Source organism: Pseudoalteromonas agarivorans (assembly GCF_024518735.1).
Taxonomy (GTDB): domain Bacteria; phylum Pseudomonadota; class Gammaproteobacteria; order Enterobacterales; family Alteromonadaceae; genus Pseudoalteromonas; species Pseudoalteromonas atlantica.
Genome location: NZ_JANIGJ010000006.1, coordinates 230,687 through 288,357 on the forward strand (window position 1 = coordinate 230,687; position 57,671 = coordinate 288,357).

General features: G+C 41.6%; 51 protein-coding genes and 3 tRNA genes (2 of these 54 running past the window's edge). 27 read left to right on the forward strand and 27 right to left on the reverse strand.

What is annotated here, in order from left to right:
• From proC to NQT65_RS12705, 7 genes are all read left to right on the forward strand, one after another.
• Nucleotides 1-436: the 3' portion of a pyrroline-5-carboxylate reductase gene (proC, locus tag NQT65_RS12675; protein WP_004586838.1), read on the forward strand. The gene continues 386 nt to the left of window position 1, outside the view; 436 of the gene's 822 nt are visible here — the last part of the coding sequence; its start codon lies beyond the left edge, outside the window; its stop codon occupies nucleotides 434-436.
• A gap of 26 nt (nucleotides 437-462) precedes the next feature.
• On the forward strand, nucleotides 463-996 hold the full coding sequence (locus NQT65_RS12680; RefSeq protein ID WP_126005920.1) for a YggT family protein: 534 nt from the start codon (nucleotides 463-465) through the stop codon (nucleotides 994-996).
• A gap of 57 nt (nucleotides 997-1,053) precedes the next feature.
• A complete protein-coding gene (locus NQT65_RS12685; protein WP_004586836.1) occupies nucleotides 1,054-1,497 on the forward strand; it encodes a DUF4426 domain-containing protein in 444 nt (147 codons plus the stop codon).
• Between the two features lie 4 nt (nucleotides 1,498-1,501).
• A complete protein-coding gene (locus NQT65_RS12690; protein WP_138685860.1) occupies nucleotides 1,502-2,101 on the forward strand; it encodes an XTP/dITP diphosphatase in 600 nt (199 codons plus the stop codon).
• Nucleotides 2,098-3,234: a radical SAM family heme chaperone HemW gene (hemW, locus tag NQT65_RS12695; RefSeq protein ID WP_024031536.1), complete on the forward strand. Its 1,137-nt coding sequence runs from the start codon at nucleotides 2,098-2,100 to the stop codon at nucleotides 3,232-3,234. The genes NQT65_RS12690 and hemW overlap by 4 nt, the downstream gene beginning before the upstream one ends.
• Before the next feature lie 86 nt (nucleotides 3,235-3,320).
• Nucleotides 3,321-5,153 (forward strand): DUF885 domain-containing protein, encoded by a 1,833-nt coding sequence (locus NQT65_RS12700; protein WP_256851308.1) that lies wholly within the window; start codon nucleotides 3,321-3,323, stop codon nucleotides 5,151-5,153.
• 83 nt (nucleotides 5,154-5,236) lie between these two features.
• On the forward strand, nucleotides 5,237-5,905 hold the full coding sequence (locus tag NQT65_RS12705; RefSeq protein ID WP_126005910.1) for a hypothetical protein: 669 nt from the start codon (nucleotides 5,237-5,239) through the stop codon (nucleotides 5,903-5,905).
• Here the strand turns inward: NQT65_RS12705 and NQT65_RS12710 are convergent.
• A complete protein-coding gene (locus tag NQT65_RS12710; RefSeq protein ID WP_126005908.1) occupies nucleotides 5,902-6,618 on the reverse strand; it encodes an SIMPL domain-containing protein in 717 nt (238 codons plus the stop codon). The genes NQT65_RS12705 and NQT65_RS12710 overlap by 4 nt on opposite strands.
• Before the next feature lie 114 nt (nucleotides 6,619-6,732).
• On the opposite strand from NQT65_RS12710, the gene NQT65_RS12715 reads away from it, so the two are divergent.
• Together NQT65_RS12715 and NQT65_RS12720 are read left to right on the forward strand one after the other, a co-directional pair.
• On the forward strand, nucleotides 6,733-9,405 hold the full coding sequence (locus NQT65_RS12715) for a bifunctional acetate--CoA ligase family protein/GNAT family N-acetyltransferase (protein ID WP_138577998.1): 2,673 nt from the start codon (nucleotides 6,733-6,735) through the stop codon (nucleotides 9,403-9,405).
• Nucleotides 9,402-10,349, forward strand: coding sequence for an ion transporter (locus NQT65_RS12720; protein ID WP_256851309.1), 948 nt, complete (start codon nucleotides 9,402-9,404; stop codon nucleotides 10,347-10,349). The genes NQT65_RS12715 and NQT65_RS12720 overlap by 4 nt, the downstream gene beginning before the upstream one ends.
• An 8-nt stretch (nucleotides 10,350-10,357) precedes the next feature.
• Here NQT65_RS12720 and NQT65_RS12725 read toward each other — a convergent pair whose 3' ends face one another.
• From NQT65_RS12725 to NQT65_RS12735, 3 genes are read right to left on the reverse strand one after another with little or no spacing between them, the layout of a single operon-like run.
• Nucleotides 10,358-14,863, reverse strand: coding sequence for an EAL domain-containing protein (locus tag NQT65_RS12725; protein WP_256851310.1), 4,506 nt, complete (start codon nucleotides 14,861-14,863; stop codon nucleotides 10,358-10,360).
• A 20-nt stretch (nucleotides 14,864-14,883) separates the two neighbouring features.
• Nucleotides 14,884-15,285, reverse strand: coding sequence for a GNAT family N-acetyltransferase (locus NQT65_RS12730; RefSeq protein WP_004586827.1), 402 nt, complete (start codon nucleotides 15,283-15,285; stop codon nucleotides 14,884-14,886).
• 3 nt (nucleotides 15,286-15,288) lie between these two features.
• Nucleotides 15,289-15,492, reverse strand: a complete 204-nt coding sequence (locus NQT65_RS12735) for a DUF3283 family protein (RefSeq protein WP_004586826.1) — start codon at nucleotides 15,490-15,492, stop codon at nucleotides 15,289-15,291.
• A gap of 156 nt (nucleotides 15,493-15,648) precedes the next feature.
• On the opposite strand from NQT65_RS12735, the gene NQT65_RS12740 reads away from it, so the two are divergent.
• Nucleotides 15,649-16,347 carry a substrate-binding periplasmic protein gene (locus tag NQT65_RS12740; protein WP_024031530.1) on the forward strand — a complete coding sequence of 233 codons (699 nt, stop codon included), beginning with the start codon at nucleotides 15,649-15,651 and terminating at the stop codon, nucleotides 16,345-16,347.
• Between the two features lie 15 nt (nucleotides 16,348-16,362).
• On the opposite strand, the gene NQT65_RS12745 is transcribed toward NQT65_RS12740, so the two are convergent.
• Both NQT65_RS12745 and NQT65_RS12750 read right to left on the reverse strand, forming a co-directional pair.
• Nucleotides 16,363-16,608, reverse strand: a complete 246-nt coding sequence (locus NQT65_RS12745; protein WP_004586824.1) for a DUF1289 domain-containing protein — start codon at nucleotides 16,606-16,608, stop codon at nucleotides 16,363-16,365.
• Between the two features lie 108 nt (nucleotides 16,609-16,716).
• Entirely contained in the window at nucleotides 16,717-17,856 is a 1,140-nt protein-coding gene (locus NQT65_RS12750; protein WP_256851311.1) for a 1-acyl-sn-glycerol-3-phosphate acyltransferase, read from the reverse strand.
• A 430-nt stretch (nucleotides 17,857-18,286) separates the two neighbouring features.
• On the opposite strand from NQT65_RS12750, the gene NQT65_RS12755 reads away from it, so the two are divergent.
• Both NQT65_RS12755 and NQT65_RS12760 read left to right on the forward strand, forming a co-directional pair.
• Nucleotides 18,287-19,231, forward strand: coding sequence for a D-2-hydroxyacid dehydrogenase (locus NQT65_RS12755; protein ID WP_256851312.1), 945 nt, complete (start codon nucleotides 18,287-18,289; stop codon nucleotides 19,229-19,231).
• 295 nt (nucleotides 19,232-19,526) lie between these two features.
• The gene (locus tag NQT65_RS12760; RefSeq protein WP_256851313.1) at nucleotides 19,527-19,907 is read left to right on the forward strand and encodes a DUF3192 domain-containing protein; all 381 of its coding nucleotides are present in this window, start codon (nucleotides 19,527-19,529) and stop codon (nucleotides 19,905-19,907) included.
• Nucleotides 19,908-19,999: 92 nt separating this feature from the next.
• On the opposite strand, the gene NQT65_RS12765 is transcribed toward NQT65_RS12760, so the two are convergent.
• The 3 genes from NQT65_RS12765 to NQT65_RS12775 form a co-directional block, all read right to left on the reverse strand.
• Nucleotides 20,000-20,905, reverse strand: coding sequence for a diguanylate cyclase (locus NQT65_RS12765; protein ID WP_024031527.1), 906 nt, complete (start codon nucleotides 20,903-20,905; stop codon nucleotides 20,000-20,002).
• Nucleotides 20,889-24,680, reverse strand: coding sequence for a PAS domain-containing hybrid sensor histidine kinase/response regulator (locus NQT65_RS12770; RefSeq protein ID WP_256851314.1), 3,792 nt, complete (start codon nucleotides 24,678-24,680; stop codon nucleotides 20,889-20,891). The genes NQT65_RS12765 and NQT65_RS12770 overlap by 17 nt, the downstream gene beginning before the upstream one ends.
• Before the next feature lie 66 nt (nucleotides 24,681-24,746).
• On the reverse strand, nucleotides 24,747-26,144 hold the full coding sequence (locus NQT65_RS12775; RefSeq protein ID WP_004585867.1) for a PhoH family protein: 1,398 nt from the start codon (nucleotides 26,142-26,144) through the stop codon (nucleotides 24,747-24,749).
• Nucleotides 26,145-26,450: 306 nt separating this feature from the next.
• Between NQT65_RS12775 and rapA the strand changes: the two genes are divergently transcribed.
• Nucleotides 26,451-29,345: an RNA polymerase-associated protein RapA gene (gene rapA / locus NQT65_RS12780; RefSeq protein WP_256851315.1), complete on the forward strand. Its 2,895-nt coding sequence runs from the start codon at nucleotides 26,451-26,453 to the stop codon at nucleotides 29,343-29,345.
• A gap of 116 nt (nucleotides 29,346-29,461) precedes the next feature.
• Here the strand turns inward: rapA and NQT65_RS12785 are convergent, their stop codons facing one another.
• A complete protein-coding gene (locus NQT65_RS12785) occupies nucleotides 29,462-29,641 on the reverse strand; it encodes a hypothetical protein (RefSeq protein ID WP_256851316.1) in 180 nt (59 codons plus the stop codon).
• Nucleotides 29,642-29,873: 232 nt separating this feature from the next.
• Between NQT65_RS12785 and rluA the strand changes: the two genes are divergently transcribed.
• On the forward strand, nucleotides 29,874-30,527 hold the full coding sequence (gene rluA, locus NQT65_RS12790) for a bifunctional tRNA pseudouridine(32) synthase/23S rRNA pseudouridine(746) synthase RluA (protein ID WP_024031523.1): 654 nt from the start codon (nucleotides 29,874-29,876) through the stop codon (nucleotides 30,525-30,527).
• An 81-nt stretch (nucleotides 30,528-30,608) separates the two neighbouring features.
• Nucleotides 30,609-31,553 (forward strand): DUF3530 family protein, encoded by a 945-nt coding sequence (locus NQT65_RS12795; protein ID WP_256851317.1) that lies wholly within the window; start codon nucleotides 30,609-30,611, stop codon nucleotides 31,551-31,553.
• On the opposite strand, the gene djlA is transcribed toward NQT65_RS12795, so the two are convergent.
• From djlA to NQT65_RS12810, 3 genes are read right to left on the reverse strand one after another with little or no spacing between them, the layout of a single operon-like run.
• Nucleotides 31,536-32,396 (reverse strand): co-chaperone DjlA, encoded by an 861-nt coding sequence (djlA, locus tag NQT65_RS12800; protein WP_256851318.1) that lies wholly within the window; start codon nucleotides 32,394-32,396, stop codon nucleotides 31,536-31,538. The genes NQT65_RS12795 and djlA overlap by 18 nt on opposite strands.
• Before the next feature lie 17 nt (nucleotides 32,397-32,413).
• Complete coding sequence (gene murU, locus NQT65_RS12805; RefSeq protein ID WP_256851319.1) at nucleotides 32,414-33,076, reverse strand: N-acetylmuramate alpha-1-phosphate uridylyltransferase MurU; 663 nt, start codon at nucleotides 33,074-33,076, stop codon at nucleotides 32,414-32,416.
• Complete coding sequence (locus tag NQT65_RS12810) at nucleotides 33,073-34,074, reverse strand: aminoglycoside phosphotransferase family protein (protein ID WP_256851320.1); 1,002 nt, start codon at nucleotides 34,072-34,074, stop codon at nucleotides 33,073-33,075. The genes murU and NQT65_RS12810 overlap by 4 nt, the downstream gene beginning before the upstream one ends.
• Nucleotides 34,075-34,175: 101 nt before the next feature.
• On the opposite strand from NQT65_RS12810, the gene lptD reads away from it, so the two are divergent.
• The 7 genes from lptD (at nucleotide 34,176) to NQT65_RS12845 (ending at nucleotide 42,945) form a co-directional block, all read left to right on the forward strand.
• On the forward strand, nucleotides 34,176-36,428 hold the full coding sequence (lptD, locus tag NQT65_RS12815) for an LPS assembly protein LptD (protein WP_138577966.1): 2,253 nt from the start codon (nucleotides 34,176-34,178) through the stop codon (nucleotides 36,426-36,428).
• 92 nt (nucleotides 36,429-36,520) lie between these two features.
• Nucleotides 36,521-37,816: a peptidylprolyl isomerase SurA gene (gene surA, locus NQT65_RS12820; protein ID WP_004585858.1), complete on the forward strand. Its 1,296-nt coding sequence runs from the start codon at nucleotides 36,521-36,523 to the stop codon at nucleotides 37,814-37,816.
• 2 nt (nucleotides 37,817-37,818) lie between these two features.
• On the forward strand, nucleotides 37,819-38,811 hold the full coding sequence (gene pdxA, locus NQT65_RS12825; RefSeq protein ID WP_024031517.1) for a 4-hydroxythreonine-4-phosphate dehydrogenase PdxA: 993 nt from the start codon (nucleotides 37,819-37,821) through the stop codon (nucleotides 38,809-38,811).
• Nucleotides 38,808-39,614, forward strand: a complete 807-nt coding sequence (rsmA, locus tag NQT65_RS12830; RefSeq protein ID WP_256851321.1) for a 16S rRNA (adenine(1518)-N(6)/adenine(1519)-N(6))-dimethyltransferase RsmA — start codon at nucleotides 38,808-38,810, stop codon at nucleotides 39,612-39,614. Before pdxA ends, rsmA begins: the two co-directional genes overlap by 4 nt.
• Nucleotides 39,598-39,987, forward strand: a complete 390-nt coding sequence (apaG, locus tag NQT65_RS12835) for a Co2+/Mg2+ efflux facilitator ApaG/CorD (protein WP_004585855.1) — start codon at nucleotides 39,598-39,600, stop codon at nucleotides 39,985-39,987. Before rsmA ends, apaG begins: the two co-directional genes overlap by 17 nt.
• 11 nt (nucleotides 39,988-39,998) lie before the next feature.
• Nucleotides 39,999-40,817, forward strand: coding sequence for a symmetrical bis(5'-nucleosyl)-tetraphosphatase (locus NQT65_RS12840; protein ID WP_256851322.1), 819 nt, complete (start codon nucleotides 39,999-40,001; stop codon nucleotides 40,815-40,817).
• Between the two features lie 112 nt (nucleotides 40,818-40,929).
• Complete coding sequence (locus NQT65_RS12845) at nucleotides 40,930-42,945, forward strand: methyl-accepting chemotaxis protein (RefSeq protein WP_126005891.1); 2,016 nt, start codon at nucleotides 40,930-40,932, stop codon at nucleotides 42,943-42,945.
• An 86-nt stretch (nucleotides 42,946-43,031) separates the two neighbouring features.
• Here NQT65_RS12845 and NQT65_RS12850 read toward each other — a convergent pair whose 3' ends face one another.
• On the reverse strand, nucleotides 43,032-45,218 hold the full coding sequence (locus tag NQT65_RS12850) for a YgiQ family radical SAM protein (RefSeq protein WP_024031514.1): 2,187 nt from the start codon (nucleotides 45,216-45,218) through the stop codon (nucleotides 43,032-43,034).
• A gap of 105 nt (nucleotides 45,219-45,323) precedes the next feature.
• The gene (locus NQT65_RS12855; RefSeq protein ID WP_138685846.1) at nucleotides 45,324-47,525 is read right to left on the reverse strand and encodes a bifunctional diguanylate cyclase/phosphodiesterase; all 2,202 of its coding nucleotides are present in this window, start codon (nucleotides 47,523-47,525) and stop codon (nucleotides 45,324-45,326) included.
• Between the two features lie 141 nt (nucleotides 47,526-47,666).
• Here NQT65_RS12855 and NQT65_RS12860 point away from each other — a divergent pair, with 141 nt between their 5' ends.
• Nucleotides 47,667-48,248 (forward strand): SRPBCC family protein, encoded by a 582-nt coding sequence (locus NQT65_RS12860; protein ID WP_138685845.1) that lies wholly within the window; start codon nucleotides 47,667-47,669, stop codon nucleotides 48,246-48,248.
• Entirely contained in the window at nucleotides 48,217-49,104 is an 888-nt protein-coding gene (locus NQT65_RS12865; protein WP_138685844.1) for a TIGR03899 family protein, read from the forward strand. The genes NQT65_RS12860 and NQT65_RS12865 overlap by 32 nt, the downstream gene beginning before the upstream one ends.
• A 24-nt stretch (nucleotides 49,105-49,128) precedes the next feature.
• On the opposite strand, the gene NQT65_RS12870 is transcribed toward NQT65_RS12865, so the two are convergent.
• The 8 genes from NQT65_RS12870 to NQT65_RS12905 form a co-directional block, all read right to left on the reverse strand.
• The gene (locus tag NQT65_RS12870) at nucleotides 49,129-49,899 is read right to left on the reverse strand and encodes a TIGR04219 family outer membrane beta-barrel protein (protein ID WP_004585848.1); all 771 of its coding nucleotides are present in this window, start codon (nucleotides 49,897-49,899) and stop codon (nucleotides 49,129-49,131) included.
• A 3-nt stretch (nucleotides 49,900-49,902) separates the two neighbouring features.
• Nucleotides 49,903-50,889, reverse strand: coding sequence for a DUF2333 family protein (locus tag NQT65_RS12875; RefSeq protein WP_256851323.1), 987 nt, complete (start codon nucleotides 50,887-50,889; stop codon nucleotides 49,903-49,905).
• Nucleotides 50,890-50,897: 8 nt separating this feature from the next.
• Nucleotides 50,898-51,410 carry a copper chaperone PCu(A)C gene (locus tag NQT65_RS12880; RefSeq protein ID WP_029773289.1) on the reverse strand — a complete coding sequence of 171 codons (513 nt, stop codon included), beginning with the start codon at nucleotides 51,408-51,410 and terminating at the stop codon, nucleotides 50,898-50,900.
• A gap of 79 nt (nucleotides 51,411-51,489) precedes the next feature.
• The gene (locus tag NQT65_RS12885) at nucleotides 51,490-51,816 is read right to left on the reverse strand and encodes a hypothetical protein (protein ID WP_024031509.1); all 327 of its coding nucleotides are present in this window, start codon (nucleotides 51,814-51,816) and stop codon (nucleotides 51,490-51,492) included.
• A 9-nt stretch (nucleotides 51,817-51,825) separates the two neighbouring features.
• Entirely contained in the window at nucleotides 51,826-52,032 is a 207-nt protein-coding gene (locus NQT65_RS12890; protein ID WP_024031508.1) for a PspC domain-containing protein, read from the reverse strand.
• 10 nt (nucleotides 52,033-52,042) lie between these two features.
• The gene (locus NQT65_RS12895) at nucleotides 52,043-52,735 is read right to left on the reverse strand and encodes a PspA/IM30 family protein (RefSeq protein WP_256851324.1); all 693 of its coding nucleotides are present in this window, start codon (nucleotides 52,733-52,735) and stop codon (nucleotides 52,043-52,045) included.
• Between the two features lie 245 nt (nucleotides 52,736-52,980).
• On the reverse strand, nucleotides 52,981-53,970 hold the full coding sequence (gene dusA / locus NQT65_RS12900; protein WP_256851325.1) for a tRNA dihydrouridine(20/20a) synthase DusA: 990 nt from the start codon (nucleotides 53,968-53,970) through the stop codon (nucleotides 52,981-52,983).
• Nucleotides 53,971-54,051: 81 nt separating this feature from the next.
• Nucleotides 54,052-54,672, reverse strand: coding sequence for a MarC family protein (locus NQT65_RS12905; RefSeq protein WP_004589061.1), 621 nt, complete (start codon nucleotides 54,670-54,672; stop codon nucleotides 54,052-54,054).
• 94 nt (nucleotides 54,673-54,766) lie between these two features.
• On the opposite strand from NQT65_RS12905, the gene NQT65_RS12910 reads away from it, so the two are divergent.
• From NQT65_RS12910 to NQT65_RS12920, 3 genes are all read left to right on the forward strand, one after another.
• Nucleotides 54,767-55,201 (forward strand): transcriptional repressor, encoded by a 435-nt coding sequence (locus NQT65_RS12910; RefSeq protein ID WP_029773280.1) that lies wholly within the window; start codon nucleotides 54,767-54,769, stop codon nucleotides 55,199-55,201.
• A gap of 72 nt (nucleotides 55,202-55,273) precedes the next feature.
• Nucleotides 55,274-55,741: a chemotaxis protein CheX gene (locus NQT65_RS12915; protein WP_029773279.1), complete on the forward strand. Its 468-nt coding sequence runs from the start codon at nucleotides 55,274-55,276 to the stop codon at nucleotides 55,739-55,741.
• On the forward strand, nucleotides 55,738-56,166 hold the full coding sequence (locus NQT65_RS12920; protein WP_256851326.1) for a secondary thiamine-phosphate synthase enzyme YjbQ: 429 nt from the start codon (nucleotides 55,738-55,740) through the stop codon (nucleotides 56,164-56,166). The genes NQT65_RS12915 and NQT65_RS12920 overlap by 4 nt, the downstream gene beginning before the upstream one ends.
• 186 nt (nucleotides 56,167-56,352) lie before the next feature.
• Here NQT65_RS12920 and NQT65_RS12925 read toward each other — a convergent pair.
• The 4 genes from NQT65_RS12925 to orn all read right to left on the reverse strand — a co-directional run.
• Nucleotides 56,353-56,428 (reverse strand) — tRNA-Gly (locus NQT65_RS12925).
• Between the two features lie 349 nt (nucleotides 56,429-56,777).
• Nucleotides 56,778-56,853 (reverse strand) — tRNA-Gly (locus NQT65_RS12930).
• Nucleotides 56,854-56,972: 119 nt separating this feature from the next.
• Nucleotides 56,973-57,048 (reverse strand) — tRNA-Gly (locus tag NQT65_RS12935).
• 259 nt (nucleotides 57,049-57,307) lie between these two features.
• Nucleotides 57,308-57,671, reverse strand: partial view of an oligoribonuclease gene (orn, locus tag NQT65_RS12940; RefSeq protein WP_004589057.1) — the 3' portion only. It continues 182 nt past the right edge of the window; 364 of the gene's 546 nt are visible here — the last part of the coding sequence; the start codon falls outside the window, past its right edge; the stop codon is at nucleotides 57,308-57,310.

The window sequence follows — 57,671 nt, forward strand, 5'->3', positions numbered from 1 at the left end:
GCGTGGTGTATCGGGTTTATTTGGCGCAGATGAAACAGCCGAAGAGCACGACTTTGTACAACAAGTGTTTGAGTGCACAGGTATTGTTGTGTGGGTAGAGCAAGAGTCGCAAATTAACGATGTCATTGCTGTGACAGGCTCATCGCCCGCTTACTTTTTCTTATTTATGGAAGCCATTGAAGAAAAAGCGAAAGCACTTGGCTTTAACGATGAAGATGCGCGCCGCTTAGTACAGCAAACTGCGCTGGGTGCAGCCGAAATGGCATTGAGCCAACCAGAGATAAGCATTTCGCAATTACGCGCTAATGTAACTTCTAAAGGCGGCACCACCCATGCTGCGGTTGAGCATTTAAAAGGCGAAGGCCTAGTGCAAACAGTTAGCGATGCAATGGATGCGTGTATTGCGCGTGCAATGCAAATGGAAAAAGAACTTTAAAATTACTCTTTATTGAAGGTTACACTATGAATGCCATGCAATTTTTGATCAGTACCCTGTTTGATTTGTTTTTAATGGTGGTACTACTGCGTTTTTGGCTACAGTGGGCAAAAGCCGACTTTTACAACCCAATGAGCCAATTTGTGGTTAAAGCAACCTCGTTTGCAGTTAACCCGTTACGTAAAATTATACCTGGACTAGGTGGGCTTGATTTAGCCTCTCTATTGCTGGCATTTATTGTAGCCGTTGCCAAAATTAGTACTTTAATGCTGGTGATATACGGCGCATGGGCTGCGCAACCTGTGCTTATACAAGCACTTATTACCGTACTTAAAGAAGGCTTAAACCTTGTATTTTGGGTATTGATTATTCGCGCTATTTTAAGCTGGGTAAGTCAAGGTTATAACCCAATAGAAGCGGTTTTCCATCAGCTTACTGAGCCAATGCTCAAGCCACTTCGTAAAATTATTCCACCAATGGGTGGCTTAGATTTATCGGTGCTTGTACTAATTATTGGTATTCAGTTTTTACAAATGCTGCTAATGGACTTTTTAGCCTAAATTTTTTGTTATAAGCAAAAGAGGCCCTTTGGCCTCTTTTTTATATAGGACATCATAATGAACCGTTTAATTAAGTTTTGCTTTATTAGTTTTTTAGCCTTTGCTTTTAATGCCCACAGTGAAGACATGCAAGGCGCACAGTACAAAGAGCTGGGCCCTTGGCAAGTGCATTACATTGCTTTTCCATCTACCTTTATTCAGCCGCAAATAGCTAAAACATATGGCCTTGAGCGTAGTGGTTATAAAGGCATTGTTAATATTTCAGTACTGAAAAACAATAGCGATAAAACCGCGCAAACCGCTCAGCTCAGCGGCACCGCAAAAAACCTACTCGGCAATAAGCAAGCCCTTACTTTTAAAGAAGTAAAAGAAGGTGAATCAATTTATTACCTTGCGCAAGTAGACTACACCAACGAAGAGATTTTACGTTTTGAGATAAACATCCAGCAAGGTAGTCAGTCTCAAAAACTCACGTTTCAGCAAAAATTTTACGTAGATTAAAAACATGACCAAAACATTAGTGCTTGCCACAGGCAACCCTGGCAAAGTTAACGAGCTGGCCAATATGCTTAGCCCGCTTAATATAAATGTGCTTCCTCAAAGCGATTTTAACGTCGGCGAAGTGGCCGAAACCGGCACCACCTTTGTAGAGAACGCGATAATTAAAGCCCGCCATGCTGCTAAAATTACCGGCATGCCAGCCATTGCAGATGACTCAGGCTTAGAGGTAGATGGCTTAAATGGTGCGCCGGGCGTGTACTCAGCTCGTTTTGCCGGTGAAAGCGCCAGCGATCAAGACAACATAGATAAACTACTTAACGAATTAGCCGATAACCCAAATCGTAAAGCCCGCTTTTGGTGTGTGCTGGTATTAATGCGCCACGCCAATGACCCTACCCCGCTAATTTGTAGCGCAAGCTGGGAAGGCGAAATTACACAAACCCAAAATGGCGAAGGCGGCTTTGGTTACGATCCGGTATTTTTTGTAGCAGAGCAAAACTGTACCAGCGCCGAGCTCACCAAAGAGCAAAAAAATGCGGTGAGTCATCGCGGCCAAGCACTTAAAAAGTTATTACTAGAGCTACAAAGCAAAGGCGGCCTGTGAACCTTCCACCACTGAGCTTATATGTACACGTACCTTGGTGCGTGCAAAAATGCCCCTATTGCGATTTTAATAGCCATGGGCAAAAAGGCGACATTCCTGAAGCTGAATATGTTCAGCATTTAATTGACGACTTAAAAGCCGATTTGCACTTGGTGCAAGGGCGTAAAATTCACAGTATTTTTATTGGCGGCGGTACACCAAGCTTATTAACTGGCGATGCATATACCCGCTTATTAAACGAAGTCGATAACCTGATTGGCCTAAGCGACAACTGCGAAATAACCCTTGAGGCAAATCCTGGTACCGTAGAAACCGGGCGCTTTAAAGAGTACGTTAAAGCGGGTATTAACCGTATTTCTATTGGCGTGCAAAGCATGCAAAACGACAAGTTAAAAGCACTTGGCCGTATTCATGGTGCCGATGAAGCGCACTACGCTGCAGAGCAAGCTAAGCAAGCCGGGTTAAATAGCTTTAACCTTGATTTAATGCATGGCTTACCGGGGCAAAGCCTTGACGATGCGCTGAGCGATTTGAAAAAAATAATTGCTTTAAACCCGCCACATATATCCTGGTATCAGCTCACTATTGAACCTAATACACAATTTGCATCCAAGCCGCCAACTTTGCCACAAGATGAAACCCTATGGGATATTCAAGAGCAAGGCCAAGCACTACTTGCTCAAGCCGGTTACATACAATACGAAATATCGGGCTATGCAAAGCCAGGCTTTCAATGCCAACATAACTTGAATTATTGGCGTTTTGGCGATTATCTCGGTATTGGCTGTGGCGCTCATGGTAAGGTTACTGATGCAAAAACCGGCATTATTACCCGTACTGAAAAAATCAAGCATCCGCGTGGTTACATGGATATGCTTAAGCCGTACTTGTATAAAAGCTGGCAAGTAGAGCAAGACGATTTAGCCTTTGAATTTTTTATGAATCGCTTTCGCTTAGTCGAGCCTTGCCCTATTGATGATTACAGTGCGCTGACTAATCAGCCATTGCAAAGCCAACAAGCAGCGTTAACTAAAGCAATAAATGCAGGTTTGTTAATACAAGAAAACGGCCACTGGCAAGTAAGCCTTAAAGGGCATCGTTTTTTAAATGACCTGCTAGAATTGTTCGTGTAGTGGTTTTAACCACGCGCGATAAACATAAAATACAAGCAAATAAATATAATACACCCTAATGGGTTTCTAACAACAAAGGGAAAACAATGCGTAAACTTACCTTTATTGCAGCAGCCGTGAGCGTTGCTATTTTAGCCGGTTGCCAGCAGGCACCACAACAAACAACGCCAGCGCCTGCAGTGCAAGCGCAACCAGTGCAAAGCGAAATCGACAAAGCGAATGCGTTTTTTGAAGATACCTTTAACCGCGATGTAATGAGCAGCCCGGTTTATCAAACTTACATGGGTATTAAAAAAGATTACGATAAATGGGATGACGGAAGCGAAGAGCAAAAACTAAAAGACCTTACGCAAGCAAAAGAAGACTTAGTCACTTTAAATGCTATCAACCGCGACCTGCTTGATGACGCCACTAAAGTAAGTTACGACTTAAAAAAACAAGACCTAGAAAGCTCGATTGCTGATTTTAAATGGCGTTACCATAACTACCCGGTTAACCAAATGTTTGGTACGCACTCTATGGTGCCTGCGTTTTTAATAAACCAACATTCAATTAGTAATGTTAAAGAAGCTAAAGATTATATTGCGCGTTTAAACGGTGTACCGACTGTATTTGATCAGCTAATTACTGATTTAGAAACCCGTGCTGATAAAGGCATTATCGCGCCTAAATTTGTGTTCCCACATGTTATAGATTCGAGCAAAAACATCATTCATGGTGCGCCATTTGAAAAAGGTGAAGACTCAACACTATTAGCCGACTTTAAACGTAAAGTAAGCGCTCTTGAAATTAGCCAAAATGAAAAAGATGCCTTAATTAGCGATGCAACTGATGCATTAAAATCAGCCGTTAAGCCTTCTTACTCTAAGTTAATTAATTACTTAGCACAGTTAGAAAAACGTGCAGATAACCGCGATGGCGCATGGAAACTGCCTGACGGCGAAGCGTTTTACAATAACGCACTTAAGCGCACCACAACAACTGACTTAACCGCTAAAGAAATTCATGCCATTGGCCTTGCTGAAGTAAAACGTATTCATGATGAAATGCGTGAAATTAAAGACAAAGTAGGCTTTAAAGGCGATTTAAAAGCGTTTATGCAGTTTATGAAAACGGATAAACAATTTTATTATGCCAATGACGAGCAAGGTAAACAGCGTTATTTAGATGAAGCCACTGGCCTAATCAACACCATGAAAACTCGTCTAGATGAGTTATTTATTGTTAAGCCAAAGGCTGATCTTAAAGTTAAAGCCGTTGAAGCATTCCGCGAAAAAGCAGCGGGTAAAGCATTTTACCAACAACCTGCGCCAGATGGCTCACGCCCTGGTATTTACTACGCAAATCTTTACGACATGGAAGCGATGCCAACGTACCAAATGGAAGCATTAGCGTACCATGAGGGTATTCCGGGTCACCACATGCAAATTGCCATTTCACAAGAGCTTGAAGGTGTACCTAAGTTCCGTAAGTTTGGTGGCTACACCGCTTATATTGAAGGTTGGGGCTTATACTCAGAGTACATTCCTAAAGAAATGGGCCTTTACTCAGACCCATACTCAGACTTTGGTCGCCTTTCGATGGAATTATGGCGTGCGTGTCGCTTAGTCGTTGATACCGGTATTCACGCAATGAAATGGACTCGCCAAGAAGGTATTGATTACTACGTGAATAATACGCCTAACGCCACATCTGACGGTGTTAAAATGGTTGAGCGTCACATTGTAATGCCATCGCAAGCGACAGCTTATAAAGTGGGTATGCTTAAAATTTTAGAGCTGCGTGAAGAGGCTAAAAAGCAACTAGGCGATAAGTTTGATATTCGTCAGTTCCACGACGTTATACTTAAAAATGGCCCTGTACCACTTAACGTATTAGAGAACTTTGTAAACGAGTGGGTAGCAAGTAAAAAAGCTTAATACTTGGTTATAAATAGAAAAAGGTCGCTGATGCGGCCTTTTTTGTTTTATAGTAATAAAAACGCTCAGAGGTAGAGTTAATAATGGATTTAAGCATACAATTACTTAATGCGCGCATTGCTAAGCATCAGCTAGACGAGCTCGATAACGACTTTAAACAGTTAAGCCCTGCTCAGCAAACATTACAGCTAAACCACCTTTACGAAAGTGCTTTGCGGATGAGTATTAAATACGACTTTATGCAAAATGTGGCAACACGTATTTTAACAACCAACACCCCACCAGCACCTTTTATCAACCAATTAACAACGTCTGATGCTTTAACGTTTTTTACACCTGCATTAAAAGAAAATAACGGCTTTTTAGCACAAGACGGCCAAGGAAATAATGTACTGCACAATGTATTTAAACACGCCAATGCTCAAAAGCTGGCGTTTAACTATGTGCGCTCATTAATGCTATTTGAATCTAACGATAATTTAGTAAAAGCCCTTGCACAAACAAATGCTCGCGGCCTTACCCCTGTTGCCTGTTATATCGCCTATGCTGATAAACCTAGCACACCAATAAAGCATGAATTTTCAGCATTATTAGCGCTTATGGAAATAGAGCAAAAACAAAATCCAACCGCTAAACAGCAACTGGCAAATATATTAAAAGGCGCTGATATAAACGAAACTAGCATTTTACTTAGCGCTGCTTACCTACAGCGCTCAACCGCGCAAATTGCCCACTTAGTTAGAGCAATTTAGTCACTTAAGTAATATTCAACACTGGTGACCACCCTCACCTTTTTGATATGTGGCGTATTTGAATCGCGATTGCTAATGCTAAATTGCCCTTGGCGAGCGGATTTTATTTTACCCAGCGTTGAGTTCGAATCTTTAGCAAATTTGTTGGCAACTTCACGGGCTTTTTCTGTAGCCTCTTGCACCATTGCAGGCTTTATATCGTTAAGGCCGGTAAATAAATACTCAACTTTGGTTTCGTAACTATTTTGCACAATGGCAATGCCCTGTTTAGCTAATTGACTCACTTTACTCAGCGCATTTTGTACTTTGTCGGGCGCGTTCGAATACACAATAATATTAACGCGTACCAAGTAACGAAACTTTTGATTATCGTTAGCGTATTCACGGGCTTGCTTATCAATAATCGACTGGCTACCCGTGCTTATTTCGTCATCATCAAAGCCATGTAGCTTTAAAAATGCAATAACAGCATCGTTTTTTTGCTCAACTCGACTAACCAGTTTTTCTAAGTCGTTGTCTGCGTCACTGTATTGCAGCGGCCAAATTACCGTATCGGCGCTAACTTCACGCTCTGCTAACCCTTTAACCTGCACACTACGTTCCATGCTTTTTACATCTACTGCGGCACTTTTAATAATAAAGCCTAATAAAATTAAGCCTATACTTAGGCAAATTGCGGCTATAACTGTGTAAAAACCGGGTGTTTTATTCACAAAAAACTCCTTGATTGATATCAATAATAAGTATCTATGCGCTCGAAATAACACAGCAAACAGGGTACATTGAGACTATAAATAACGCAAAATATAATCAGCCAAGGATATGCCATGAGCTTAAAGCGCATCAGCCAATTTTTTAATCCGGCCTCGGTAGCCGTTATTGGCGCCTCGAATACCCCCACACGCGCGGGGTTTGTGGTTATGCGCAATTTATTACAAGGTGGGTTTAAAGGGCCAATCATGCCCGTAACCCCTACCCATAGTGCGGTACACGGCGTGCTTGCCTACCCTGATATTGCCGCGCTGCCCAAAGTGCCCGACTTAGCCGTTATTTGTACAAATAAAAATACCTTACTGAGCATTATCGAGCAGCTAGGTGAACTTGGCTGTAAAAGTGCAATTGTGATTGCTGATGGGCTCTCATTGAGCCAAAAAACAGCCTTAAAGCGCGCTGCAAATGCACATCACGTTACTTTGCTTGGGCCTAATTGTTTAGGGCTGCTTATTCCGCATATTGGCCTTAATGCCAGCTTTTCTCACACAGTTGCAGCACCAGGGAAACTGGCATTTATATCGCAATCCGCAGCGGTGTGTTCCACTATTTTAGATTGGGCTAAAAATAAAGAGATTGGCTTTTCGTATTTTGTTTCGGTCGGTGATTGCCTAGATATCGATTTTGACGAGCTGCTCGATTTTTTAGGCCGCGATGCTAAAACCAAAGCGATTTTGCTCTACATAGATAATATTGAAGATATTCGCGGGTTTATCTCGGCAGCACGGGCAGCGGCCTTTAGTAAGCCAGTTATTGCCATTAAAACGGGAAAAACCGGAGCAGGTGCACTGGCTGCTGAAATTCATACCGGTGGCAAGCAAAGTTCAGATGCAGTGTACGATGCGCTTTTTCAACGCGCCGGTATGCTGCGTGTTAGTGATCTGCGCGAACTTTTTGCAGCCACGCAAACACTTGCCATCCACCCTAAATTACTAAAAGTTGAGCAGTTAACCATTTTAACCAACGGCGGCGGCCCGGGGGTTATGGCGGTCGATGAGCTTATTTTAAATTCGGGCAAACTTACCCAGCTTAGTGAGCAAACGCGCTCCGCACTCAATAAAGTTATTCCGCAGTCGGATACTACATCTAACCCTGTCGATATTTTTGGCGACTCTGCTCCGGCGCGTTACAAACAAGCATTAGAAATTTTACTTCGCGCCGAAGAAGTTAAAAACTTACTTATTATTCATACCCCTTCGGCACTTGCACCAAGTGAAGACTATGCCGATATGATAGTGCAAACCTTACAAAAAATACCAAAGATGGCACGCCCTTATGTAATGACCAACTTTATGGGTGAAGATGCGGCTTATGCCGCGAGGCGTGTTTGTTCTAACCACACTATTCCAACCTATCGTACGCCTGAGGGTGCGGTTGGCGCATTTATGCATTTAGTTAGCTACCGTCGTAACCAAAAACATTTAACGCAAACACCCGAATCAAATACCGATGATGCAAAAATAAATAAATCAGCGGCCACTACGCTCATTAACGAATTTTTAGAAGAAGAGCAAAGCTACTTACCCACTCATCAAGCAAGCCAAATTCTTAGTCATTATGGTGTTGAGTGTATTCAAACAGAAGTAGCCTATACGCCCACAGAGGCGCGTGAGCAAGCAATTGAATTAGGTTTTCCGGTAGCGTTAAAGTTGATTAGCCCAAGTATTGCCTCAAAATCAGAAGTAGGGGGCGTGGTTCTTAACTTAAACGATGCAAACGAGGTTGAACAAACCGCCTTTGCCATGCTGATACGAATTAAAAACACCTATCCAGATGCTGTTATTGAAGGGTTTTCATTGCAAAAAATGGCGCCGCGCGCCGGCGCTAATGAACTGCGAATCGCCATTAAAACTGAGCCTAATTTTGGCCCTGTTATATTACTTGGTGAAGCGGGTAATGGGTTAGAGTATGCCCAAGCAGCCGTTGCTTTGCCGCCGCTTAATATGAACTTAGCTAAATACCTTATTGCAGCAGCAAACGATAAAGGCGTATTAAAAGATCGCATTTTGCCAGAAAAAGTCGACAAATATCGCTTATGCGCCCTGCTCACACGTATATCTCAACTTGTTGTCGATCAGCCCGATATAAGTGCCATGGAACTTAATCCTATTTTAGCCAGTAATGGGCAATTTTTAGTGCTTGATGCCACTATTAGTGTTAATCGCTATCAGGCACGCAGCGATCGTAAACGTTTATGTATTCGCCCTTACCCTATTGATCTTGTAGAAGAAGTAACCCTTAAAAATAATACGCGAGCTACATTAAGGCCTATTCGTCCAGAGGATGAAAAAGCCCACCAAGAGTTTGATCAATCACTCAATAAAGAAGATCGTTACAAACGCTTTTTTGGTGAGCTGCCCCAGTTTAACCACGACCAGCTCGCAAAAATGACGCAAATAGATTACGACCGAGAAATGGCTTTTATTGTATGCCAGCGCTTTGAAGGTAAAAGCCGCACACTAGGTGTAGCACGCGTTATTATGGACCCTGATAATTTACATGCTGAGTTTGCAACTGTGGTTCGCTCTGACTACCAAGGCTTAGGTCTTGGCAGGCTGCTTATGAGCGCTGCAATAAATCATTGTAAGCGCCAAGGCGTAGAAGTAATTGAAGGCATAACACTGCCTGAGAACACCGGCATGATTGAGCTTGCCCGTAAGTTAGGTTTTACAATTAGCCGCGATTTTGAAGAAGGCAGTATTAATATGCTGTTAAAGCTAAACACATGAGCAGCACAGCAAGACAAACGTTAGCGCAGGTATTTGAAGGGACTGGCGATTACCGCAAAGCGGGCCATATACTCGACACCGCGCTGATTGCTTTAATTATGCTTAACGTTATTGCTATTGTGTTGGAATCAGTACCGAGTATAAACAAAGTATATTACCCGCAGTTTTTACTTTTAGAGGTTATTTCGGTGGCTATTTTTAGCCTTGAATACCTTGCAAGGCTTTGGGCCTGTGTCGATAAGAGCAAATACGCAGCTATAAAAGGTTCAAACGCAAAACGCCGGCTGCATTACTTTTTATCACCTTTGGCTCTCATCGATTTAATAGCCATTTTACCCAGCTTGCTAATGTTTGTGTTTCCTCTGGATTTTCGTTTTTTACGTGTATTAAGGCTTTTAAGAGTATTTAAACTTACTCGTTATTCACGTGCAATGCAGTTGTTATTACAAGCATTTAAAGACGAAGCGAGCTCATTACTGGCCGCGTTTTTTATTATGTCGGTACTGCTAATACTTGCCTCCTGCGGTATTTATTTATTAGAGCACGATATTCAGCCAGATAAATTTGGCTCTATTCCTGCGGCTATGTGGTGGGCTATGGCGACCCTCACTACGGTTGGGTATGGTGATGTTGTACCGCTAACGCCACTTGGTAAACTATTTGGTGGCGTAGTTACTTTGGTGAGCATGGGAATGGTGGCAATTCCTACAGGCTTGCTTGCCTCTAGTTTTTCGGAGCAAATACGTAAACGCCGGCAATTTTTTGAAGATGCCGTACATGAGCAAATTCACCAAGGCAGTTTAGATGACTCACAGCGTTTGCACTTAGAGGGGCTGCGCTACAAACTAGGTTTAAGTAAGCTTGAGGCCAATAAAGCAATTAAAACGCAGCTTAATCAACGCAACAGTCATTTATTTTGCCGCCACTGTGGTAAACGCCAATAAGCTTATTTTTACTGGTTAAATATGTTGCCCCAATCTTGTTTGATCAGTGCGGGAACAGCTTCTTTAGGTACTGGCTTACTAAATAAATAGCCCTGAAAATGCTTACACCCTAACTGCTTTAAAAACTGCAGCTGTTGTTTGTTTTCAATGCCCTCTGCCACACACTCTTTACCTAAACTATGAGCTAAGGTAAGCGTTGATTGAATAATGGCTTCATCATCCGAGTCCACGCCAATATCTTGCACAAAGCTTCTATCTATTTTTAGTACATCGATAGGAAAACGCTTTAAATACGTTAATGAGGCATAGCCTGTTCCAAAGTCATCCATGTAGAGTTTACAGCCAAGCTTTTTCAGCATTTCCATACTGTGCAGCGCATGTTTAGAGTCGCGCATTAAAATAGACTCGGTGATTTCAAACACTATGGCTTCTGAGGGCACATTAGCGTGGCTCAACGCTTTATGAATGTCGGTTACAAGCTCTTCGTATTCAAAATCAAGTGCAGAGAGGTTTATCGACAAGTACAGCTGAGGTGAAATCTCACGCCATTGTTTAAGCGCTTGCAACGCACGGGCAAAGGTTTGCAGCATAATTTTTGTTATTAACCCTATGCTCTCAGCCGCTAAAGAAAACTCTTGCGTGGGCACTAAAGTGTTTTCTGGCCAGCGTAACAACACTTCAAAACCTTCGGTTTTTTGAGTGTGCGCATTCACTATAGGCTGGTAGTAATTGCAAAACTCTTGCTCCTGATACGCTTTAGTTAGCAAAGACTCTAAATGCAGGGCTTTTTGTACATGCTGATTCATCTCCTGCTTGTAAAACTTATAACTGCTTTCGAGAGACTCTTTTGCATGGTACAAAGCTATACTGGCAGCTTTTAACAGCGCAGCATGATCTGCGGCGTCATCAGGCGCTATTGCTACACCAATACTTAAATTAACATTTACCACCTGGCCATTAAATTCCATATTTTGGCTTACAGAATCTATTAATTTAGAGCAAATAAGCAATACTTCTTCAATTTGCTGCACATCTTCCACCAGCACCACAAATTCATCGCCACCAAAGCGTGCAACACTTGCAGAAGGACGCAAGGAGCGCTTAATGCGCTTAGCCACTTGCTTTATTAGCTCATCAGCCGCTTCACGTCCAAATGAGTCGTTAAAGTATTTAAACCGCTTAATGTTTATGTGCAGCATAGCTACTTTACATTGATGATTTTGCGCTTGCTCAATAGCACGCTCAACCCTGTCGTTAAACAGCATACGGTTAGGCAAACCGGTTAATGAGTCATAATTGGCTAAAATATGAAGCTCATTTTCAGCCAATTTTTGCGCATGAATATCGGTCAAAATAATAACGTAGCTGCTTAAACGGTGTTCGGTGTCGGCCACTGCACTTATTTTTACTAACACATGGCGCTGCTCACCACTGGCAAGGGTGACTAAGTCTTCACAGGAAAAATGCTCACCCACATTCAGCTTTTGCATTATCCGTAAGTAGTCAAAACGATTACTTCGCGATATGCCTAAATTAAGGGCACGGCTAGAGCGTGGCTCACTAGGAAAGTTAAAGGCCGTTTGCAACGATTTGTTAGAGGCGCGAACCGTAAAGTTTTTATCAAGAATAAATACCCAATCACGGGTTTGCTCAAACGCAGCGGTAAATAAGCGGGCATGCTCTTCAAACACCATTTCGCGGGTCATATTGGTGTAAGTACCCGCAACTTTTTTAGGAAGTTGCCCGCTCCATTCCACCACTTTGCCAAAGTCTTTATACCAACGCCAATAGCCTTTAGCGTGGCGTAAACGATAAGTGCAATTAAAGTAGCCTTTATCGGTTGATAAAAATTCTAACCATTCTAATCTGAAAAGCGCTTTATCTTGCGGGTGAATTTTAGCTAGGTAATCATCTAGGCTCACGCTTTCTTGATCATACCCCAGTTCATTACATAAGCGCGGCTGGTAAATACTACTCGATGTAGACTGCCAATCCCACATGCCAGACTCACTACCCTCTAAGGCTAGTTTTAATCGCGCTTCACTTTCTTTACTTTCTTTATTAGCGGCCAGTAATATGCGCTGAATTTTGTTGCGGCGCATTACCCAAAAAGCAATAAATGCGATAAACAAAACGCCATAAAGCACCATAAAATATGGCGCTCGCCACAGAGGATACTTAACTCGAATTTTTAGCACTGCAGGCGGCGTGTACTCGCCGGTTAACGGATCTTTAGCCCATACTTTGAGCTGGTAATTACCTGGATTTAATTTAGGGAATAACACCCGATTATTATTACGGGTGTAGGTTTTTTGGCCGTTATCAAGCTGGTACTCGTAAATTATGCGCTCTTGATAGCTAAAGGCCATCGCCGAAAACGCCACCTCTAAACCGATATCATCATGGTTAAGGACTATTTCATTTAATGGCTGTTTTAAATCGATAGATAAGTCGCGCGACATTAAATCAACTCGCGTTATATTTACATGATCAATTAAAGAGTGGTAATTTTGATTTTCCATCGGATGAAAATATGTAATGCCCTTTAAGCTGCCATAGGCAATGCGCCCATCGCTTAAATGCGCCATGGCACTGCTGTTAAACTCAGCAGAAAGCAGCCCCTCAGATGTAGTAAACTGCTGAAAATGAAGTGTTTCTGGGTTTAGTCGCCATATGCCTTTATGGCTACTCATCCAAATCATGCCATTATCATCAAGCACCATGTCATAAAGTAAGGTACCTAACTTATTTTTTTCTAAGTCAATCGTGTGTACCAATTTGTAACTGGCTGCATCAAGCCCAATCAGACCAAAATTAGATAGTGAAATCCATAAAATATTGTTGTTATCGACCACGTAAGAAAGCACATTAATAGCCACGTTATCGTGCTGTTTTGGCACTTTATAAATGGTGTTTAATGCTAATGTGGATGGGTTTACCTGATATAAAATACCCGCATTAAAAAACAGGGGCATATCAGGCTTGGTTGCCAGCGCTGGCGAAAAACCATGCGCCAAAAACGGCTCTATTTTGCTAAAGGCCCCTTCTAATCGGGTGATCTGCTGAGTATCAATATTATATACAAACATACCGTGATCTGAGTGCACATAGTACAAATCACCGTTAGGCATTAAGGTTACGCCGTGTACCCAGCCTTCTATGTAGGCTCTATTGTTGGGGTTTGTTATTGTTGGCTCGTTAATTTGATGCGTTATGGGGTCAAACTCAAACAGCCCACGGTTTGTATGTAACCAAAGCTTTTGCTTATAAGGAATAATTTCATACACGCTAAATTCGGTAGTCAGTAAGTCTACTTTGTGGTTTTTTAAGTAAACTTGGCTGGTGTTAGTGGCTAAATCAATTTCGGTTAAGCCATTATGCGTTGCCAGCCATAGGCTGTTGCCATACTCCGTAATGCCCCAAACCGAAGGGTGAGAAAGGCCATCGCCACCCAGTTTACTACCATCTATATTGCTAAAGTGATAGGTATTATTAGACAGATAAAATGCACCATCGGTTTTAGTAGCGAGCCAATACCCTCCTGATTTATCTTTTACCATGTCTATCATACTGGTATCAGATAGGCTGTATTTACTTTGCGTAATACGTGTGTTTTTTACCAACTCTTTGCTATTTAAATCAAATTTAAAGAGCCCTTTATTAGTCGCCAGATCTAGCTTTTCGCCTTCGTTGATGATGCGCCATACATTTAAATCGGCAATAACGGCTTGGTTTTTAAATGCTATGTCGGGGCGTTCAAACATGCCTGGCAAGTCGCTAATATCAACTTGATACAAGCCTTTAACGGTGCCTACTAACAACTGATTATTTTCAATAACCGAAAACGATTTAACGTTGTTTTGATAAATATGCTCAGCTTTGCTTTTTAAATGCTGCAGCGGCCTAATTTGCTCAGAGGCGATATCAAATACAAATGCCCCATGGCTTGTGCCTATAAAAATATACCCATTGTAATGAAAAAGCTCTCTGACTAAGGTGTTTTCGTATTCTTTAGGCAGCTCAAATAGGCTGGTTATTTTACCTGTTTCAATATCTAATTTAGCAAAGTCGCGACCACGCCCAATCCATAAGGTTTTGTCATCAACCGCTGCCATACTAAATACCGACTGGCTTAAAATTTGTTTTTCGCTGGTAGGTTGAGCAATAAATTGCTGGTAGGTGTCGGTACTTGGGTCGTATTTAAATAAGCCGGCAAGTAACGAGGCTATCCAAATATTGCCTGCGGGGTCTTGGTAAATACAATCAATTATGGCTTCTTCAAGCTCGCCATTAGGGCCATTAATTGAAACAACTTGGTAACCATCATAACGGTTTAACCCCCCTTCGGTAGAGAGCCATAGGTAACCGTTATCATCAAGCAGCATAGTGTTCACATAGCTTTGCGACAGGCCTTCACTGGGGGATAAACGTTTAACCTGTGCGCCAACATGGCAACTAAATATAGCGATTAAAGCTATACAGCAACTAATGATCCAATGAACGCCTTTACTCATGGCTTGATCCGTTGTTTTTGTTATAGGTATTCGAGTGCGACTATATTTCGATGCGTATAAATATCAAAAAGTGCTTTTAAACCAGGAGTATATGTTAATACTTGGTTAAAACCAAGACTCGTATATAAAGCTGTAATATTTTTATAAGCAAAGGTATAAAGCGGCATACTTTGCTGTTTTATAGCGGCGCATACAAGTTGCTTTGCCAGCCCTTTTGCACGGTGCTGCGGGGCAACAAATACGGTCGATAAAAATAAAAAGTCGTGTTTATTTTGTATCCGACACGCCGCAACTATCTGCATTTCACTGTAAACAACCCAAACCTGATCTTGCTTATTAGCACGTCCTCTTACGCTATACAGTGCATAAAACTTATTAACTAATGGAATCTTAAGTGTGTCTAACTTTTGTACTGTGTACATATATTAGCTTAGCATTAACGCCAAATACTGCTCAAACTGTTGCTTTAAAAACGTTTGCTCTGCCACTGGGCGGCTATGAATCGTGTTATAAACTTGCTCACGTGTTTTTTTATTACGTTTAATTTGATAAGCCCAAAATGAGGCTTCGTAATCTAATTGAATCTGGTATTTTTGCTCTCGGGGTAAAGCACATAAATTAAAACTCACAACCACTCCTAAGTACGGTTAGTTATCCGCATTTATTATACGTATATTTGAACCCATTTACTGTTTAAAAAGCAACAAACATGGGCAAAAACCAAACTATTTTGGTATTATTCGCTGCGTTCATTTGCCCTCTCCTTATTTTAAACGGAAGTAACCTTGCAGATACAGCTCAATGCTTTGTTTTTATTAGTCGTTTTATTTTTTAGTAAAATTACACTCGCCAATCACAATAGCGTTATATTTAACCGCCCGGCCGACTCAGCTCAAGCAAGCTATGCGCTCGCTTTACTCACATTAGCCTATAAAGAACTTAATTATGAAGTACACATAATTGATTTTAATCGCCAAAATGCCTTATTAGCAGCCAATAATGGGGTGTTAGATGGCCAACTTGGCCGCGATATAAGTATAGAGGCGGACAATAAAAACCTGATCAGAATTAACTACCCACTGTTTGACTATAAGCTTTTACTGTTTAAAAACTGCCAACCCAATACACTCGATAAGCTCGATAGTATTGCGGTTTTATCAGGCTATCCAGTTCAGCACCATTACTTAAATGAGCATAAGTTTAACGGCAATATTATTGAAGTAAAAAATATTACGACCCAACTTAACCTACTAGCCCAGCATAAAGTTGATGGGGCAATTATGCTCGACTTTGTGCTTAAAGCCGATAACTTTTCCCTACCAGAGACGTGTATGCAAACCCAGCTGCTAAGTACGTTTTCGCTCTATCACTATGTACATAAAAAGCACGCGGCTTTGGTAAGTAAATTATTGAATGCTTTAAATAAACTACACGATAACGGCACTAGTCGCGCATTGCGCGCAAAATACAATTTAAAACTCTAGCATGTACAGCAAGGTTTAAAATTCAAAGCCTTGTTGCTTATCTAAAGTGGCTTGTGATTGTGCAGCTTGGCGCTTTTGTAAATACCGTTTGTAACGTTGCTGGCACAAGCTAAGTACTTTCTTTTTTTGCGCATTGCTTAACGCATTCCAATTAAAGCGCTCATCCCGGCTTCGGTAGCAGCCTTTGCAATAACCTCGGTTGTTTACTTGGCAAATACTTTTACAGGGGCTTGGAATATCAAATATTTCAATTTGTTGCATTGCGCCCCCTAAGTAGAATAATTGCTTTGTATGAGTATAGCGTTATTTATGCACAAAAAAAAAGCAGCGTTTACGCTGCTTTATTACGCTATTTGCCAACGCAGATGCCTAATGGCTTTGCTCACATACTTTGTTTGTGATTTCAGTTTTGCGTTGAAATGGCTTTGCATACATAGCTAAAACAAGTGGCTTTAGCTCTTCTGGCACTAAGGCTAAACGCTGTTCAAAAGTGGCGGTATCGGGCTCATCAATAACTGCTTGCTTGCACCCACCGGCAATGTAATTTCCTGGGTGTAAGTAAAAAGACTCAACAATGTGCTTATCAATTGTTTGCGCCAGCTCATCAGCATCATCGCAACCGCTTTCAACCGGTTGTCCAAATGCTAAGTGTACATGCCCTTTAGCAGAGCTAAATCCTTCAACAATACTTGCTATGTCTTCGCCTGCTGATTTTACGTATTCACCGTGCTGCTGTTTATGATAAAGCTCTTTTGCTTTTGAAATTGCACAAGGCTCATACTGGTAAGAAATAGACACAGGAACAATTTTTAACTCTTTAATATACTCGCCAAATTGTTTCTTTTGTTTACGACCATTAAGTTGCAGCATTTTTAAAAGCGCCGGATCTGTTTGATCAAAGCCGTCTTTTGCACGCCCTTCTTTTTGCGCAATCCAAATAGAATTTCCTGCTGTTAACGAGTCATAAATATACGATGACAACTGCGTAAGCGCCTTAAGCATCTCTTTAGGTGCTTTGGCTGAGCGCTTAACGATAAAGCTTTTATTTAAACGCATCAGCTCGGTTATATACGGTATTTGCAATAAGTTATCACCTATTGCTATACGCACCGTCTTCATTTTATGTTGATACAAACCCCAATTAACAAGTGCAGGGTCCAGCACTATGTCGCGGTGGTTTGATATAAATAAATACGCCTGCTGCGGGTCTAATTTGTCTAATCCAGAAAAGGTGACTTTTGAGGTAGTGCGTTTTATAAGTTTATCTAAATACTTTGCAACTTCGTTTTGTACATCTTCAACGCTCGTAAATTTACCCCATTTTTTTCGTAACTGGCTTCTCACCAGTGTGCGAGCAATAAAAGGCATAGCGGATATAAAGCGCGGTAAGTTGTACTTTGCTATTACATCTATAAACGCATTATCGTTAATTAAACGCGCTAGCGAGGCCGCAACTTCATCGTCGTTGTAAGGTCTTATGTCTGCGTACTTATCTTCTAATTCACTCATTACTGCATCTACAATGTTAAAAAAACGGCACGCAAAACGTACCGTTTATATATAATTTTGATTATAACTCAGCCACTCTTAAATAAGAAATAGCCATTTGGTTATGCTTATTTGCGAGCCATTTCAGTCTATGACCACACAAAAAGGGGTTGGTGCATTGTTTTTTAGTTTTATCAACGTTAATAAGGCTTGTTGACCTTTCACAGGAAAGTGAGTTCAACCTCAAAAAATAAACAGGCCCCAGCGATATAGCCCGCTAAAATATCATGTTATTTATATTTGAGTGGGCAGACCAGCCAATTTAAACTTTTATCAGCAACCTGACTTTTTGTACTAAGCATTTGGTAGTAATAGCATTAACAAAGGTGTGTATTCGTAGTACCTTAAACGCTCTTGCCATTTTACGGTACGCATTTAGATAGGACACACAATGAAAATCACCATTCTCGATAACGCTACTTTAGCTAAAACCTCGTTAACTTGCATTGAAGAACTAGGTGAGCTAACTACTTACGAACTTACGTCACCTGAGCAAGTTGTTGCTCACAGCCAAGGCGCGGACGTCCTTATTACCAACAAGGTTGTGCTAAATCGCGATACGATAAGCCAACTTAAAACGCTTAAGCTTATTTGCGTAAGTGCAACAGGCACTAATAATGTTGATTTAAACGCCGCTGAAGAATTTGGTATTGCCGTTACCAACGTAGCAGGCTACTCAACCCCTTCGGTTGTACAGCACACGTTTTCGTTAGTGACTAATTTATTAGGTAATACACACCGCTACCAGCGCGACTGCCAGCAAGGCGCTTGGCAAAAAAGCGAGATGTTTTGCAGATTAGATTACAGCTTTAATGATTTACAAGGTAAAACATTTGCCATTATAGGCGGCGGAACGCTAGGTAAAGGTGTGGCGACAGTAGCGCAAGCTTTTGGAGCCAATGTAGTGGTTGCAGAGCGTAAAGGCGCCTCTTGTAGAGAAGGCCGTACACCTTTTGAAGAAGTATTAGAAACCGCTGATATAATTAGCGTGCACTGCCCGCTTACTGATGAAACACGCGATTTAATTTCGTTAGATGAGCTAAAAATGATGAAACCCAGCAGTATTATTATCAATACCGCCCGTGGTGGCATTATAAATGAAGCCGACTTAGCCACAGCCCTAGAGCAAAATTTAATTGCCGGTGCGGGTGTTGATGTACTTACTAAAGAGCCGGCAGAGCCTTCTAACCCGCTGGCTAATTACACAGGCGAAAACTTGCTACTTACACCTCACATTGCATGGGCCAGCACAGAGTCAATCGTACGCTTAATTAATGAGGTAAGCCTAAATATTGCAGCCTTTAGTAACGGTGAGTCTCGTAACCGCTTGGTATAATAGCAATTTACAACAATAATGAGCCGCATTGAGGCTAGGTTTTACCTGCCTCAAAGTGCCTTATTCTATTTAGTAAATAGCTGTAACGTGTTTTCGCTAGGCTAAATAAACGCGGGCTAGCTTAATCGTTAAAAAACCTAAAAAGTGGCTGTTTTTGCTAATGATTTTTATAATTCATCACTTAAAAACAGCCATTACAATCTAACCCCTTGAATTTTATAACTTTGTTATATTGGCCTATTACTTGCTCCTGATAAGTAAATAATTAAATTAAAACTCATCAAGGACTATAACAATGAAAAAATCACTTTTAGCTGCTGCACTTATTGCTCCGTTTTTAACAGGCTGTGTTATTGCCGTATCAGATGGCGAAGCAGAAACGCACTGGGCAGGTAACGACTCATCAAGCTGGCAACATCAGCATAAAAAAAACCGCGAAACGATTGCAGATTTAACAATGGATAGCAGCTATCAATCTGTTTTAGCGCAATTAAAAACGCCAAACTTTACCGAGCTATTGAAAAAAGATGATGATGTGTATCAGATACTGTTTTACGTGACTAACAGCATTCACTCTGATGGCAAAACAACAAAAGATGAATGCACGCCATTGGTATTTAAAAATGATAAATTGGTGGGTATTGGTGAAAGCGCACTGGGCATGATCACAAAATAACAACGCGCTAGTAGCGTAAAGCAGCCCCGCTTGGTAATAACATTAACGTGTGGGGCAGATTTAAATAACGCTTTAATATAAACACAGCCACATTATAAGTTAAGCGCAACCACCTGATCGCGCCCTGCATCTTTTGCGGCATATAGCCCTAGGTCAGCTTGTTCGAGTAAGGCTTGTTCGGCACTTGCATTGCCGTTTTCCATACTAGCAATGCCAATACTGATTGTTATGTGATCTGCATTTAACGAAGCTTTGTGCTCTATATTGAGGCTGTTTACCGCTTTTCTTAACTTTTGGGCAAATGCTAATGCCTGTTGTTTATTAACATCGGGTAATACCGCTGCAAACTCTTCCCCCCCGTAGCGGGCAATAAAGTCAGTACTACGCTCACATTGCGCTGCTAACGCCTGGGCAACCTGCTTTAAACACTCATCCCCCGCTCGGTGGCCATAGCAATCGTTGTAACGCTTAAAGTGATCTATATCCATTAATAAAACAGACAAGCACGAGCCATTACGTTTACTTCTGCGCCATTCACGAGAGAGGTTTTCATCTAAATAACGCCTGTTGGGTATTTCCGTTAAACCGTCTATTGAGGCAAGCATTTCTAGCAAATCATTTTTTTGCTTGATCAGTAATTGGTTGCGTACCCGCACTTTGACTATAGACGCATTAAAGGGTTTAGTGATGTAATCCATTGCACCTAACTCAAGGCCTTTTGCTTCATCGGTGTGGCTATTATTAGCCGATATAAACACAATAGGAATAGACTGAGTAATAGGGTTTTCTTTAAGCTGTACAAGCACTTCATAACCATCAATGCCTGGCATCACCACATCTAAAATAATTAAATCGACCTGATTAGATTTAATAAAGGTGAGCGCTTTTTCGCCGCTTTCGACTAAAAATACGTCATGCTCCGTGCCCAGTGTTTTTTCAAGCACCAGCCGGTTAAGGGGATCATCATCCACAATCAGTATTTTAGCTTTTTTCGACATCCCGTCCCCCTAAGGTTTCAATAAATATAATCACTTGCTTTAGCTGAATGATTAGCTCTTTTAAAGTGTGCTGAAGCGGCTCGTTAGTGGTTTTAAGGTGCGTTTCACATTGTTTTGCACACAATGAAAGCCTAATAAAACCTAAGTTACCCGCCACGCCTTTAATGCTATGCACTAAGCGTACCACTTCATCTCGCTGGGTGTTTTCTTCAATTTGTTCTAACTGCGTTTCACACAACTTGGCAAACTTTCCGACCATGGTTGCCAGTAAATTTTCATCAAAGTTAAACTGGGTGAGCGCAAAGCTTTGGTCATAAAACGTAGGTTTTATAAAGTCTACGTCTCTAATTGCATCTAACAGCACAGCTGCAACCACAGGTTTAGTCAAATGCTTATTCATGCCGCTACTAAGTGAGCGCTCAACATCTGCAGGTTCACAATGTGCTGTTAAAGCAAAAATAGGCAGCTGGCGCGCGTCAAACTGTTGGCGAATCAATTGCGTTGCTTGGCAACCATCGATATGCGGCATTTGCACGTCCATCAAAATTAAATCTGGTTTTAATATTTGTAGCAGCTCTATTGCATCTGGCGCATTGGTAACCGTTATTACATTTATATGGGCCTGTTTTAGCACACTGCTAATAATGTCTAAATTAAGCGGGTTATCATCAACCGCCATAATAAGTAGACCCGATATATCTTTTTTTACTTCTTCATTATTTTCAGCGGCTTTAGGTGGCTCCGCCCCCGCATTAGCATTTAAGCTAATCAAGCGCTGAGCTAACGCCGTAGCTTTAACATGTTGTGCGTTAATTTGCGTAGTACAAGGCAATGCTAAAGTGTGTTCGTGATTCACCACAACCACAGGGTATGAGTTGCCACTGAGCGTTTCGTGTATAGATTCAACCTTTAATAAATCGTTCAATGTGGTTTCATCAATAATCAGTTGCTGTGCATCAGCAAGCTTTATTGGGTAGCGAAGCGCCTCTTCTAAATCAATAGCTACCACTTGTGAGTAGGCATTAACCACTTCGTTTAGCTGTACAGTGTCATCGCTCACAATGGCTAATGTATTAGGTATAAATACACTATTTTTAGCCGTATCTATCGCAAGCGCTAGAGTAAAGAAAAACTCACATCCACGGCCTTTGTCACTATTAATTGCAATTTCGCCGCCCATTAAGGCTACACCATGTTTAACTATAGCAAGTCCAAGCCCGACCCCTTGATGAATACGCGTAGAAGATTCATCGCCTTGAGTAAAAGCATCAAACAGTCGTCGTTGGTCAGCTTTAGCAATACCTACACCACTGTCTATTACGTGAAAACAAATACGTTGCTGATCTAAAACGTCATTTTCTTCAAGCACCATTTTTAAAGTAATACTGCCTTTATTAGTAAACTTAACGGCATTGGTAAGTAAGTTACCTAATATTTGTTGCAAACGTATTGAATCCCCCACCAGCGCGGGGTTAATGAGTGGATCTATTTCAATATTAAAGCTTAACCCTTTGTTTTGGCACAATGGCGCTGTTAAGCTCTCGCAAATATCAATCAGTTCAACTAAGCAAAAAGGCACCGGTTTAATTTGCGCTTGCGCACTTTCTACTCGGGCAAAATCGAGCATTCTGTTTAGCATCAGCAATAAGCTTTGAGCTGCGTTTTTAGCCTGCTTAGTTTGTTGCAGCTGCTTATTTTTTAAGCCTTGCTCTACTATCATATCTAACAGCCCTAACACAGCGTTAAGAGGGGTGCGGATCTCATGGCTTAGATTAGCAATAAAGCGGCTTTTAGCTATTGTTGCGCGTTCTGCGTCATGCTTAGCTTTAGTCAGCGCACTTACATCTTGAATATGAATAACATAATAAGAGGGATCACGGTTTTCATCCCACACCAGCGACACACTCAGCTGCAGCCAACTTGTTAGTTTTCCTTGTGAGAGCGTTAAATGATAAACCCGTTTTTTATCATCTAATAAGTGGCAAAGCGCATTTTTTATTTCTTGCCACTGCGCCTCATCAAACAGCATTTTTAGTGGCTCACCAGTTAAAATATCTTGCTGTGAAAATAACTTGCGAGCCGCTTTGTTAACTTGCAATATGGTGTGCTCAAGCGAAAGTAACACCACACTGTTTGCTGCAAACTCTATTGCACTTCTAAATTTAGATTCTGACGCTTTTAACGCCGATAGAGTTTGCTGCTGCTCAGTAATGTCTCGCCCAATTCCCATAGTGCCTAATAAGTGCTGGTGCTCGTTATAAAATGGGGCAATCGTTAATTGATACGATTTGTCGGTGCTATCTATGCGTTGCTCAATGCTACTTTTGGTTTGTAAAACTTGCTTTTCTAGTAGGCTTAACTGTAAATCGTCGCTGTCTAAATCTTCAATACGCTTACCGACTAGGATGGCTTGCTCTTTGCCTACATAGGCTTCAAATGCTTTATTACAACCTAAAAAAGAGCCATCAATATTTTTAAAGTAAATAAGATCAGGCACACTATTTAGCATGGTATTTAATAGCGCTAGGTGTCGCTCTTTTGCTTCGTAGCTGCGTTTTAGCTTTTGAGATTGCAGCTGTAACTGCTCATCGAGTTCTTTATTAGCCTCTTGGAGCGACTCAACTAACTGTGCATTTTTATCAAATACATATTTAACGCGAGAAAACCAAGGCTGCCAATTTAAAGGGATGGGGTAATTAGAAAGCGCAGCTTTAGGGGCATCATTTTGTTCAAAATATTGCATTAAATGAGTCATAGGTCTAACAAAAATACGTTGGCTTAACCAAAAAAATACCGCAAACATTAAGCTTAAAAATAACGTTAGAAACGCAAACTCCAAAAGAACTTCATACCTAATTGGCGTGATCACTTTTATTTGCGGCTCATAAAAGGCGGCATGAATGGGCAGGTTCCCCATTGCTTGCATAAAAAACTGCGCATTTGTGTTATTAACTAAGTTTATTTTTTCATTGTCATGGGCTAATTCAGGCCAATAATCTTTTAAGGCTGTTGCTTCATTTAACCGCTTAACAGAGCTGGCTATCACTTGATGCGACTGGTTCATAAACACATATTCGCCTTCGCTTGGTGCCACCTTTTTAAGCCAGCTAGACATGGCCTCTAAATCGTATATTAAAATGATGTAGTCTGACGAATTAGGTTGTTTTTTACGGCCAATAGCAAAATAAGCGCTATCGCGTATTTTAACAATGGCGCTTGAGGTAAGCTGGCCAGGTATAAATGTGGGCTTAAAATTACCATTTAAAATTTTATTAAGCATAGTGCTTTGGCTTTTATTACGCCTTACCACATAGGCAAACCCCAAATCATCAACATAGGCAACAGCCGACAACGATTGCATAAGCGATAACGCGGTATTAAACGTTGGACTTAGGGTTGTAGCTTGCTGCCATTGGATCAACGCACGGTTAGAAAAAGCAAACTGCCCTTTACCGACTATTTCGCCTTGGCGCTCGCTAAAGTGGCGGTAGTAGTAATTGTCGTATTGATTAATACCTTCTAGTAAGTTGCGATTGAACTGCTCAACACTAGGCTGCTGATACGATATAAAGGCATTGTCAAAAAAGTCGTTTACCGAGCTCATTATATGGCTAACTTGAGCCGACACTTGTTCAAAATCGGCTTGACGTTTTTCTATGGCGCGCTCAACTTTTATATTATACAAGTGCAAACACAGTAAAAATGCCACAAATAAGGGAACAAATAATGCTACAAATAAAGAGCGGTAATAGTCTTTTAGAGGTAAAAATTTCAACGTTTTGCCTAAGTTTTGGCCCGATAGTCAGCCACTAGACTATCGAGCCAAATTGTTCTGCGCAAGTTATAAATTTTCTTCTGCAAAGGAGGCTAAACGGCTGCGCACTACCCCGTTTAAATTAACTGTTGCACTGCCTTCAAAGTCTTTAAAACGCTCAACAATATAAGTAAGGCCGGAGGTAACGGGGGTTAAGTAGTTACTGTCTATTTGCGCTAAATTACCGCTACAAATTAGTTTTGTTCCCTCGCCACAACGGGTAATAATAGTTTTAAGCTGAGATGCCGTTAAGTTTTGGCTCTCATCCAAAATTACCACTGCATTTTGAATACTACGCCCACGCATAAAGTTCACCGACTTAAACTGTACATTGGCTTTTTCCATTATGTAATTGCGACTCGAAATTGGGTTCTCGTCTCCTTTGTGTAGTACCTCTAAGGTGTCGGTAATTGCAGCTAACCACGGCGCCATTTTTTCTTCTTCGGTACCGGGTAAAAAACCGATAGACTCGGCTATTTCGGGAGTATTACGCGTTACAATGACCTTGTCGTAAATACCGCGCTCAATCACCATTTCAAGCGCACTGGCCAGTGCCAGTAATGTTTTACCGCACCCCGCTGGGCCGGTTAAAATAACCAGCTCAATACTAGGGTCAAGCAAAGCGTCGAGCGCCATACCTTGGTAAATATTTTTAGGTTTTACGCCCCACGCTTGCTGGTGCATTAAACGCTCAACACTAATATCTTTTAATTTAATACGCTCGTTATCGTAAGATTTGACCCGCGCAGCAAAATGCTCGCTGCCATCAAGTATGTACTCATTGCAAAACACATCTGGAATTAAGTTTTTAGCCACATAATGAAACGTATCACGGCCGTGCTGCTGTGTTTCGCATTGCCCTACGTGCTGCCAAAAATCGCCCTCTATTTTTTTATAGCCGCTAGTTAATAAAGCAATATCATCAATTAGTTGGTCGGTACGGTAATCTTCAACATATTTAAGGCCTGCACCTTTTGCTTTAAGGCGCATGTTTATATCTTTTGTCACCAATACAATTTTTGAATCGCTGTGCTGTTTTTGTAAATACACGGCGCAGTTAATAATGCGGTGGTCGTTTTCATCCCCCGGTAAACCCGAAATAGAATCTGCAAAAAGATGGTCATTAACAATAATGAGCGTACCGGTTGAATTGGCATTTGCCTTTTTATTACTAGGCAGTGCAACACCCTGCAACATTTGCTCTGGAGTTGCGTCTTTTAGTACCTCATCTAAGCCGCGAATAGCCACTCGTGCATCACGGCTTACGTCGTGTTTTCTATCTTTAATGTGATCAAGCTCTTCTAAAACAGTCATGGGAATGACAACGTTATGTTCTTGGAAAGACAAATAAGCGAGGGGTTCGTGGAGTAATACATTGGTGTCTAGCACATACATTTTACTTTCAAGGTTCGAAGCTTTTTCCATAGCACTTTCCTTACGTTTTATGATTTTTATGCTATACCAAAATAACTAAGTAAAACGGGCCTAAATTCAAACCTGCAATACTTAATTGCTAAGGCATAATCTAAGTTTAGTCTATTTGTCATAAAAGTCCGTTTTATTACAAACACGACATAGTTTTTATTTACCTAAAAAAGAGCCATTTGTTAGCACTGTTAATGGGATTAATTCGCACTTATAAAATTAATTAAAAGTGAGTCAAATAGCGCCTTGCAGTGGTGTTATGTAACAGGTAACATAGCCGCCTTTTTCTTCATAGACGAGACATACATGAATTTTTCCTTAGGTCAGCGTTGGATCAGTGATACAGAGTCAGATTTAGGATTAGGCACCGTAGTTGCCATTGAAGGCCGCCAGGTCAGCATTTTATTTCCTGCCAGTGGTGAAAACCGTGTTTATTCTAGTGCAGAAGCACCGGTTACCCGTGTGGCATTTAATCCAGGTGATGTGATCAAAAGCGTTGAAGAATGGGAATTAGAAGTAGAGTCTATTGAAGTGCAAGGTGAACTACTTTGCTACGTAGGTACTCGCGTTGATACCGGCGAAGAAGCAAAGCTAAAAGAAACCTTTTTAGATCATTTTATTAAGTTTAATAAACCGCAAGATCGTTTATTTGCAGGCCAAGTAGATCGCTTTGATCGCTACACCTTACGTTACCAAACATGGCAACACCAATTTGAGCGCCAGCAATCGCCTATTAAAGGCTTAATTGGCCAGCGCGCTAACCTTATTCCGCATCAGCTTTATATTGCACAAGAAGTAGGTAAACGTTTTGCCCCACGGGTACTGCTCTCAGATGAAGTAGGCCTTGGTAAAACCATTGAAGCCGGCATGATATTACACCAACAAATCATTAGTGGCCGTGCTAGCCGTGTACTTATTGTGGTGCCAGAAAACCTGCAGCACCAATGGTTAGTAGAAATGCTACGCCGCTTTAATTTACGTTTTTCTATTTTTGATGAAGAGCGCTGCGACGAAGCCTTTGCAGACTCGCCAAACGTATTTGATACCGAGCAGCTAGTGCTTACCAGCCTTGAGTTTTTAACCAAGAAAAAACGCTGGTTTGAACAAGCAACACTTGCTGATTGGGATTTATTAGTTGTTGATGAAGCGCACCACCTAAGCATTAACAATGGTAAGCCGAGCACCGAATATCAACGCATGGCCGAGCTTAGCCAAGATATTCCGGGTCTTATTCTATTAACAGCAACGCCTGATCAACTTGGTCACCGTAGCCACTTTGCACGCTTGCAATTGCTCGACCCAGATAGATTTTACGACTACGACGTATTCAAAGAAGAAGAAGCTAATTACAAAGACGTTGCCGAAGCGGCAAATCAGCTACTGCAAGCACAAGCCCTGGATGATACAGCCAAAGCCACACTCATTGAGTTATTAAAAGAAACCGATATTACTGATGTGCTTGAAAAAGCTCAGCAAGGTGATTTACCTGCGCGTAAAGAAATACTTAACATGCTGCTTGATCGCCACGGCACAGGTCGTATTTTGTTTAGAAACAGCCGCAGCGGAATTGATGGCTACCCTAGCCGTAAATTACATGCTTACCCAATGGCACTGCCAAAGCAATATAAAACAGCAATGTCAGTACTTGGCAGCATGAGCGGTATACAAAGTGCAGAGCTAAGCGCACAACGCGCTCTGTTTCCAGAAAAAATCTTTCAAGAGTTTGAAGGTGAAAGTGCCAGCTGGGGCGCATTTGATCCACGTGTAGATTGGTTAATCGAAACACTTAAAACCCTAAAGCACGAAAAAGTACTGCTTATTTGTGCCAAAGCCGAAACCGCTATTAGCCTTGAGCAAATTTTGCGTGAGCGTGAAGCAATAAAAGCATCTGTGTTCCACGAGGGCATGTCGATTATAGAGCGTGACCGCGCAGCCGCCTTTTTTGCCGATGAATACGACAATGCACAAATACTGTTGTGTTCAGAGATTGGCTCAGAAGGACGTAACTTCCAGTTCTCGCATCACTTAGTGTTATTTGATTTACCACTAAACCCTGACTTACTTGAACAACGTATCGGCCGATTAGACCGTATTGGGCAAACAAAAGATGTTAATATTCATGTGCCGTATTTTGAAAATACAGCGCAAGAAGTATTACTGCGTTGGTACAACGAAGGCCTTGATGCATTTGAAAGCACATCAACCACTGGCCAGCTATTGTATAAAGAATTTAGTGAAGACCTACTTGATTACATTGCTGCCCATAATTGTGATGAAGAAGAGCTCGACCCTCTACTTGAGCAAGTAGCCAAGCAAAATGACGTGCTACGCAAACAAATGGAAAGTGGCCGTGACCGTTTATTAGAGCTGCATTCATCTGGCCAAGGCGCTGCCGATTCATTGGTTGAAGAAATTGAAGCACTTGATAACCAATTTGAGTTACCAAGTTACATGATCAACGTATTCGACACATTTGGAGTAAGCCAAGAAGACAAAGGCGAAAACACCATTATTTTAAAGCCAACAGAGCATATGCTAAGTGCATCGTTCCCTAGCTTAAAAGAAGATGGCATGACGGTTACATTTGACCGCGATACCGCCCTTTCTCAAGAAGACGTACATTTTATTAGCTGGGATCATCCTATGGTGCAAGGCACGATGGACATGATTTGTGATGATGACTTTGGTAGTGCTTCTGTAGCTTTGCTTAAAAACAAAAAATTACCACCAGGTACCTTTTTTGTTGAGCTAATATTTGTAGCCGAAGCTATGGCACCAAAAGCCCTGCAAGTAGGTCGCTTTTTACCGCCAACGCCTATTCGCATATTACTTGATAAAGCCAGTAATAACCTCGGCGAAAACGTGGCATTTGATAGCTTTAACCAACAGCTTTCAGCCGTTGGTCGTCAAACTGCAAGTAAATTAGCGGGTGCTTTACAAGGTGCGGTTCACCCAATGATCAACACCGCAAAAGACATGGCTCAGCAACAGCTTGAGGTTATTCGCAGTGCGTCACTTGAAAAAATGCAAAGCACCTTAGGTGAAGAACAAGCTCGCCTTGAAGCGCTTAAGCAAATTAACCCTAATATTCGCCAAGAAGAAATTACCTTCTTCGATAAGCAGCGCAGCGAGCTGACAACGCATATCGAAAAAGCCCAGTTAAAACTTGATGCGATACGCTTAATCGTAGTTTCACACTAAAGGGTTTTTGAGCGTTTAGTTTATAGCTATCAGCCGTTAGTTAGATCAATATTTAACTAAACTACATTTCCAAAAGCACGGTTTACAGGCCGTGCTTTTTACATTCACCTCTACAATTACTCATCAGTATCTTGGCCACCTAATGTAGCCATTATTTCAATACCTATTTCTGTAACTCTATAATAGATGCTGTCTGAGCCACAAACGTCACGCCGATTGATCACTAAAACCGCTTTTTTCTGAGTTAGCAAGCTTATTGCTTCTGCTCTTCTTGCACGGCGAATTAAATCATTCACCAATTCACTTTTATTTGTGTAATCCCCCCACGTTTTCAACGTGATTACGAAGCCATAAATCATTCTGTTCAGTAAGTGAAATACTTTGCCTTGCCATAATGTGTTCCTACAACTTTAAGCTGGTGCAATTTCACACCAGCATGAAAAATACGCAATTAAACTTTTATCTTTTCCTTGAGCCTTTGCTCTCGCTCCCCTAAAATAGCGCCCTGCAAAATTACTGAGGTCGGCCGTGTTAGTTAATTACAATCCCCCAATGAGTCCGTATTTAACAATACTGCACCAAGATGACGACTTGCTCATCGTTAATAAACCCAGCGAACTTTTAACCGTCCCGGGTAAAGATCCAAAACATGCCGATAGCTTAATTAATCGCGTTAACCGTGTTTTTCCTACAGCTAAAATAGTGCACCGCCTAGATATGGCAACCTCGGGCATACTTTGCCTTGCTATGAATAAGGCAGCTCATAGGCATTTAAGTATGCAGTTTCAAGAACGTGAAACTGCAAAACGCTATATTGCACGTGTTTACGGCCAACTTGAGCAAGATACCGGATCGGTTGATTTGCCACTTATTTGTGATTGGCCTAATCGCCCTAAGCAAATGGTTGATTATGAAAACGGTAAGCCCTCGCTAACCCACTTTAAAATACTTGCACGAGAAGCCGGCGCAACACGTGTAGAGCTCACGCCAATTACGGGGCGCTCGCACCAATTACGCGTGCACATGCTAAGCCTTGGCCATCCAATACTGGGCGATAGACTTTATGCCCATAAAGAGGCCCTAGCCGCGGCGCCACGTTTACAACTACATGCGCAAATGTTGCAACTAAAACACCCCGTGACCGAGCAAGTACTGACCTTTGAGGTAGAGCCCGACTTTTAATAGGTAAAGCCCGCAAAGTTAGTACTAAACTTTTACCTTATCGCGCCGATACTTAGTTATTACTCACGTTTTGGGCTTACTATGATATCTGCGCAGCTAATCAAAAAAACGCTACAAAGTGTATGTTGTTGCTCTGCGTTATGCTCAAGCGCATATGCCAGTGCTGCAGAGCATATAGCCCCACCTTCTTTATCAAGTATCGAAAATAGCGATATAAAGCGTCTACTACCCAATGATGAAGTTAAACCCATACTTGCTGGCGATACAGAGTTTTTAAGTTTGTATAGCGAATACATGAGCCGCGATTTTAGAGGTATTGTATTACTCATCCCTGATTGGAATTCTACCCCCACTAGCAATGCTGGCATGAGTTATTTGCGAAAAGAGCTTACTAATTTAGGTTACACAACCTACGCCATGACAGTACCCGATATAGATTGGCAAGCAAGTGATATGGCAGCACAAGCAGCTGCCCAATTAAGTACGCAAGCGCAAAATGAAGATCCAACAAAAACGGCGCAAAGTAACAGCGACGGTGCTGTTACAACGGCTCAAGAGCCACACTTTGTTAATGCCATTGATTTGGTGAGTAATGAGGTACTAAGTCATTATAAAACTAATTTAATAATGCGTTATGAGGCGCTCTATCAAAACGCGATGAGTGAGCCAAATAATATGGTCGTCATAGCACAAGGTACCAGTGCGGGAGTATTGCTAGAATACTATGCCGATTTTCCTGACTCGCGAATAGATGCGTTTATAAGCTTAAGTAGTTATTTACCTAATACACAGCGCAATAAAGGTTTAGCGCAAACCACATCGCTGGTGGCCCCCGCCTTGCTTGATATTTACTATGCAAATGACAATACCGATATACTTATGAGCCTTAAAAACCGCCAGCGCTGGGTAAATCGAAATGCTAAATTTGATTACCGCCAGCGCCAACTCTTTGGCCTGCGCGATGCGCCAGAGCAGCATGCACGGTTAACTAAAGTGATAGACGGTTTTTTACGCCGCCTTTTTTAAATACTCGTAAGCCGCTTGAATATCTTGGCTTTTTTTAACTGCTACTTCCATCATGTGTTTAGGCAGCCCTTGAGATACTAATTTATCAGGGTGATGCTGCGCCATTAATTTACGATACGCTACTTTAATATCTCGTTGCGTCGCGTCACTACTTAACCCTAATAAAGCCAAGGCCTGTGAGCGGTTCATGCTGTTATTAGGGGGCACATGATGACCAGAGCCTTCACGGTAACTGCTACTTTGACCTTGCTGCTGTTGTCTATACTGTTGTTGCTGCTGTCTAAAACTAAATTCAGCTTGGTAACGCTTAAGAATAAAAGCAAAATGAGTTTTAGAAATACCTAATTGCTTACTTACCTCTTGTAACAGCTGTTTTTCTTGCTCTGCGAGCACGCCATCAGAAAACGCCATTTGAATTTGAATTTCTAAAAACAGTTGCAGTAAGTCGTAACGTTTTGCAAAGCGTTCTTTAAAGTCGTGTACTGTTTCTTTAATCGAAAAGTCGCTGTCTTTACCTGATTGAAATGCATACTGAGCTTCGCGGCGCTCATCGCCCTTTAGCCCCATTTCATCCATAAACATACTTGCCGCTTTTATATGCACCTCGCTTACGCGACCGTTCGACTTTGCAATATGCCCCATAACCGCAAAGCAGCTCGAAAAAAACAACGCTTGGCGCTCGTTTACATCATCACCTTTAAACAAACCTGAAAAGCCCCCGGCTTTATCAAAATCGTTTTTTAAGCTTTTATCAAATAAATGGCCGAGGTATAAACCTAAAATGGCACCAAAAATTTTGCCAAACATAAAGCCAAAACAAAAACCGAGTATTTTTCCCCACATCTAATTAACTGCCTCTATTAAAGTGTGTTTTGTATGCGCTCGTTGAGCTGCGCGAGTCGCTGTGGTGTGCCGATATCGTCCCACTGACCAATATAAAGCTCAGTTGAGATAACCTGTTGGGCGAGCTTTTCTCGCAATATTGGCCCAAGCGGGCGTATGCCAGGCTCTAAACCTTTAAAAAAATTAGCGTGGTAACGGCTAATTCCCGAAAATGTATACTTTTGACTCTCAGCCGATAAGTGACTTAACGCAAAATCCCCTTTTTCGTTATGAGATGGGTTTTCTACTAACACTATGTGAGCCTCGCCGTCTTGCAGGTGCAACTGTGTAAGCGCACTTACATCGTAATCTGTGAATACATCGCCATTAATTACAATAAATTGCTCACCTAGTAATGGCAGCGCCTGAATAATTCCGCCAGCGGTTTCAAGGCCGCCCTCAGCCTCTTGGCTATATTCAATGCGCACACCAAACTCAGCGCCATTTTTAAAATAGCTTTTTATTTTATCCCCTTGCCAAGCTAGGTTTATAACAATGTTAGTAATGCCAGCGGTTTTAAGGTTATTAATATGGTGCTCAATCAGCGGTTTACCCGCCACTTTTAGCATAGGTTTAGGCATAGCTTGTGTAAGCGGCATCATTCGCTGGCCGCGCCCGGCAGCTAAAATCATGGCTTTCATGTGCACTCCTTAGCTAATTTTAGTGTTGCCTGCGGTATTACAATGCTACTTACCCACTCACTTAACGCTGCAAGCTCTGGATAGGTTTTAGCAACATCAACAATGTAATCCAACGTCGGTAAAATATTATCAAGGTAACCGGTTTTACCATCGCGTAAATAGAGCCGGCAAAATATTCCCGCTGCCTTTAAATGGCGCTGAATACCCGTTAAATCAAACCACTGTTTAAACTGCTCAAAAGAAGTATCTGTTATTAATTTTTGCGCTGTAAATTCTTCATAGCCGTACTCAAGCAGCTGATTAAGCTGTGCTTGTGGCAACTTAAAGTAGCAATCACGTAGCAGCGACACTAAGTCATAGCACAGCGGCCCGCGCACGGCATCTTGGTAATCTATAATTGCCCACTGCTCATTGCTATACATAATATTACGGCTGTGATAATCACGATGAACCGTCACCTTAGGCTGCGCTAGCATAGCGTTCGTTAATAGCTCACAGCTTTGCTGCCAAAGCGTTTGTTGCTCAGTATTTAATGTTAAGCCAATAAAATCAGTAACCAGCCATTGGCTAAAAATATTCAGCTCAAGGTGAATAAATTCTTTATTATAATTTTGCATAGCTGCTGATTCAGGTGTTTTGGCCCAGCTTGCCGCTAAACGGATTAATTGCTTGTAATATTCATCTCTATTTGGCTCATCGAGCTTATCGGCTAAGTGTGTATTTCCTAAGTCACTTAACACAAAAAAGCCCTGTTCTTCATCGCTTGCAATTATTTCAGGCAATAAAAAGCCGTTGTCGGTGAATACTTTATTAAGAGAGATATACGGAGCGTTATTTACTTTTTGTGGGTCGGAGTCCATCACAATAAACGCTTTTCCGGCACAGCTTAAACGGTAATAACGGCGAAAGCTGGCATCCCCAGTAATGGCTACTAAGGGGTGTGGTTTAGCATCAAAGTGCGTATTTATAAATAGTTGTAAATTATCAAAGCGTGTCATTATATAAGATGTCTATTTTTATAGGTCAATTACTGTATTTGCCATTGTTTTCCTTTATTATGTCTAGCTTATAATAAACCAAAGAGCATTAAGGTCGATAAATGAGCAAAACCTGGGGCATATTGATGCTAGGCGTAATTAGCGCACCATCGCTTGCCGAAACTGAACTGGCACACAATTTATGTGGCATTTCAATGCAAACCAGAGCTTGGCAACCTCTACCAAATTTAGCGGTAGGATCGGTTGATATACAAGCTGACGATGTAGAGCTCCTAGGCACACAAAGCGCTGAATTTACCGGCAATGTTGATATTAACACCCTTGATATGAGTTTGTCCGCACAAACTGCGCTTATAGATAAACAGCGCGGTTTACTTAATGCAACAGGCCCAATTACTTATCAAGACCGTGTAAGCCAAGTAAACAGCTCAGGTTTAAATGCCGATTTAAATAATTCAGAAATAAGCCTACTAGGTGCCGATTACAGCTTAACAGCGCAACAAGGTAAAGGTGGCGCCGAAAAACTCACTGTCAACGAGTCTGGCTTATTGTTAATGAATGCAAGCTTTACTACTTGCCCAAGCGATACACCCGTGTGGGAAATAGAAGCCGACGAAATTAACCTCTCTCGTGAAGAAGGCTGGGGCGAAACCTATAACGCCGTTTTACGTATTCTTGATACCCCCGTTTTATATTTACCTTATTTCACGTTTCCGCTGGATGAGCGACGCAAGTCGGGCTTATTAACACCAAGCATTTCGAGCTCCGACCGTTACGGCCTTGAAACTGTTACGCCTTATTATTGGAATATTGCGCCTAATTTTGACGCCACTATTACACCACGTTATATGTCGCGCAAAGGCTTACAATTGCAAACCGAGTTTAGATACCTCACGGAGCAACATGAAGGCTTAGTCGGTATTGAATATTTAGATAGCGATGATTCGGAGCCAAGCCTTGATGAGCGCTATATGTTTCATTGGCAGCAACAAAGCTATTTAAGTGAAGACTGGCGCGCTAATATTGATGTAACTAACGTCAGTGATGACAACTACATCACCGATTTAAGCTCTAATTACGCAAATAAAACCGATACCCAACTTTATCGTACCGGCTCTGTGACTCACCTTGGCGACACATGGCGTACCGATATTAAATTTCAAAACTTTGAAGTACTGGGCGATCACTTAGAGTCGTATGCCGCGGTTCCACAAATTAGCTTTACACAAACCGCCCCATGGCGTTTTGATAACTTTGACTTTAGTTTGTCGGGTGAAGTAAGCCACTTTACCAACGAATCTTCAGAAATTGCCATAGACAGTGCTACCCGTGTACACGTAGAGCCAAAAGCGCGCTTTAACTACGCAACACATGCGTGGTCGTTTCTCTCAGAAGTGAGCTTATTACAAACTAACTACAAGCAAAGTGGTAATTTAACAGGCACTCAATATAGCGATAGCGTTTCGCGTACCTTGCCAAAAGTACGTTTGTACTCGCAGCTTAACTTTGAACGTGACACCTCGACTTTTTTTGAGGATGGCATTCAAACTCTTGAGCCACAAATACAGTATTTATATACCCCTAATAAGGATCAATCTGAGATAGGCCTATTTGACACCACTCGCCTACAGGATGACTTTTTTGGCCTATTTAGAGATACGCGCTTTTCGGGTGTAGACCGTATAGCAGCAGCTAACCAATTTACGTTAGGTGCAACAACACGCTTATTTGATAATAAACACGAAGAAGTGTTTAACTTTAGCGCGGGTCAAATTTTTTACCTAAACGACTCGGCTAAACCTACCGAGCAAGATTTAGACTCAGAGACAAACTACAACGCCCTTTTTGCAGCGCAAACAATGCTACATTGGCACCGCCGTTGGTACCTCTCAGCGGGTATGCAATACGACACGGATGGTAAGCAAATGATCCAGTCAAATGTCACCCTCGATTACAAAGGTGACAATAATGAGCTAGTTCAATTGAACCATCGCTATGCAAATGATGTCTCAGGAAATACAATCGAGCAAACGGGTGTATTTACAAGTATCCCAATTAGTGATCAGTGGCAATTTATTGCAAGCTACCACCGGGACCTTGAAAATAATCGAAGCATCGAATTTTTAAGCGGATTACAGTATGAGTCATGCTGTTGGGCAATCCAAATTACTGGTCACCGTCAGATTGAAACCGATTTAAATCAGTCTATCGGGCAGCAACAAGCCACTTTTGATTCAGGTATTAGTTTAAACTTTGTATTAAAAGGACTTGGCAGTAAGAGCCGTTACGATGCACAAAAATTATTACAACAAGGTATTTTTGGCTACCGTAGACCGTATTTTCTTAATAATTAAGGCAAACGAGCAATTAAGGTGATACTTTAAAGCCCTAAAATGCAGTACGCCCTGTTTTAAAGCAGTACTATTAGAAGAGTAGTAAAAAGAATATGAATTTAAAAAAACTATTATCAACAGCTATTTTAAGCTTAAGCTTATGCCATGGCGCCTTTGCCGCCCCACAGGAAATCGACAAAGTAATTGGTGTTGTAAACCAAGGCGTAATTTTAAAAAGTGAAGTAGACACCATAATTAATCGTGTTAAAAAGCAAGCCGCAGAGCAAGGCCAACAACTTCCTAAAGACGAAACGCTTCGCGTACAAGCCGTTGAGCGTTTAGTTAACCAAACGCTTATGATGCAAATGGCTGAACGTATGGGCCTAGAAATTTCAGACAGCCAGTTAGACCAAACACTCGCGAATATGGCAAAAGATCAAGGCGGCAGCATTGCCGATCTTCGTCGTACCATTGAAGCCGCTGGCGAGAGCTTTCAAGCCTACCGCGAAGAAATTCGTAAAGAGATCACCACCCAACAGGTTACCCGCGCCAATGTAGATCGTCGAATCTATATTAGCCAACAAGAGGTAGATAACCTGTTAAAGATAATGGAAAGCCAAGGTCAAAACTCTGAAGAGTATGATATTGGCCACATCCTTATTGATATACCTAACGATGCAACAGCAGATGAAATCACCAGTGCGAAAACTCGTGCTGACAAAGTTATTGAGCTATTAAACGATGGCCAAGAGTTTAAACGCATCGCTATTTCATCATCAGGTGGCTCAAAAGCGCTTGAAGGCGGACAACTCGGTTATATGGGTATCAACGAAATGCCTTCGTTATTTGCCGAAGCTGTAAAAGGTCAAAAGAAAGGCGCTATTGTTGGCCCGCTTCGCTCGGGTGCTGGCTTTCATATAATTAAGGTGCAAGATGTACGTGGTCGCCAATTAGTAGAAACCACAGAAGTACGCTCACGCCATATTCTTATTAAGCCTTCAATTATTTTAAGTGAAGAAAAAGCACGTAGCATGCTAGCAGGATTTGCCAAAGATTTACGCGCAGGAAAAGCAGACTTTGCTGAGCTTGCTAAAGAATACTCAGAAGATCCAGGCTCAGCCCTTAAAGGCGGTGAGTATGATTGGACTGACCCTACAACGTATGTACCGGCGTTTAAAGATACTTTGTTATCACTTGATAAAAATCAAATTAGTGAACCATTTAGAACACAATTTGGTTGGCACATAGTACAACTTTTAGATAAACGTGTAGCAGATAAAACCGAGCTAGCTAAACGTAACCGTGCGCACGGCATGTTGTTTAATCGTAAATTTAAAGAAGAAAGTTTTAACTGGCAGCAAGAAATGCGCGAACAAGCCCATGTTGAAATTTTCCCTATAGACGAGTAATTATGACATTACGAATTGCAATTACCCCGGGTGAACCCGCGGGGATTGGACCTGACTTGCTGCTGCAATTAGCGCAGCAACCATGGCAAGCTCAACTGGTCGCTATCGCCGACAAACAGTTATTAAAAGAACGCGCTCAACACTTGGGCCTTAATATTGAGCTAATTGATTTTGATGAAAATGCCCCTGCAGCTATAGCGCCTGCAGGTAGCATTTATATTCACCAAGTAGATTTAGGCACTGACGTTAAGCTAGGTGAACTAGATGACTTAAACGGCCAATACGTGCTTGATACCTTACGTATTGCCAGCGAAAAAAATATGGACGGTACCTTTGATGCCGTTGTCACGGGCCCTGTTCACAAAGGGATTATTAATAAAGCCGGTATTTCCTTTAGTGGCCACACGGAGTACTTTGCTCAGCAATCGGGCACCTCTGATGTCGTAATGATGCTAGCAACTGAAGGCTTGCGTGTTGCCCTAGTAACAACGCATATACCACTGGCTTATGTATCGCGTGCAATTACACAAGAGCGCTTAACCAAAGTTATTAGTATTTTAAACCACGACTTACAAACTAAGTTTGGTATTGAGCAACCAAAAATTTTAGTGTGTGGATTAAACCCCCATGCCGGCGAAGACGGTCATTTAGGCACTGAAGAAATAGAAACAATTTCACCTACGCTTGAGCTCTTAAACAGCCAAGGCATGAATTTAATTGGTCCGCTTCCTGCCGATACCCTATTTCAGGATAAATACCTCTCTCAAGCCGATGCCGTGCTTGCTATGTATCACGATCAGGGTTTACCTGTGCTAAAATACAAGGGATTTGGTAACTCGGTAAATATAACCTTAGGTTTACCATTTATCCGCACTTCGGTTGATCACGGTACTGCGCTTGATTTAGCAGGTACCGGTGACGCTGAAGTTGGCAGTTTTGAATTAGCGATCCGCGAAGCAATTAAGCTCGCCCATGAAAAAGCACAGAATCAATGACCGATAAAGTACATTTAGGACACCGCGCCCGTAAACGTTTTGGGCAAAACTTTTTATTTGATGAATCTATCATTGATAAAATAGTGACTGCAATCGATCCTAAACCACAAGACAACCTAGTAGAGATTGGCCCAGGTTTAGGCGCAATTACCGAGCCTGTTGCCGATTTAAGCGGCCAACTTACTGTTGTTGAGCTAGATAAAGACTTAGCTCAGCGTTTAATTGAGCACCCTTTTTTAGGTCCTAAATTAAACGTAAACCAAGGCGATGCAATGAAGTTTGACTTTGCAAGCCTTGTACGCGATGACAAAAAATTAAAAGTGTTTGGTAACCTGCCTTACAATATTTCTACGCCATTACTGTTCCATCTTTTTGAGTTTGCTGATCATATTGAGCACATGCACTTTATGCTGCAAAAAGAAGTAGTAAAACGTATGGTTGCAGGCCCAGGCAGCAAAACCTTTGGCCGTTTAAGTGTGATGACGCAATACTACTGCCACGCAATGCCCGTGGTTGAAGTACCGCCAGAGTGTTTTAAACCAGCACCTAAAGTAGACTCTGCGGTTATTCGTCTGATCCCTAAAAAAGCCGATCAACGTACCGCTAAAAGCGTGAAAATTTTAAACACCGTGTGTTTAGAAGCCTTTAATCAACGCCGTAAAACATTGCGTAACAGCTTAGGCAACTTACTCACCGCAGATGAGCTTACCAGCATTGGTATTGATATTACTTTGCGTGCTGAAAGCCTAACGTTACAACAATTTATTGATATAGCTAATTGGATTTATGACAACAAGCAGTAATATTGGCTCTCCTGTAAAAGTCTCTGTAGAGACTTTTTATGTTGAAGGGCAATCTCAGCCTGAGCTAGAAAAGTACGTTTTTGCCTACTCAGTGACAATTAAAAACCACAGTCTTTGCAGCGCTACACTTTTAAGCCGTTATTGGTTGATCACCGATGCCAATGGTAAAGAAGTTGAAGTAGAGGGCGAAGGCGTTGTGGGCGAAACCCCCGTTATAGGCCCAGGCGAAACTTACAAATACACCAGTGGCGCAATATTAGACACCCCTGTTGGCACCATGCAGGGACACTACACACTGCGCAATGAGTTTGGCTCTGAGTTTGAAGCACCTATAAGCGTATTTCGTTTAGCGTGCCCTAACATTTTACATTAGTAAAAAGCGCCATGGCTGATTACGCAATTGGTGATTTACAAGGCTGCTTTAAAGAGTTTAGCCGCTTGCTCAAACGGGTTGACTTTAACCCAAGCAAAGATCACCTTTATTTAGTGGGCGATATCGTCGCACGTGGGCCGGACTCCCTAGCCTGCCTAGATTATATTTATCGCCATCAAGACAGCATGAGTGTTACTTTAGGCAATCATGATTTACACATGGTTGCCTGTCACTATCTTAATAAGCCAATAAACCCCAAAGATAAACTCGGTGCTATTTTTGATAGTAAAAAGCTTCCTCACTATATCGCCTATTTGCAAACTCAGCCGCTTGCTATTTATTTAGCGCAGCACCGCAGCTTTATATCGCATGCAGGGCTTAACCCTAATTGGTCTATAGAAAGCGCACTTAAACACGCACAGTTTGCTCAGCGTTGTTATGAATCGGCTAATGCTAAGCACTTTTTTGAAAAAATGTATCAGCCCCACCCCGCTATATGGCATGACGATTTAAACGAATTCGATAAGTTTAGATACATTGTTAACTACTTTACCCGCATGCGCTTTTTAACTAGCAACAACACGTTAGAGCTTAGTGCGAAAGGCGCAATTAACGATAATAAAACGTTAACAGCCTGGTTTACTCACCCTAATATAAAAGCATTAGAAAACAACCTTATATTTGGCCATTGGGCCGCTCTTGAAGGGGTTACTCAGCTCAATCACATACATGCGCTCGATACCGGATGCGTATGGGGCGGTGCTTTAACGATGATGGATTTGCAAACTAAGCAAAAAATAGTAGAAAAGCCGACGCTTTTATCTAAATAAACTGTAAAACCCCAGCACATATGTTAAATTTAAATTAATAGATATTAATTGCTTAACTTATTGGTTAAAAAGCCGATAAGATGTGATTGAAGTACTTTAATTGGAAATCCATATGAATCTGACAGTAAGCCAACGAATTTGGTGTGGTTTTATTTTTATCACCTTATTACTCATAATCATTGGTGGTAACTCTTTAATAAAAATTGCGAGCATTGACCGCTCTACCCAGCAGGTAAACCAGTTATCACTGCCCGCGCTTAATAAAAGCTCAGAACTACAAGCTGAATTTATTTTAATGAGTAAAGCAGCCCAAGCTAGTTTTTATACCACCTCAAGCGCACAGCTCACCCCTATAAAACAAAAAGTACTTGAGCAAAAAGACAAATTCAACTCACTGCACGCCGACCTTCAACGTGTAGTAAAAAACGATGCATCACTGAGTCAAAAAAGCCAAGCAGTAGAAAAAACCTACTTAAGCTTTTTAGGTACTGTCGAAAACCTATTAGCTGATAAAGATAAACAACTGGCACTTAATAAAACCCTCACAGCACAGCTTGAAACAATTGAGATTGCAGCTGAAGATGCCAATTCAGTCGTGCTTGATATCACAGATATTACTAACTTTGAGCAAAACCACCCACGCGCTTACCAAGCTGCCAATAACTTAGAAAACAACTTTATGTCGGTGGTGAGTAACAGTACCGATATGCTCACGGTTAAAACGACAAACACCTTAGATATCGTAAAAAATGAGCAAGCTTATTACCTTGACGAAGTTATTCGTACTTTAGCGTTAATAAAGCCAGCTATAGAACAAGATAACAACGACCTATACAGTGATTTACAAGCATACGTTGATACGCTAATAGAAAATATTAGCGGCAATAATAGCCTAGCGGCCAATAAGCAGCGCCTTATTGACGCTATCGCACTTACCGAAAAAGAACTTGCCCAATCAGAGCAAGCAACCACTATGGCACTGTCGCAAATTGATGATTTAGTAACACAAGCAAGTACTGTGGCTTACAAATTACAAGAAGGTGTTCGCGAGGATGTAGATTCAGCGACGCTCTGGACATGGGCAGGTATGATCATCGCAACGTTAATTGCAATTGCAATTGCGATCCTTACCGTTAATAGAATCACTAAGCCACTGGCTGAGGTTAATCGGATTTTAGATATTGTTGCCAGCGGTGATATGACCCAACGCTTAGATGACTCTGCAAAAGATGAATTTGGCGAGCTATCAAAAAGCTGTAACACCCTTATAGATAGCCTACGTAGCTTAATTAAGGGCATTATTTCACGCTCAACTCAATTAGCAGCGGCGTCTGAGCAAACATCGGCCATTACCGGTGAGTCAAGCCAAGCTATTCGTAACCAACAAGCACAAGTAGAGCAAGCGGCAACAGCCACAACCGAAATGAGCAGCACGTCGCAAACAGTAAGCAACAGCGCACAGCAGGCACTTAACGAAATTAAAAATGCCGATAAAGAAGCTGAACGTGTAAAAGGTATTTCTCATCAAAATAAAGCCACTATTGAGCAACTTGCTCGCGAGGTGGACGATGCATCAGGTGTTATTAATAAGCTTCATCAAGACAGCGCATCTATAGGCAGTATTTTAGATGTAATACGCGGCATTGCAGAGCAAACCAACCTATTAGCACTTAACGCTGCAATTGAAGCAGCACGTGCCGGTGAATATGGCCGAGGTTTTGCGGTAGTAGCTGATGAAGTACGCTCACTGGCAAGCAAAACGCAAGAGTCGACCCAAGAGATACAATCTATGATTGAATCGCTTCAAAGTGGCGCAGAAGCGGCTGTAACAGCAATGGATAAAGGTAAACAGCAAGCAGAGTCATGTGTTGAACAAAGCGACTTAGCAAGCAGCGCATTAGACTCAATTACACTTGCCGTATCGCAAGCACACGATGTAAGTGAAGAAATCTCTACCGCAGCTCAAGAGCAACAACAAGTATCACAAGAAATTAGTGAACGTTTAGAATCTATTGTAGCCATAGCCGAGCAAACTGCTGAGGGTGCAAATCAAACAAACATTTCAAGCTCAGAAGTAGCCAAACTCGCTGAAGAGCTAAGAATATCGGTAGAAAACTTTAAGGTGTAATGCACTCCTAACAGCAGTAAATTTACGTAATAAAAAACCCGATACTGTTACTCAGTATCGGGTTTTTTGTTTACTTGTTTTAACGCTTAGCGAGAAGCACGCTGGCGATTGCCGCCTACTTTAGGTTTAGTGTTAGCCTTTTTAAATTGGCTAAAGCCAGTATGGCGCGTTAAGGCTGGGCGCCCTCCTTTACCTTTACCAGCGCCTTTATGTGCTTTTTCATCGCGGCCTTCTTCTGGCACTAAGCAATTTGGGCCTTTACCAATTAAATTGGCTTTCCCCATACTGCGCAGTGCATCGCGGATCATTGGCCAACCCGATGGATCGTGATAACGCAATATTGCTTTGTGTAAGCGACGTTGGCGTGCTCCTTTTGGCACGGGCACTTGCTCTTTGTTGTTTTTAATATTACGCAACGAGTTCATTTCTGTATGGTAAATGGTGGTTGCATTGGCCATAGGCGACGGGTAAAAGTTTTGTACTTGGTCTAACTTAAAGTCGTTAGATTTAAGCCACAATGCCATATTAACCATGTCTTCGTCTTTGGTACCCGGGTGCGCTGAAATAAAGTACGGTATTAAGTACTGCTTTTTACCCGCTTCTTTTGAGTACTTATCAAATAGTTCTTTAAATTGATCGTAAGCACCCATGCCCGGCTTCATCATTTTAGACAAAGGGCCATCTTCTGTGTGCTCAGGGGCAATTTTTAAATAGCCACCCACATGATGTGTAACCAGCTCTTTTACATAGCGAGGGTCTTGTACGGCTAGATCGTAACGAACGCCGGAGGCGATCAAAATCTTTTTAATGCCTTTCACTTCACGGGCTTTTTTGTATAAATCGATAGTAGGTGTATGGTCTGTATCCATGTGCTTACATATATCAGGGTAAACACATGAGAGTCGTCTACAGGTACTTTCTGCTTTTTTGCTCGTACAGCGCAATTTATACATGTTGGCCGTTGGGCCACCTAAATCAGAAATAACACCGGTAAAACCTGGTACTTTATCTCTAATTTGTTCTATTTCATCAATAATCGACTCTTGCGAGCGACTTTGAATAATACGCCCTTCATGCTCGGTAATAGAGCAAAACGAACAGCCACCAAAACAGCCACGCATAATATTAACCGACGTTTTAATCATATCGTAGGCTGGTATTTTTGCATCACCATAACTTGGGTGCGGTATACGCTGATAAGGCAAACCAAATACATCATCCATCTCATGGGTTTCGAGCGGAAATGCCGGCGGGTTAACCCAAATAGAGCGATCGCCATGGCGCTGAAATAACGCACGAGCACAACCTGGGTTGGTCTCTTGGTGCAAAATGCGCGAAGCATGGGCATAAAGCGGTTTATTAACGCTTACTTGCTCAAATGCAGGCAGTTTAACGTATGTTTTTTCCCACGGTTTAGGGCGCGCAGGTTGAATGGTAATGGGTTTAGCGGCCTCGGCTTTTAAATCAATACCGGCTTGCTTAAACTCTGATTTACTACACCCAACATCATCAGCCCCATAGGGGTTTGGGATAGGATCAATTTTGCCTATTTTATCTATCGCTGTTGAATCACTTCCGCGCCAGCCCGGTATTGGCTCTTTACGAATAACCGCTGTACCACGAATATCCTGAATTGTATCCATAGTTTCGCCAGCGGCTATACGGTGGGCTACTTCCACCAGCGGGCGCTCTGCATTACCATAAATAAGGATGTCGGCTTTGGCATCAAATAAGATACTACGGCGTACTTTTTCTTGCCAGTAGTCGTAATGAGCAATACGGCGCAAGCTTGCTTCAATACCACCAATAACAATAGGCACACCTTTGTAGGCTTCGCGTAAGCGCTGAGAGTAAATCATCACCGCACGGTCAGGGCGCTTGCCGCCCACATTACCTGGTGTATAGGCATCGTCATGGCGCATTCGTTTTTCTGCCGTGTAGCGGTTGATCATCGAATCCATGTTGCCGGCTGTAACACCAAAAAATAAGTTTGGTTTACCAAGCCCCATAAAGGCATCTTTTGATTGCCAATCTGGCTGAGCAATTATACCTACTCTAAAGCCTTGCGCTTCAAGTACACGGCCAATAACCGCCATACCAAAACTAGGGTGATCAACATAGGCATCGCCGCTAATAATTATAATGTCGCAGCTATCCCAGCCAAGAGCATCCATTTCTTCGCGAGTGGTAGGTAAAAATGGGGCGGTGCCATAACATTCTGCCCAATATTTGGGGTATGAAAATAGCGCGCGTTCAGCTTTAAGGGAGCTCATAGTTTTGGCCGTAGAATAACAAAAGGCGCGAATTATATCCTAATACATTGCTTATTTATACAACATTGCCTAGAGATATCGCGCCTACTGTAAAGTCTGTTGATATTAAGTTTTTTTATTTCGCTCTTTAATAAACTCTAAAAGTTCATGCTCAGGCATTGGCTTAGCGTACATAAAACCTTGTACTTCATCACACCCTAAGTTTTTCAAAAACTCTGCCTGCTGCTGTGTTTCTACACCTTCAGCAATTGTTTTTAGTCCTAGTTTAGCACCAAGCGACACCACCAAAGCAGCAATAGCACCGGTATCGTTATCGGGTAAATCTTTTACAAATGCGCGGTCTATTTTAAGCCTATCAAGCGGTAAACTTTGTAAGTAACTTAATGAAGAAAAGCCCGTTCCAAAATCATCAATCGCCACTTCTACGCCTAATTCTTTTAACTCTTTTAGGGTATTGATCACGGTTTCTAATTCATCCATTACCACGCTTTCAGTCACTTCTAACTCTATATTGCATGGTTTAACATCGTACTTTTGTAAGGTGTTTTTTACTGTTTTAGCGTAGCCTTTAACCTTAAATTGCGGCACAGATACATTTACAGCAATGCAAATTTCTTCACCGAGTGCCTCTAAGCGTTTTTGCTGTTGGCAAGCTTGTTCTAAAACCCATTGGCCAATATCAACAATTAAACCGGCATCCTCTGCTAAAGGCACAAACACCGCAGGAGATATAAACGAGCCATCTTCTGATGGCCAGCGCAGCAATGCTTCACAGCCAATCAAAGACAAATCATCGAGTGAAAGCTGTGGCTGATACCACACTTGGAGCTTTTGCCGAGCAAAATCATGACGTAACTGCCTAATAATACCTAAGCGCCAAGCCATTTTGTCTTGCATATCAATATCGTAGTAAATACCCTCTTTGCATTTAAGCTTTTTAGCTTGGTTTAATGCAATATAGGCAACTTTGAGTGTATCTAACCCAGTACTTTGAAAGTCTTGCTGCTGACATAAACCAATTCTAAAATCGACAGGCAAAATATGCTCGCCAGCACTAAAAGGCACACTTAGCACGTCGTTAAATTGTTCGAGGTCAAACTCCGTTTGGCGAATAATAAAGCCAAATACATCTGCGCCAATACGCGACAATAACTTTGCGTCTGGGTAAGCATCTTTAAGCCGCTTTACAATCTCGATTAACAAATGATTGCCAATTTCTTGTCCTAAGCCATTGTTAATATCTGCAAAACCAATCACATCAATTAATACAAAAACGTAGTCATTAACGTGTGGTTTTTGATAACGCACCACCCGCTCAATAAAATTAGTACGATTAGAAATACCGGTTAGTACATCTTTGTAGGCCGCATCTCTTAGTTTTACAAACAGCCTTACGTTATCAAGGGCTACACTCACATTAGTAAGAAAAATCTCTGCAAATTGCAGCTGCGCATCACTCGGTTTATGCTCGCACTCTAAATAAATAGCAGCCTGGCGGTGCTTACTTTTAACAATAAAAGTTACGCTCGAATCAGTTTGGCAATGCTGGGCCGACTCAAAACACTGATCTACTTGTTCAAGCGCAACGCTATCAACATTAGCAAGCTTTTCACCAAAGTAGCTCTCATAATGGCCACTGCCACCTAATACTTGAATAAAGTTATCGCCATCTAGCTTACTGCATACCAACCCAACTTGTTGACACTCTAAAATAATGCCCAAGTGTTTAATAATCTCTTTGCACAACACTTTAATATCGGTAAGCCCTAAAATAGACTTTGAAGCCGAAACAATGGTGTTCATTGCATCACTTTGATACTCAAGTTGGCACACTTGCTCGTATGAGCGAATAGCGGTAATTAAAGAAGTTACTAATTTAGAACGAGTTAACTCTGTTTTTGTTTTATAATCGTTAATGTCATATTCGCGAATTACTTTTTCTTCTGGGGTGTTGCCCGCTTGGCCGGTACGTAAAATAATTCGCACATGCTGATTATTTAGCTCTTCGCGTACGCGTTTTACAACTTGCAAACCCGCATCATCAGATTCCATCACTACATCTAAAAAAATAACGGATATTGTATTATTGTTTTTGAGTATTTCGATGGCTTCGCTGCCAGAGTACGCATCGTGAAAACGCAGCCCTGCTCCCCAAAACTCTACGCCCGACAATGCAAGCTTAGTCACTGAATGTATTTCAGGATCGTCATCAACGATCAAAACATCCCAAAAATCAGTTAATTCTTGGGTTATTTCTTCTTCGCTGTCTGGCGCTAAAAATAAAAAATCGCTTTGCTCTGACGACATTATCTACCCTTTATCAGTTTTAATACTTATATAAGCTCATACCTATGTGCTAAAAATATATTTTTGGTTTATAGGCTAATTCATACTATAGTCGATTAATAAAAAGTTGTTATATTTCAAACTAAAAAACTCGTAAAAGGTGTGCCTATTAAATTTTTTAAAATCCTTATAAAAACGCTCTTATTGTTAGTTTTAGTGGCTATTTTGATTGGTTTTACCCTGCCGCAAAATTACAGCGTAAATAAAAACATACAAATAAATGCCAATGTAGCGACCGTTAAATCGCTGGTGTCTGACTTTAGCCTTTGGCATACATGGTCGCCCTGGGGCAAAGTAGATCCGTCTATCACTTTTACTTTAGGCGAACCTAGTCGCGGTATAGGCGCGCATCAATCGTGGCAAAGCGACTGGGGGTATGGAGAAATGACCATTACTTCGCTTTCGCAAAATAAAATGACCTTTAATGCGCTTTTAAAAAATGAGCATATTATTGAAGGTGAAATTACATTTACCGAAGTAGAAGGTGTGGTAAATGTAACGTGTAATATTAATGGCCAAACCAATACCCCGCTAATTTCGGGTTATCTATCAATTTTTAGTGAGTATGTATTAAGCAATACAGTGTCACTTGGCTTAAATAACTTACAAACAGTGGCGCAATTACGCGACCAAAAAACACAGCTGGATAACGATGACAGTAAAATCAGCCCAAGCGAGAATTAACCTCGCCAATATAATTGAGTCTTTACTTGGCTACCCCGTAAAAAAAATAACCACAAATACTGGGCAACCAAGTACAGATCAAAGTTACGGTTCTAAAGGCAATCTAAACCCGCTTTATCACATAAATAGCGATAACCCTATTTTAGCGCGCGCCCAAAAGCGCCAAGATTTACTGCTTATAAAACAGCAGCAAAATATAGAAACCATTTTAGCTAAAGCAATGGGGTTTTGCCCCGATGTGGCAAGTAATAAGCAACCAGATGCCGACTGGATAGAGCGCTTTATTGCCCTATGTGAAGACACCTCAAATGAATCGATGCAAACACTGTGGGCTAAAATTTTAACTGGCGAGACCCTCAACCCCGGTACATTTTCTATAAAAAGCTTACAAACACTCAAGCATATGACCCAACGCGAAGCTGATGCATTACAAAAGTGTGTATCGCTGAGCAGCTACAACGCTAAAGACGACAGTCACTTTATTTTATTAGGGTTTTATAAAAAGCCTTCGCTTTTCGACTTACTACGAAAAGGCAATAAGGTATCGCTTAATTTAGGAAAAACGGGGATCAGCTTTCCTGATATTTTAACGCTAATGGATCTTAATTTACTCTACAGAAAAGAAATAGAATCGGCGGTATTAAAAGCAGGCCAAGAACTCACCCTGTCGTTTTTATCGCAAAAAGTGACGTTAAAAGCTAAAAGCAGTGACTTAGTATTAAGCTATTACAAGTTTACCCAAACTGGCGATGAGCTTTCTAAGCTTATAAATTACCCTGTAAATAAGGTGTATAAGCAATTAATTAATAATGCATTGGAGGGAGAATTTGATTTAACGTGGCATGTTAATAAATAACACACCACGCTGTAAGCTCACTAATTAAAAGTGAACTTGAATACCCGCAAATGGGCCTGATGCGTCAATATCGGTATTAATATCATCAACATCATCTAGCTCTAACGTCATTGAGCGGTAACCTGCTTTAATAGCTACATCTACCGCTAGGTTATCAATAAGTTCATATGCTACGCCTACTTGGTAGTCTTGCACTTTACTATCGTCGATAGCTAAAAAGCTGCCTTCAAAAAACACGCTCAAACCCGTAAATGGTAAGCCTGCTTCAGCACGGCCATACGCAAGTGGAACAAAGCCCGAAAAATCTTTAGTCTCAGAGAAGTTAGTGCCGCCTTGTTGAGTAGTACCAGTTACAACAATGTCACCGTCAAACTGCTTTGCGTTTAAACCTAAATCAATTGAAATTAAATCGTTATCAAAAATTTCGTAATAAAGAATGTAATCAATGTGAGTTAAATCACTTAATGTATTTGCAGTTGTACCAACTACGTAATCTGAGCCATTAAAGCTAAACGTATCAGTAAGGGTTGCTGAGCCATTAAGTTCAAGCTCAGTGTATTTAAGCTTTAGGTTAGGAACTAATGGCACTGGGTGCTCTAGTGCCGCGTAGTAGCTAATAAAGGTTTCGTCTTCAAAATTAAAATCTTGTGGTGCGTTATCTTTGTAAGAAAACTGACCGTCGTTATCTGACTGCCAGCCATCAACACCTACATATAAACCTAATAGAGTGTCTGCCTGTGCTGCAGGGGCTAAACATGCCATTGAAAGGGCAGCTGCTAAACAATACTTTTTCATTTTTTATCCTTGAGCTAGTAGTTCGCTAAGTTCGATTAAAGCCGCATTGGCTCTTGAAATATAATTTGCCATAACTAAAGAATGATTTGCCACAAAGCCAAAACCATTCCCGTTTAATATAATTGGGCTCCACACGGTTTCTTGTGTTGCCTCAAGCTCACGTATAATTTGCTGTAAGCTTACACGTGCATTTTTCTTTTCTAATACATCAGCAAAGTCATACTCAACCGCTTGTAAAAAGTGTAATAACGCCCACGTTGCACCGCGCGACTCGTAAAACACGTCGTCTATTTCCCACCACGACGTTCTTACTTGTTGCTGAAGTGGTGTATAGGTCGCTTGCATGTTTGAAGAATTACCGGCTAAATCGGTATTTACTTTGTCTTGGCCAACACTTGCACTTAAACGCTGACTTAAACTGCCTAAACGCTTTTCGGCTTCTTTTAACCAGCTGCGTAGATTATCTGCACGTGAATAAAATTGGCTATCGCGCTCATGTTCGTTAGCAATTTGTGAGCGGTACACAAGAAGGTAGTCTATTCCCTTTTGGTATTCTCCCTCGGCACTTGGCCATGCCCATGCCTCAGAGCTAATATTAAATTGTGGCTGCGCTTTTTTAAGGGCCTCATGTTCGGTAGATTGCGACTGTGAACGGCTAAAGTCTTTACGCATTGATAGCGCTAAATCACGCACCATTTCAAGCACACCATATTCCCACGCAGGCATGTCATCCATTATCACACTTGGCGGCATCACATCATTTGATAAATATCCACCTTGCTTATCAAGTAATGTGCTAGCAACGGTAATAAGCGTTGAGGTGGTTGTATAGCCTGTTACCATTTTTTCGTTGCGTGCTTGCGCGGTTTCTTTTGCATTAGTTACTACGTTAAAACGTGCCGGCTCAATGCTCCAATAAACTGCAATAGCGTAAAAAATAATAAGTAGTACCACCAAGGCACCAGCTATTTTTCCTTTGTGTTGCGACATTTATCCTCCTAGTGATGAGCGTGTTGTTTTTTAGATGGCTTTGAATGCGCAGCTTGCGCTTCAAGCGAAACCACTTGAGCATTAGTAAACAAGCGGTTACCGTCACTAAAATATAGCGTGAGTTTACGTTCTTGCCCTACTTTTAGCGGTTCTTGTGGATCAAATACCATTAAATGGTAACCACCAGGCTCAAAGCTTAGGCTTTCATGGCCCTTAATGGTGACGGCTTTAACCTGTTGCATTTTCATCATGCCGTTGACATGTTTGTGCTCATGTATTTCTACACGGCCTAAACCTTCGATGGTTGCTTTAGTTAATTTAGCAACACCACCCCCGTGGTTAGAAATTGTTAAATAGCCAACACTCGACTTACTACCAGGCAAAAATGCCCTTACTTGTGCATGGCTTACTTCAAGCTTAGCTTCGTCTGTATCGTGGCTGTGCCCAGCATGTGCAGCAACCGATGACGAAAACACATTAATCATTAACGCCGAGGCCATAAAAAAGCACTGCTTCATCATCGCTTTATTCCTTGTGAAAGCATAAAATTTCACTTTAAATTTAACATAGTTAACTAATAATAGTCAGTTAAATTAAGGCTTAAGAGGTTACTTTTTTGTTATCGAGCACCAACCAGCACAGTACAGCTACAAATAATAATGGCCAGGCTATCATCACTGAACCAAATAACAGTGCCAAAATGGTGCCAACCAGCGCGACAATCCCTGCGCCTATTAACCCCATGGTCACTAAAGCCATTACGGCTACCACTGCAATAATAGCGACTAATACACCAGCCAGCTCAAGCCCCACCCAGCTCATATCTGCAATCCACAGTGGAAACTGCCATGAATCAAAATGTATTAGCGACACAGTATCAGTAAAAAGTAACACATATACGACAACACATATTGCTAAGGTTTTCATATCCCTCTCCTAATACGCACGCTCTTCAAGGCAGCAGTGAGCAATCAAATAACCAAGCGCTACTGCAAACGGAAAACTTATAAATAATAAAATTGTTACTAAGCGTGTTGACCACACTGGAAAATCAAGGCGACGCGCTAACCCACTGCATACGCCCGATATTTTTTTATTCAGTGAATCTTTGTACCAACCACGCTGTGTTTTAAAGTTATTCATACTCTACTCCTTAAGCGCTTGGCGCAGTTGTATTGCTATTACTTTGCTTAACACTGGCTTTTAAACGAGCCAGCTCTGCATCTATTTTTTCATTTTTAACTAAAGACTCAATTTGCTCAGCGGTTGATTGCGCTGTATTTGTAAGTTCATAAGCATCAACCTGTGCTTCTATGCCTTCCACTTTTTGCTCTATCATTTCAAAGCGAGACAAAGCATTTGCGACGTTGTCGCTGTGTAATTCCATGTTCACTTTTTCACGTGCAGCAACAATATCGTGGCGTTTTATTAATTGTGCTTGTTTGCTTTTAGCTTGCGCCATTTTTTGCTGTAAACGCTCACAATCTGCCGTAATTTTCTCTATCGACTCTTTTAGAGTATTTAGCTGAGTGTTTTTTGCTGCAATTTGCTCATCTACTCGCTGTTTTTCTACTAACGCAGACTTGGCTAAATCGTCACGGTTTTTAGCAACTGCCAGCTCAGCTTTTGTTAGCCACAAAGTTAAGTCTTTTTGTTTTTGTGCAATTTGGCGTTTAAGCGTTTTTTCTTCGCACAGTAAGGCTGCGGCTGTGCTTCTACATTCGTTAAGCGCTTCTTGCATTCCACTTAGCATAAGGTTGAGGAGTTTTTCTGGATCTTCTGCTTTATCCAGCATGGCAGCAATATTGGATTGGATAACATCATTTACGCGATTAAATATACTCATTGTTTTGTCCTGTTGTTTTTAATTGATAACAACAACAGGATTCCAAGAGTTATGCCAATTAACAAAAATTTATTTATAAGCCTTTATATTCAGACAGTTAGATAACTAACACGTTATTTTAAACTGACTAAAAACTGAATACTAATAAGCTAAAATCACTAATTTATTTATCTTTTGACTAAATTTTAGTTATAAAAAAACCACTTTATAAAGTGGTTTTTTTATAACTATTCAGCGCTTTAGTATTACTCAGGCACAAAACTTAATGCTTTATCCATTACCGACAAATCAGCCTGTTTACCGTGACCGTTTTCTGAAAGGTGACGTCTAAATCCGCGCGCCCCTGGCTGCCCCTGAAAAATTCCCAGCATATGGCGTGCTATATGCCAAAAGTTAGCACCTAAACGCATTTCTTCTTCTATGTAATCATACATAGCGCGCACCACATCGTGACGAGTCTGAGTATTAGCCACCTCACCGTAAATCTTTTCATCCACCTCATTAAGTATAAATGGATTACTATATGCTTCACGACCAATCATAACGCCGTCTATATGCGCTAGGTGCGCTAGGCTTTCTTCAATTGTTTTAACGCCGCCATTAATGCTTAAATCGAGCTGTGGGTAGTCTTTTTTTAGTTGGTAGACGCGTGGGTAATCAAGAGGCGGTACTTCACGATTTTCTTTAGGGCTTAAACCATTTAACCACGCTTTACGGGCATGAATAATAAAGTCATCACAGCCAACTTTATGGCTGGCTTCAATTAATGCGCATAAAAACTCATACGAGTCTTGCTCATCAATACCGATTCGTGTTTTTACCGTAACAGGAATACTAACTTCGCTTTTCATTGCCGCAACACACTGTGCAACCAGCTCAGGCTCGGCCATTAGGCATGCACCAAAGCGCCCGTTTTGTACTCTATCTGAAGGGCAGCCTACATTTAAGTTAATCTCATCGTAACCGCGCTCACCAGCAAGCTTTGCACACTTTGCTAGCGCCTCGGGATCAGAACCCCCCAGCTGCAAAGCAACCGGCCCCTCGTGCTGATTAAAGTGTAGGTAATCGCCGCGACCAAATAAAATCGCACCCGTGGTGATCATCTCAGTGTATAAAACAGCGTGCTTAGTCATCTTACGATGAAAAGTGCGACAATGACGATCAGTCCAATCAAGCATGGGTGCAACAGAAAAACGTCTGTTTAACGTTGGATTATCTAATGTGCGTATTTGCAATGTAAAAGCCTCGGGGATTATAAGTAAATGCGCCCATAAAAAGGCGCTGTATTTTACACAAAAGCCTAATTAGCATCAATGTTAGCTGTATATTTGTAAACCAAAATAATGCGCGATACCGTTGAGTATATTTGTAACTGCCACAGAGCTTAAAATTAACCCCATGATTCTACTTATAATACTTGCGCCACTGTCGCCTATTAATTTATGCACATGATTTGCGAGTAACAACAGCACAAGCACAACAACTAATACAACCAACATCATCGACGATGTAGTAACTTGCTCAACCCACGTGTATTCTTCGTTACGGGTCATCAGTACTGCGCCAAGCATGGCGCCGGGGCTTGCTATAGAGGGAATGGCTAGCGGAAAAATAGCGGTTTCTGTGCTGTCGCGCACACTTTTAATCTCAGACTCGGGCTTACTTTCACCAAAAATCATTGAAAGCGCAAAAATAAGCAGGACTATGCCCCCCGCTATTTGAAACGCCGACAGCGGTATTTCAATTGCATTTAATAGCTGCTCACCGGCAATAACAAAAAAGAGTAAAACCACAGCGGATACACCCACGGCTTTAAAAACAACTTTTCGTTTAAACTTTTCATCTTCCCCACGTGTCACAGCAATAAATACAGGCACTGTACCTATAGGGTCTATCACCGCAAAAAAGAAAATAAATATAGCTACCAGTTCATGCATTAATGGGGTTCCTAGATAAAAAGTGTTTAATAAAAACGCTGCAAGTACAACACAGTATGTTAGTATATCACGGTAGCGTAAGGATAAGAGAATGATGAATATAGAATCACTCGTAAGTAAAGCAAAACAAGTTTGTGACAACCGTGGTGCGCGTTTTACGCCTATCCGCGAAAAAGTATTTCGCCTATTAGCTAGCGCCCAAGGCGGCGTTGGGGCGTACGATTTACTTGAGCAATTAAAAGTAACAGAAACAGGCGCAAAACCTGCAACAATTTACCGTGCGCTAGACTTTTTATCAGAGCTGGGCTTTATTCACAAAATAGAAAGCACCAATGCATTTATGCTTTGCCATCACTTTGATCATATTCATCCTGTGCAGCTATTAATTTGTGACAGTTGTGGCTTTGTAAAAGAGCTGCACTCTACGGTTATTTCTCACGAGCTAAACAACTTAGCAGCAGAAAGCGGCTTTGTTGTATCAGGACAAACTATTGAAGCACACGGTAAGTGTGAGTCTTGTAGAAGCTAAACCCAAAGTTTGTTTTAAAGCTATACTCATATTTAGATAGCCACTTTAGCACCAATTTTAAGAGTACCTAACATGAATGTTGAGTTCATTAATCCATTTTTATCTTCTTTGATCAATGTGTTATCTACAATGGCACAAACCGAGTTAAAACCAGGTAAGCCGCGTATTAAAACAGACGAAGTCGCCTGTGGCGATGTATCTGGTTTAATTGGCATGGTGGGCGCGCAAACTCGTGGCTCATTTTCAATTACCTTTGATGAAAACTTAGCTCTGACCATCATGGAGCGCATGCTTGGTGAGCGCCCTGACAACATAGACGATGAAGTAACTGATATGGTTGGGGAAATTACTAATATGGTTACCGGTGGAGCTAAAAACTTACTCGGCGAAAAAGGCTATGACTTTGATATGGCTACGCCAATTGTAGTTGCAGGTAAAGGCCACACCATCACACATAAAAGTAAGGGCAAAAAAATAATTATGCCATTTAGCTGTGATGCAGGCGATGCAAATATAGAAGTTAGCTTTGATAAGTTATGAGCTGGCAACAAACTCAAATAACTTTAAAACCGCGCGCTCGAGGATTTCATTTAATTGATGATGAAATACTCGCGCAGCTGAGCGAGCTGGCTAATTATAAAGTTGGCCTATTACATTTGTTTATTCAGCACACATCGGCAAGTTTAACCATAAACGAAAACGCCGATCCTACAGTGCGCATGGATATGGAAAGCCACTTTAACCATTTCGTTCCTGAGCGCCAACCTTACTATCGTCACGATTACGAAGGTGATGATGATATGCCAGCCCATATAAAAACCAGTACGTTAGGGTGTGAATTAAGTATTCCTATAAACAATGGGCGCTTAGCGCTAGGTACATGGCAAGGTATTTACTTAGGTGAGCATCGCGACGCTGGCGGTGCAAGATGTATTATAGCGACCTTGCAAGGCGAAACCTTTTAACCTTGTATTGACCTCCCCTCCCTAGCTTTTACCCACGTCACTTCGCATTATTTAAAACCCTTTATATCGCGCGGCGGCATGCGGCCACTCGTGCGTTTAATATTTATAAATAATTTTCGTAGCTATAAATCAGATCAAGATATTGTTTTAAAGAGATGTTTATTTTAGTGGGGTATTTAGAGAGATTGGAGCGGCACACGAGGCTCGAACTCGTGACCTCGACCTTGGCAAGGTCGCGCTCTACCAACTGAGCTAGTGCCGCTTCATATTTAGTCAGTAATTTGTCCGTTGGTGCGCGACAGGTCGCGTCCTACGTTCTGGCAACTGAGCTAGTGCCGCTTTATAGATTGTCAGTAATTTGTCCGTTGGTGCGCGACAGGTCGCGTCCGACATTCTGGCAACTGAACTAGTGCCGCTTTATAGATTGTCAGTAATTTGTCCGTTGGTGCGCGACAAGTCGCGTCCTACGTTCTGGCAACTGAGCTAGTGCCGCTTTATAGATTGTCAGTAATTTGTCCGTTGGTGCGCGACAGGTCGTGTCCTACGTTCTGGCAACTGAACTAGTGCCCCATTACATTTTATTCGATACTTCAATTTCTTTGGTGAGAAATTGGAGCGGCACACGAGGCTCGAACTCGTGACCTCGACCTTGGCAAGGTCGCGCTCTACCAACTGAGCTAGTGCCGCTTCATATTTAGTCAGTAATTTGTCTGTTGGTGCGCGACAGGTCGCGTCCTACATTCTGGCAACTGAACTTGTGCCGCTTTACTTCGTTTACTATCACTACAATTTCTTTGGTGAGAAATTGGAGCGGCACACGAGGCTCGAACTCGTGACCTCGACCTTGGCAAGGTCGCGCTCTACCAACTGAGCTAGTGCCGCTTCATATTTAGTCAGTAATTTGTCCGTTGGTGCGCGACAGGTCGCGTCCTACATTCTGGCAACTGAACTAGTGCCGTCTCATAGTTAGTCAGTAATTTGTCCGTTGGTGCGCGACATGTCGCGTCCTACGTTCTGGCAACTAAGCTAGTGCCGTACTTACTGATGGTATTTAAACCACTCAAATACACCAACCCCGCGAGGGTTATCGTCTTGAGCGGGGCAGGATTCTACAATAATCTAATGTGTTTGCAAGTGTTTTTTACAAATTAAAGAATTTTTCTCTATACACCTTTAATTCCATAATAGAATCTTTAATGTCATCGAGAGCTAAATGAGAGCCTTTTTTATTTACCTGTTCTAGTACCTCAGGCTTCCAACGTCGGGCAAGCTCTTTAATTGTGCTTACATCTAAATTTCGATAATGAAAAAAGTCTTCAAGCTCGCGCATATACTTATTCATAAAGCGTCTGTCTTGACCTATAGAGTTACCACACATCGGTGATTTACCCGCAGGAACCCACTGCTTTAAAAAATTAAGCGTTTGTTCAACCGCATAAGCCTCATCGTATGTACTGGCTTTACAACGGGCAGTCAAACCTGATTTCCCATGCTGTGTAGTACAC

What these genes read in the sequence shown, in the direction of transcription:
- NQT65_RS12795 (WP_256851317.1), top strand. Translation starts at nt 30,609, where the DNA reads ATGATATCTGCGCAGCTAATCAAAAAAACGCTACAAAGTGTATGTTGT.
- NQT65_RS12730 (WP_004586827.1), bottom strand. Translation starts at nt 15,285, where the DNA reads ATGTACACAGTACAAAAGTTAGACACACTTAAGATTCCATTAGTTAAT.
- NQT65_RS12725 (WP_256851310.1), bottom strand. Translation starts at nt 14,863, where the DNA reads ATGAGTAAAGGCGTTCATTGGATCATTAGTTGCTGTATAGCTTTAATC.
- murU (WP_256851319.1), bottom strand. Translation starts at nt 33,076, where the DNA reads ATGAAAGCCATGATTTTAGCTGCCGGGCGCGGCCAGCGAATGATGCCG.
- rapA (WP_256851315.1), top strand. Translation starts at nt 26,451, where the DNA reads ATGAATTTTTCCTTAGGTCAGCGTTGGATCAGTGATACAGAGTCAGAT.
- lptD (WP_138577966.1), top strand. Translation starts at nt 34,176, where the DNA reads ATGAGCAAAACCTGGGGCATATTGATGCTAGGCGTAATTAGCGCACCA.
- NQT65_RS12690 (WP_138685860.1), top strand. Translation starts at nt 1,502, where the DNA reads ATGACCAAAACATTAGTGCTTGCCACAGGCAACCCTGGCAAAGTTAAC.
- NQT65_RS12840 (WP_256851322.1), top strand. Translation starts at nt 39,999, where the DNA reads ATGGCTGATTACGCAATTGGTGATTTACAAGGCTGCTTTAAAGAGTTT.
- djlA (WP_256851318.1), bottom strand. Translation starts at nt 32,396, where the DNA reads ATGTGGGGAAAAATACTCGGTTTTTGTTTTGGCTTTATGTTTGGCAAA.
- NQT65_RS12680 (WP_126005920.1), top strand. Translation starts at nt 463, where the DNA reads ATGAATGCCATGCAATTTTTGATCAGTACCCTGTTTGATTTGTTTTTA.
- rsmA (WP_256851321.1), top strand. Translation starts at nt 38,808, where the DNA reads ATGACCGATAAAGTACATTTAGGACACCGCGCCCGTAAACGTTTTGGG.
- NQT65_RS12715 (WP_138577998.1), top strand. Translation starts at nt 6,733, where the DNA reads ATGAGCTTAAAGCGCATCAGCCAATTTTTTAATCCGGCCTCGGTAGCC.
- NQT65_RS12885 (WP_024031509.1), bottom strand. Translation starts at nt 51,816, where the DNA reads ATGAAAACCTTAGCAATATGTGTTGTCGTATATGTGTTACTTTTTACT.
- NQT65_RS12775 (WP_004585867.1), bottom strand. Translation starts at nt 26,144, where the DNA reads ATGGAAAAAGCTTCGAACCTTGAAAGTAAAATGTATGTGCTAGACACC.
- NQT65_RS12745 (WP_004586824.1), bottom strand. Translation starts at nt 16,608, where the DNA reads ATGCAACAAATTGAAATATTTGATATTCCAAGCCCCTGTAAAAGTATT.
- NQT65_RS12895 (WP_256851324.1), bottom strand. Translation starts at nt 52,735, where the DNA reads ATGAGTATATTTAATCGCGTAAATGATGTTATCCAATCCAATATTGCT.
- NQT65_RS12865 (WP_138685844.1), top strand. Translation starts at nt 48,217, where the DNA reads ATGACAGTAAAATCAGCCCAAGCGAGAATTAACCTCGCCAATATAATT.
- NQT65_RS12920 (WP_256851326.1), top strand. Translation starts at nt 55,738, where the DNA reads ATGAGCTGGCAACAAACTCAAATAACTTTAAAACCGCGCGCTCGAGGA.
- NQT65_RS12700 (WP_256851308.1), top strand. Translation starts at nt 3,321, where the DNA reads ATGCGTAAACTTACCTTTATTGCAGCAGCCGTGAGCGTTGCTATTTTA.
- NQT65_RS12750 (WP_256851311.1), bottom strand. Translation starts at nt 17,856, where the DNA reads ATGAGTGAATTAGAAGATAAGTACGCAGACATAAGACCTTACAACGAC.
- NQT65_RS12910 (WP_029773280.1), top strand. Translation starts at nt 54,767, where the DNA reads ATGAATATAGAATCACTCGTAAGTAAAGCAAAACAAGTTTGTGACAAC.
- NQT65_RS12705 (WP_126005910.1), top strand. Translation starts at nt 5,237, where the DNA reads ATGGATTTAAGCATACAATTACTTAATGCGCGCATTGCTAAGCATCAG.
- NQT65_RS12905 (WP_004589061.1), bottom strand. Translation starts at nt 54,672, where the DNA reads ATGCATGAACTGGTAGCTATATTTATTTTCTTTTTTGCGGTGATAGAC.
- NQT65_RS12850 (WP_024031514.1), bottom strand. Translation starts at nt 45,218, where the DNA reads ATGAGCTCCCTTAAAGCTGAACGCGCGCTATTTTCATACCCCAAATAT.
- NQT65_RS12855 (WP_138685846.1), bottom strand. Translation starts at nt 47,525, where the DNA reads ATGTCGTCAGAGCAAAGCGATTTTTTATTTTTAGCGCCAGACAGCGAA.
- NQT65_RS12890 (WP_024031508.1), bottom strand. Translation starts at nt 52,032, where the DNA reads ATGAATAACTTTAAAACACAGCGTGGTTGGTACAAAGATTCACTGAAT.
- NQT65_RS12765 (WP_024031527.1), bottom strand. Translation starts at nt 20,905, where the DNA reads ATGTCGAAAAAAGCTAAAATACTGATTGTGGATGATGATCCCCTTAAC.
- NQT65_RS12875 (WP_256851323.1), bottom strand. Translation starts at nt 50,889, where the DNA reads ATGTCGCAACACAAAGGAAAAATAGCTGGTGCCTTGGTGGTACTACTT.
- NQT65_RS12720 (WP_256851309.1), top strand. Translation starts at nt 9,402, where the DNA reads ATGAGCAGCACAGCAAGACAAACGTTAGCGCAGGTATTTGAAGGGACT.
- NQT65_RS12880 (WP_029773289.1), bottom strand. Translation starts at nt 51,410, where the DNA reads ATGATGAAGCAGTGCTTTTTTATGGCCTCGGCGTTAATGATTAATGTG.
- pdxA (WP_024031517.1), top strand. Translation starts at nt 37,819, where the DNA reads ATGACATTACGAATTGCAATTACCCCGGGTGAACCCGCGGGGATTGGA.
- NQT65_RS12810 (WP_256851320.1), bottom strand. Translation starts at nt 34,074, where the DNA reads ATGACACGCTTTGATAATTTACAACTATTTATAAATACGCACTTTGAT.
- NQT65_RS12915 (WP_029773279.1), top strand. Translation starts at nt 55,274, where the DNA reads ATGAATGTTGAGTTCATTAATCCATTTTTATCTTCTTTGATCAATGTG.
- NQT65_RS12685 (WP_004586836.1), top strand. Translation starts at nt 1,054, where the DNA reads ATGAACCGTTTAATTAAGTTTTGCTTTATTAGTTTTTTAGCCTTTGCT.
- NQT65_RS12845 (WP_126005891.1), top strand. Translation starts at nt 40,930, where the DNA reads ATGAATCTGACAGTAAGCCAACGAATTTGGTGTGGTTTTATTTTTATC.
- NQT65_RS12760 (WP_256851313.1), top strand. Translation starts at nt 19,527, where the DNA reads ATGAAAAAATCACTTTTAGCTGCTGCACTTATTGCTCCGTTTTTAACA.
- NQT65_RS12755 (WP_256851312.1), top strand. Translation starts at nt 18,287, where the DNA reads ATGAAAATCACCATTCTCGATAACGCTACTTTAGCTAAAACCTCGTTA.
- NQT65_RS12870 (WP_004585848.1), bottom strand. Translation starts at nt 49,899, where the DNA reads ATGAAAAAGTATTGTTTAGCAGCTGCCCTTTCAATGGCATGTTTAGCC.
- surA (WP_004585858.1), top strand. Translation starts at nt 36,521, where the DNA reads ATGAATTTAAAAAAACTATTATCAACAGCTATTTTAAGCTTAAGCTTA.
- apaG (WP_004585855.1), top strand. Translation starts at nt 39,598, where the DNA reads ATGACAACAAGCAGTAATATTGGCTCTCCTGTAAAAGTCTCTGTAGAG.